Below are 57,069 nucleotides of genomic sequence, written 5' to 3'. Positions count from 1 at the left end.
AGGTTGGAGTACGTGGCCAGAGTGGTCGATCCGGCGGTGACCGTCAGCTTGTCGTAAGCGGTGCTGGTGGTGGTCTCTGCCGTGTCGATGTGGATGTAGAAGGTGAACGTCGTGCCCGTGCAGCCGCTCGGGATCGTCACCGACTGGGTCAGCGTGTCGGTGTGGGTCGAGCCGTAGCCGTCGAGCCAGGCCTTGTACGAACCGGCGTGGGCCGCCTGGTCGGTGTCATTGGTGATGACGCCGCTGGTGGCGGTCCAGGTGGTCGCACCCGACTCGAAGCCCGCGTTGCCCAGCAGCTGGGTCGAGGTGCAGGTGCCTCCCCCTCCGCTGGAACTCACGGTCCAGGTGAAGGACGCGGTGCCCGTCGCTCCCGTGCTGTCGGTGACGGTCACGGTGGAGCTGTAGGTGCCCGCGGTCGTCGGGGTGCCGGTGATGGCGCCCGTGGTGCTGCTGATCGACAGGCCGGTCGGCAGTCCGGTCGCGGCGTACGTCAGCGAGCCGCTGTTGGTGGAGCTGGCCGAGACCTGCAGGCTCACCGCCGTACCGACGGTCGAGGACTGGCTGCCCGGGTTGGTCACCGTGACACCGCTGGTCGGCACGGTGATGTGGCTGCCGACGTTGATGCCGGCGAAGGCGTTGCCGACTCCCGCGTACTGCGCGGACGTTGTGCCGTACAGGGCCCCGGCGGCGCTGAGCGCGGCGGTACGGGCGGAGGCGTAGTTGGTGCTGGACGTCATGTACGTCGTCAGCGCCTTGTACCAGATCTGCAGGGCCGCGGCCCGGCCGATGCCCGCGACGGCGACACCGTCGGAGGTGGTGCTGGTGTAGGTCGTGCCGTTGATGACCTTGGTGCCGCTGCCCTCGGAGAGCAGGTAGAACATGTGGTTCGCCGGGCCCGAGGAGTAGTGGACGTCGAGGTTGCCGACGCCGGAGTACCAACTGTCCGCGGAGCCGCCGTCCTTGCTCGGCTTGTCCATGTAACGCAGCGGCGTGCCGTCGCCGTTGATGTCGATCTTCTCGCCGATGAGGTAGTCACCGACGTCGCTGCTGTTGTTGGCATAGAACTCGACGCCGGTGCCGAAGATGTCGGAGGTCGCCTCGTTCAACCCGCCTGATTCACCGGTGTAGTTGAGCCCGGCGGTGTTGGAGGTGACGCCGTGGCTCATCTCGTGCCCGGCCACGTCCAGCGAGGTCAGCGCGTGCGTGCTGCTGGTGCCGTCGCCGTACGTCATGCAGAAGCAGCTGTCGTCCCAGAAGGCGTTGACGTACGCCGTGCTGTAGTGGACGCGCGAGTACGCGGCGACGCCGTCGTTCTTGATGCCGCTGCGGCCGAACGTGTTCTTGTAGAAGTCCCAGGTCATCTGCGCGCCGTAGGCCGCGTCCGCGCCCGCGGTCTGGGTGTTGGAGCCGGCGCCCGTCCCCCAGACGTCGTCCGCGTCGGTCATCAACGTGCCGGTGCCCGACGTGCCGTTGTTCAGGCTGTACGTCTTGTGGCCGCCGCGCGTGGTGTCGTAGAGCTGGTAAGTCGAGCCGGACAGCGTGGTGTTGAGGGTGACCGTGCCGCTGTACTGGGTGTTGCCGGTCCCGGTCTGGATGCCCTCGAAGCGGGAGAGCTCCTTGCCGGTGGTGGCGTCGGTGATGACGTGCAGTTGGCTCGGGGTGCCGTCGTCCTGGAACCCGCCGACGACCGTCTCCCAGGCGAGCTTGGGAGTGCCGGTGCCGGCCCAGATGACCTTGCGGGCACTGTCGGTGCTCGGCGCCTTGGCGTCGAGGGCCTTCGCGGTCGTCAGGGCCTTGGTCTCGGCGGCAGCCTTGGCAACGGACGCGGTGGTCGAGGGGACCGTGAGGGTGTGCTTGTTGTTGAAGGTGGCACTTACGGTGCCGGTCGCCTCGGTGGCGGGCGGTGTGTGCACCACAAGGTCGCCGCCGAGGACGGGGAGACCGGCGTAGGTGCGCTCGTAGCGGGTGTGGACGGTGCCGTCGTTGTCCTTGACGACGTCCTTGACGACCAGCTTCTCCTTGGCGCCGAGGCCGAGGGTGCGGGCGGTCGTCGTGCTGTTCGCGGTGGCGCTCTTCACCAGGGCGGTGCGCTGGGCCGGGGTGAGCTTCGCCTCCAGGCTGCCGGTGAGCAGCGGACTCGGGTGGGGGGAGGCGGGCTTCGCGGTCGCCGGCACCGACTGGATGCCGACGGCCAGGAAGGCGGCGGTGGAGACCAGGGCTCCTACCGCCATCCGCTTGCGGGGGATGCGTCTCACTCTTACTCCTACTGCGACGACCGCGAACGCGGCCGGTGACAGACCGGACAGCCGGGTCTGCTGTCCGGGAAGAGCTGAGCTGTGCGGGACCGACCGAACCTTGACCGATCCGTGGAGGATCCGTGGGGGTGGTGCGTGGAGAATGGCAGCATTGACCCGTCCATGTCACGCAGGTCAGGGGCACTCAAGGGTTTTCCCTCTGTCAGGGATTTCGCTACAAGTTCCGAAATTATTCGTGACGGCCGAGCCACGCCGACGAAACAGACCCTCCCTAACGTCGCAGTCAGCCACAGAGGTCCCATCAGCCGCATTACGGCCGTCGGACCGATAACGCTGCTTTCCCCGAAAATCCCGGAACCCGAATACGGCGGGGCTCCGGAATTCCCTTCACTGTCCTCAGCGCCCCATGAGACAGGAGCCCCCGAGTGTCCGACCCCTCCCGCCGCGGTGTCCTCAGACTGTCCGCCGGCACCGCTCTGCTCGGCGCCCTCGCCCTCACGGGCTGTGGGCGCGGCGACACCACGACCGCCTCCGCGAAGGCCACGGCCAAGTCGATCGACGACAAGCCGGCCACCGGCACCGTCAACGTCTGGGCCGCCCAGGGCGACGCCGATGTCCTCGACAAGGTGATCAAGCCCTTCAAGGCCGCGAACCCCGACGTCACCGTGAAGTTCACGCTGATACCGAACTCCGAGTACTACACGAAGCTCCAGGCGGCGATCGCGGCGGGCAAGGGCCCCGATGTGGCCCAGTTCTTCCCCGAGTCGCAGGCGCAGTTCCTCGACCCCTCGATCCTCCGGCCGGTGCCGGACGGACTCGTCGACTCCGGCGCCTTCTTCACGAGCCTGTGGGACGCGGGTCTGGTCAAGGACGTGGCCTACACGGTGCCTTGGTACGCGTACACGTACGCCCTCGTCTACCGCGCGGATCTCGCCAAGAAGGCGGGTGTCGAGGCACCCAAGACGTGGGCCGAAATGGTGCCGTTCTTCAAGGCGTTGAAGGGCGCCGGAGCCGTGCACGGGCTCGGGGCGGACAACGGCTGGGACATCTTCAACGGCCAGGACGTCGCGATGTACGCCTGGCAGGCGGGCGGCAATCTCCTCTCGTCCAGCGGGAGTTGGACCCTCGACACACCGGAGATGGTCGACGCCCTGAAGTACAACGCGTCGTTCTTCACCTCGGGTTCGGCCGACACCGCGACGCCCACCTTCCTCGACGCGCAGCCGTACTTCGTGTCCGGCAGGACCGCCACGATGATCACCGGTCCATGGGTGCTCGGGCAGCTCGACACCGCCGCGAAGAAGACCGGCTGGACGGCGGCCCATGTCGCCACGGCTCCCCTGCCGGCCGGTGCCTCGGGCAGCATCTCCTTCTCCGCCGGGGGGACTTGGGGCGTTCTCGCGGACAGCGGGAACACGGACGCGTCATGGAAGTTCGTCCGGTACGTCTCGAAGCCGAGCACGCAGGTCGCGCAGTACTCGGCGTACGGCTCGCTGCCCGCGGTGATCTCGGCCTGGGACGCTCCGGCCGTCAAGAAGCAGCCGCTCCTCGACGCCTTCCTCACCCAGCTGAAGAACACCAAGGCCTTTCCCCAGGTGGGCACTTGGCAGCAGGTCGCCACCCGGCTGGGCAAGGAGATGGAGACCGTCGCGAAGGGCACGCAGACCGCGGAGAAGGCCGCCGCGAGCATCCAGGCGTACGCCAAGAGCCTCGGCACGGGCGCGGAGTGAGCCGCGGATGACCACCACGCTCGTCCCGGGAGCGCGGCGCCGGGCACGCAACTCCCGTCGCACGGCGGTGGCTTGGCTGTTCCTCGCGCCGTTCGCCGTCGTGTTCCTGCTCTACACCGCGATCCCCACGGTGGCCGCGCTCGGCTTCAGTCTGACCGACCTGCGCGGTTCGGACCTGCGCCACCCGCTCGCGGTCGACTTCACCGGCCTGGACAACTACCTGCGCCTGTTCCAGGACCCGACCTTCCTGCGGGACATCCTCAACACCGGCGTCTTCGTGGCCGTCGGTGTGCCGCTCACCATGGCGATCGGCTTCGCGCTGGCCGTCGCGCTGAACTCCGGGATCCGGCGACTGCGCGGAGTGTTCCGTACGGTCTTCTTCGCACCGGTCGTCACCAACGTCGTCGCGGTCGCCCTGATCTGGCAGTACGCCTTCAACGCGGGCGGTACCGTCAACAAGGCGCTGGGCTACGTCGGTCTCGCCGGGCCGAACTGGCTGGACGACCCGCACCTCGCGATGCCCGTGGTGATCCTGCTCGGCGTGTGGCGGAACTTCGGCACCGCGATGGTCCTGTTCCTCGCCGGGCTCCAGGCCGTACCGGAGGACGTGTACGAGGCCGCCGCGCTCGACGGGGCAGGCCGCTGGCGGCAGTTGAGGCACATCACCCTGCCGCTGCTGCTCCCGACCACCCTCATGGTGTCGGTCCTGCTGACCGTCTTCTACCTCCAGGTCTTCGACGAGCCCTATCTCCTCACGGACGGCGGCCCGTTGGGGTCCACCGAGTCCGTATCGCTGTACACCTACCACCAGTTCGGGTCCGGTCAGCTGGGGACGTCCTCGGCCGCGTCCTTCGTGATGCTGCTGCTCGTGCTGCTGGTGAGTGTCGTCCAGTTCCGACTGCTGAGGCCCCGCACATGACCGCCGTAGCCGCGTCCTTGACCGACGCCGACGCCGACCTGATCGCCACCGGCGCCGAGGACCGGATCGCCGTACCCACACGGTCCGTTGGCCGCCCCCTGCTGTACGGCGCGTTGGTGCTGTGCGCGCTGCTCACGTTGCTGCCCTTCTTCTGGGTGGTCAGCGGTTCGCTGCGCGGTCTCGACGAGATCCGCTCCGACCCGGGCGCGTGGCTGCCGCAGCACGTCACGCTCGAGAACTTCGTCCGGCTGTTCCGGACCGAGGGCTTCGGGCGGTTCCTGACGAACAGTGTCCTGGTCGCCCTCATGGTGGTGATCGGCAACATCGTGGCGGCCTCGGCGGCCGGATACGCCCTGGCCAAGCTGGAGTTCGCGGGCAAGCGGCTCGCGTTCGGGGCGGTGATGGCGGCGATGATGGTGCCGTTCACGACGGTGTTCGTCACCCAGTTCGTGATCACCGTCGACATGGGTCTCGCCGACACCCTCACCGGCATCGCGCTGCCCGGTGTGGCGCTGCCGCTGTCGGTGTTCATCATGCGGCAGTACGCGCAGTCGGTGCCCGACGAGTTGCTGGAGGCGGCGCGCATCGACGGCGCGGGCGAGTTCCGGATCTTCTTCCGGATCTTCCTTCCGCTGGCCGGTCCTGCGGTCGCGACGATCACGATCATGTCGTTCCTGAACTCGTGGAACAACTTCATCTGGCCGCTCATCGTCGCGCAGAGCACGGCGAGTTACACCCTCCCGGTCGGCCTCGCCGCCACCAGCCAGGCGGCTCAGCACGTCACGGACTACGGTCTGGTCCTGGCCGGCGCGATCGTCGTGATGCTGCCGGTCCTCGTGCTCTTCCTGTTCCTGCAGCGGTACTTCGTGCAGGGGATCGCCGGATCGGGGATGCGGTGACGCAGGTGACCGGGACCTGTGGGTTCGCGCCCGTCCCACGGGGCAAGTCCGAGGAGGTGGAGGGGTGTTGATGTCGGGAATGAACCAGAGCGCCGTGCGGCGCGTCAACACCTCGGTCGTCCTGCGCGCGCTCGCGGTGTCCGCGGGGCCCACGACACTGACCGCGCTCGCCGAGGGGGCCGGTCTGTCCCGCCGTACGATCGAGCTGATCCTGGACTCGCTCGTCGAAGCGGGCTGGGTGGCCGAGCTGGAGCGGATACCGACCAGCGGCAGCGCCGGGCGACCGGCCCGACGGTACGAACTGCGCGCGGAACACGCCCTGTTGGCGGCCGTCTACATCAACACCGCTGACGCCTCCGCCGTGATCGCCGATGTCCGCGGCCGTATCGTCGGCCGAGCGCACCGTCCGCTGCGGGCCTACCAGGACCCTCATGTCACGCTCGACGACGCGGCGACCCTGGTCCGGGAGGCGCTCGACGACGCGGGCGGATCACCGGAACGGCTGCGCGCCGGTGCGGTCGCGGCCGGTGGCGCCATCGACGACGAGGGAGTCGTACGACGACTCGTCCACACCACGCGCTGGGAAGGTGTGCATCTGCCGAAGGAGCTCGGGCGGCGGATCGGGGTGCCGTGGTTCGCGGACAACGACTCCAACCTCGGTGCGCTGGCGGAGCGTTGGCGCGGTGTGGCCGGTGACCACGACAACGTGGTGTGGGCGATCCTCGGCAACCGCACCGGCCTCGGCATCCTGATCCGAGGGGCCGTGCACCGGGGCCTGGACGGCGCGGCGGGCGAGATCGTCGAGGCGCGGTCGATCCCGACCGGCGCGATCGCCGACCGCCCCGTGGCCTGGCTGAGTTCGCCGGAGGCGGAGCAACGCACGGTGGCGCTGGCCCGCTTCGAAGCCGCCCGGGTCGGCGACGCCCAAGCACTCGCCGAGGTCGACGAGTTCGTCGAGAACATCACCTCCATCCTCACCACCCTGTCGTGGACGGTCGCGCCCTCGCTCATCGTGCTCGGCGGCGGTCTGCAGGACGCGGCCGATGTGCTGCTCCCCCGGGTGCGCGAGGCGATGCGCGTCGCCCGTACCCCCGCGATCGAACTGCGCGCCACCGGCCTGGGCCGCGACGCCGCACTGATCGGCGCCGTGAAGCTGGCACTCGACCGCATGGACACCGAGCTGTTCGGCCCCCTGGTCCCCAGCTCCTAACTCCCCCCACAGCAAACGACTTTGGAGTCTTCCTGTGACCGACACCCCGCACACCGACGTCCTCATCGTGGGCAGCGGCATCATGGGTTCCGTGGTGGCCCGGCTGCTGCGGGAGAGCGATCCGGGGCTGGCCATCACGATGGTCGACGGCGGCAGCGCGATCGGCGAGGCACCGGGGCTGCATCTGCACGACGTGGCCGATCCCGCCGTCTGGTCGCGGTACAACGAGCGGGTCGAGTCCGGCATCCAGGGCATGTACACCGGCGCCGAGGTCGTGCGCGAGGTCGCGGACGACCTGGCCGGCCTCGCGCCCGGCATGTTCCACGCGCTGGCCTTCGGCGAGGACGCCGAGGCGATGCCCGCGACGGCGCTGGCGTGGAACGCGGGCGGCATGGGCGTGCACTGGACCGCCGCGACCCCGTGGCCTGCCGGTCCGGAGGTCTTCGACTTCGGCGACCCGGCCCGCTGGGCGGCGGACCTGGACACCGCGCGCCGTCTGCTTGCCGTCTCCCCCTCCCCCATCGGCCCGACCGAGGTCGGCCGGACCGTCCTCGACGTCCTGCGCCGTCGCTACGACGCCACCGCACCCGCCGACCGACGCCCGCAGCCGATGCCCATGGCCGTCACGGCGACGGACTCGGGACCCATGCCACGCACCGCGCCGGGGACGATCTTCCCGCCGATCGCGACAGGCAACGACCCGACGTTCACGCTGCTGACGGGGACCCTTGCGACCCGGTTGCTCGTCTCGGACGGCCGTGCCACCGGCGCCCGAGTACGCCGCGTCGCCGACGGCACGGAGTCCGAACTCCACGCGGACACCGTGATCGTGTGCGCCGACGCGCTGCGCACCCCCCAACTGCTCTTCGCCTCGGGCATCCGCCCCGAGGCACTGGGCCGCTACCTGAACGAGCACGCCTTCATCACCGCCCAGGTCCTCCTGGATCTCGACCGGTTCGGGATCGACATCAACGACCTGCCGCTCCCGCGCACCGGGGAGTTCAGCACGGACTCGCTGTGGCTGCCGCAGAACGGGTCGGCCCAGCCGTTCCACGGCCAGATCATGAACCGGACGTACGTCGACGAGCACGGCCGCCCCCTCGCACACGCCATAGGCCTGTCGCTGCTCGTCCCGGTCGAATCGCGCCCCGAACACCGGCTCGTCTTCTCCGAGTTGGAGACCGACCTCGCCGGACTGCCGCGTATCGGCGTCGAGTTCGCCTACACGGATATCGACCGTGCTCTGATCGACCGGGGACTCGCCGAAGTCCGCTCCCTGGCCGAGGAGTTCGGCCCCTTCGACCCCGCGACCGAACTCGCCCTGCTCCCGCCCGGCTCGTCCCTGCACCTGACCGGCACCGTCCGCTCGGGCACCGTCGACGACGGGACCAGCGTGTGCGACCCGGACGGCCGGGTGTGGGGCTTCGACAACCTGTACGTCGCCGGCACCGGTGTGATCCCCACACCGATGGCCGCCAATGTGACGCTGACCGGCGCGGTGACGGCCGTACGGGCCGCCCGTGCCGTGACCACCCGCACCGCGCCGCTCGCCGCGCGCTGAGCGGAAGCCCGAACGTGAAGGAAACCCGAACGTGATCGACATCGTGAAGGAATACCGCGTGGCGCTGCCGGCGTGGATCGACGACGAGTTGGCCGACGTGCCCGTCGTCGTCCCCGGCCGCGAGGAGCGGATGCGCCTGGTGCACCGGCTCGCGGACCGCAACTGGCGGGAGGGCAACGGCGGTCCGTTCGCGGCCCTCGTCGCCGAGCGCGACACCGGCCGGATCGTCTCGGTCGGCGTGAACGTCGTGCTCGCCTCCGGAGTCTCCAGCGCGCACGCGGAGGTCATGGCGCTCGGCCTGGCCCAAGTGGCCACGGGCGGCTGGGACTTGGGCGCCACCGGACTCCCGACGCACGAACTCGTCGTCAACTGGCGCCCCTGCGTGCAGTGTTACGGCGCCACCCTGTGGTCCGGGGTGCGCGGCCTGGTGGTCGCGGGCGAGGGACCGGAGCTGGAGGAGATCACCACGTTCGACGAGGGCCCGCTCGGCGCGGACTGGGCCGAGCAGTTCGAGGCGCGGGGCATCGAGGTCGTAGGAGACGTTCTCCGGGACGAGGCGCTGACCGTGTTCCGGAACTACCGCAAGGCCGTCGACGAAGCGGACGGTGTCGTCGTCTACAACGCGCGCGGAGGTGCCGAGTGACCCCGCGTTTCGCGACCGACGTCGTCACCTTCTACCACCCGCACTTCTGGGATCTGCCCTCCGCTGACGCCGTACGGGCGTGGGCGTTGGTGCACCCCGAACACTTCTGGGAGCGGATCATGGACGCGCTGGACGAGGCCGGCGTCACGGGCATCGAACTCACCTTCGCGCCGGGCGACATCGAGTCGGCACTACGAGCCTTCGGCAGTGCGCAGGCCTTCCGCCGCGAGCTGGTGTCCCGCGGCCTGGCCGTCGTGAGCGCGTTCGTCGCCGGGGAGGACAGCCCCGACTGGCTGGACCCGGACAACCTGCCCGCGATCGTCGCGGACGCTGAACGACGCGCGGCCTTCCTCGTCGACGTGGGGGCCGAACTCCTCGTCACGGGCCTCCCCATGCGCACCACGTTCGGGACGCGCCCGCCCCTCTTCGTCGACGCCCCGTACATGACCCGCATGGCCGACATAGCGCACGCGGTGGGCGAGGCCGTCTCTCGGCAGGGCGTGCGGCTCGCCGTCCACACGGAGTCCAACAGCACGCTCTGGTACGAGCGCGACATCGACCTGTTCATGGCCTTCACCGATCCGCGCTACGTCTGGCTGTGCCCCGACTCCTGCCATATCGCGCTCGGCGGAGGCGATCCGGTGGCCGTGGCCCGCCGTCACGCGCAGCGCGTCGCGCTGGCGCACTGGAAGGACGCGGTCAGGCCCATCGACGTGGAACTCACCATCGACGAGACCGTCTTCGCCCAACAGCAGCCCTACATGGCCGAGTTGGGCTCGGGCATCGTCGACTGGAAGGGCTGGGCCGACGTGATGTCCCGTACGCCCGGCGCCGACACCGTGCTCATCGAACTGGACGAGGCGGCCGATCCCGTCGCCGCGTTGCTGGCGGGGAGGGCGGTGGCGTCGTCGGTACTGCCGTGATCTGTCACCCGGTGCGGTAGCGATGGGAGCGCGTCGAGGCTGTGCAGGATCTTGGCGCGCAGGGGTGCCGTGCCGAGGAGGCTGATCTCGTCGATGATGGTCAGGGCCTCGATCCAGGCGTCGCGGGCGGCGTCGGATTCGGCCGCGGCACGGTGGGTGTCGCCCAGGTCGGCGAGGCTGGTGGCCTCGTGGAAGCGGTCGTCGGTCTTGTGGAACAGGTCGATGGCCTGCCGGTAGCACTCGACGGCCTGCGCGTACTCACCGAGGTGCTGGTGGATGTAGCCGAAGCTGCCCCAGGTGTAGGCCTGCCCATTGAGGTCCCCGATCTCCTCGACCAGCGCGAGGGCCTGCCGGCTGTGGTCGAGGGCCGTCTGCGCATGGTCGCCAAGCCTGACCTGGTACCGGCCGATATGGTCGAGGGCGACGGCTTGCCCGAGCCGGTTGCGCACGGCCCTGTAGTGCGCGAGCGCCTCGCGGGCGTGACCGAGCGCCTCCCGGAACTCACCACGGTCCGAGGCCACCCGCCCGAGGTGTTTGTGGATGCGGGCCTGGCCGGTGTGATCGCCGAGTTCCCTGAACAGGTCCAGGGCGAGGGCGTAGTGGGGGCGGGCGTCCTCGGGATGGTTCAACTGGGTGTGGGCGAGGCCCAGTCCGCGGTATGCCTGAGCCTGTCCCTTCATGTCGTTCTGTCGCCGCGCTGCTTTCAGGGCGGTCGTGTGCGCGGCGGCCAGCGCGGGCCAGCGGCCCTGCCGGTTGAGGAGCGTGGCGACCGCAGCGGCGAGTTGCCAGGTGTGGGCCTCGAAACCGGCGGGGGCCTGCTCCACGGCGGCCAGGACGACGGAGTGCTCGGCGGTGAACCAGGCCAGCGCCTCCCGGCGATTACCCAACTCCTCGGGCCTGGCTCCCGGTTGGGCGGGGTCCAGGGTGATCGGGTCCTGTCTGCGGGTCAGCAGGGCGTCGGCGGCGTGGGCGGTGTGGAGGTAGTGGTCGAGCATCCGGTGGGTCGCCGAGCGCCGGGTGGTGTCGCTGTCGTGGGTGGCGATCAGTTCGGTGGCGTAGGCGCGCAGCAGGTCGTGGAAGGTGTAGCGGCCCGCGATGTGTTCGGTGAGCAGGTTGCCGCGGATCAGCTCGGTCAGCAGGGCGCGGGTCCGGGCGGGCGGCAGTCCGGCCAGCGCTGCCACGGCGGGCAAGGCGGTGTCCGGTCCGGGATGCAGCCCGAGCAGCCGGAAGAGCTGGGCCGCGTCCCTGCTCAGCGCCTGGTACGACCACGAGAGGACGGCCCGTACCTGGGTGGCCGGGTCCCCGTCCCCGCCGTCCAGGGCGTCCAACCGGCCGTCGGCAGCGCGCAGTTCGTGGGCGAGGGTGCCGAGCGGGATGTGCGGCCGGTCGGCGGCCCGGGCGGCCACGATCGCCAGCGCCAGAGGCAGTCCGGCGCACCGGGTGACGATCTCGTCGACGGCGGTGGGCTCGGCGGCGGTCCGGCGGACACCGAGGCGGCCGGTCAGCAACTCCCGTGCCTTGACTGTGGTCAGCAGGTCCACGGCCAGCAGGTGCGCGCCCTCGGTCGCGGCCAGGCCGGCGAGCCGGTTGCGGCTGGTGACCAGTGCCAGACAGCCGGCCGCGCCGGGCAGCAGCGGGCGGACCTGTGCGGCGTCACGGGCGTTGTCCAGTACCACCAGCACCCGACGACCTGCCAACAGACTTCGGTAGAGGCCGACTTGCGCGTCCAGGCCGTTCGGGATGCGGGCCGGTGGCACCCCGAAGGCGTCCAGGAATCCCCGAACCGCCTCGGTCGGGTCCACCACGGAGCCACCGGCGTCGAATCCGCGCAGGTTCACGTACAACTGCCCGTCGGGGAAGGATTTCCGCACCCGGTGGGCCCAGTGCACGGCCAGCGCCGTCTTGCCGACCCCGGCGGTACCCGACACCGCCGAGATGACCACCGCGGCCTGCGGCACCGGGTCGGAGTCGGCCGTAGTGGGTAAGAAGGCGTCGAGCTGGGCGAGTTCACTGTCACGGCCGGTGAACGCTGCTACAGCGAGGGGCAGTTGGGCGGGGACCGCACACGGCGACGCCGATGGCCCGGGCGGCGGGGCAAGGGCGGTGTCCTGGCGCAGGACGGCGGTCTGGATGTCCCGCAGCGCCGGGCCGGGTTCGATGCCCAACTCCTCGCCCAACCGGCCGCGGGTCCGATGGAAGTGGTCCAGCGCTTCGGCGGAACGGCCGCAGCGGTGCAGCGCGAGCATCAACTGGCCGGCCAGCCGCTCGTCCAGGGGGTGCGCCTCCGCGCGGGCCGACAGTCCCGGCAGCAGCGCGGCGTGCTGCCCCAGCCGTAACCGCAGGTCGCCCAGGTCGAGTTGGGCCGCGAGCCGTTCCTGGGTCAGCGTGTCGCGCAGGGCGTTGAACCAGGGTGCGTCCAGAGCGGTGAAGGGCTCCGCTCGCCATAACCCCAGGGCCTGTTCGAGGAGAGCCGCGGCGCGGGTGTCGTCGTCGGTGGCGCGGGCCTCGGCGGCCGTACGGCGGAAGGAGTGCAGGTCCACGGTCACGGCGTCGGAGGTGGTGAGGGCGTAGCCGCCGGGCCGCCGCGCGATGACCGCCTCGCCGGTGGCGGCCAGGGCCTGTCTCAGTCGGGAGAGGTAGCTGTGCAGGGTGGTGCGGGCCTGTCGGGGTGCGTGAACTCCCCAGACCCGTTCGGTGAGTTGGCCGGTCGTCACCGGACGGTCGACGTCGACCAGGAGCACCGCAAGCACACCCCGTTGCCGGGCATGGCCCAACGCGACCGGCCGGCCGTCGATGTGGGCCTCGACGCTGCCCAGCACCCCGAATTCCACCGTCATCCCGACCGCCTCCCCCGCGATTCAAGAATTGTCCAGCGTTTGTCCCTGACCCGCCCGACACCTTGGTGCATGGCAGCAGTCGACCACTGATCGAACAACTCGACTGCCGGCCAGTGGACTTGACCCCGGTCGAAGAACTCGGCCAAGCACTCAGGAGGCAGACATGAGACGCACGATACGACGCCGTGGAGTCATGATTTCGGTGGCCGCCGCGCTCAGCGCCGGCGGGCTGATGCTGGGAACGGCGGCGAGCGCGTCCGCGAGCGCGCTGATCCCGCTGACCACGGCCAACGGGGCGGCTCTCTTCAACGGCACCACCGTGGCCTCCGGAACGGTCGGCGTCCCGGATCTATGGCCCGGGGACACGATCCTCGCCACCTGCTGGAGCCGGGGCGACAACCTCGGCGGAGGCAACGTCTGGTACCGCACGGTCGACGAGCGCTACGCCCACCTCAACGGGCTGGAGTTGACCGCCACCGGGTGGACGTACGGGGCGTACGTCGACACCAACACGGCCTTCCACAACGGGAGCGTCCCGCAGTGCTGACCGGACGGTGACATCGGACCCGTCCACGGCGTCGAGCCCCCGGTCGTCATGGCCGGGGCTTCGACGCCGCCTCCAACCGCCTTGGGAAAACGCTTACTTGCTACGATCCGATCATGCCGCGCCTGGTCGATGTCCCTGGGTACGTACGCTTCTGGACCGCCTCCGCGATCTCGTCGTTCGGCTCCCAGATCACCGGGCTGGCGCTGCAGATCCTCACCGCCGTCACGTTGAGCGCGTCCGCCACGGAGGTGGGTCTGGTCAACGCGGCCCGCTGGGCGCCGTACCTGCTCTTCGGGCTCGTGGCCGGGGTCCTGGTGGACCGCTGCCGGCGCACGCCGGTGATGGTGGCCATGGATCTCGGCAGGGCCGTCCTCCTCGGCGCGATCCCGCTGCTGTACGCCCTGGACCGGCTCAGCATCGCCGCGCTGTGCGCGTGTGTCTTCGCCTTCGGGGTGCTCTGTCTGTTCTTCGACGCGGCCAACCACTCCTACGTCCCGCAGCTGGTCCCCAAGGAACTCCTCAACGCGGGCTACGCCCGGGTGGGGCAGGCCGACGCGGCGGCCGGGTCGACCGGTCCGCTGATCGCCGGCGTGCTGATCAGGCTGGTCGGCGCACCGCTCGCCGTGCTCGTGGACGCCGTCAGCTATCTGGTGTCCGGCCTGCTGCTCACCTCGGTACGGGCCCACGACCCGGTTCCCGACCGCGGCGGGCGGCGCAGTCTCCTCAGTGAACTGCGCGAGGGGACGGCCTGGGTCTACCGCCATCGGACCCTGGCGTCCATCGCGCTGACCTCGCACCTGATGCTCCTCTTCAACACCGTCGTCAGTACGGTCTTCGTGGTCTTCGCGCTGCGCGACCTCAAGATCGGGGATTTCGGTCTGGGCGTGACGTACGCCTGCGCGGGCCTGGGCGGAGTGCTCGGCGGCGCGTTCTCCGCACGCGCGGCGCGGCGATTCGACGTCGGCGCCGTCCTGATCGCGGGCCGTCTCGTCGCCGCCGTCGGCTGGCTGCCGCTGGTCCTCGCCGAGCGCGGCCCGTGGGCCCTGGTCTCCGTATCACTGGCCTTCTTCCTGGTCTCCGGCGCCATCTCGCTCGAGAGCCCGGTCGAGATGAGCTACCGCCAGGCGGTCACGCCCGAGCGGCTGCGGGGACGGATGAACGCCACAATCCGCTCCTTCAACTGGGGCACGGTCGCGATCGGCGCACCCCTGGGCGGCCTCCTCGCCGACCGGGTCGGCTATCGGTTCGCCCTGTGGGTGGGCCTGTCCGGCGCTGTCTTCCAGGCACTCCTGCTCGCCGGGTCCCGCACGCGGGAGGCCCGTGACACCGACGGAGTCGAGCCTCTCGTACGCGCCTGAATCCGGGAATCACCCGAAATGCGGCATACGGAAAGCCGGGGGATGCTGGGAGGGCCAACGCACGTCCGAAGGAGGACAGCCATGTCGTTCATGGACAAGGTCAAGGGAATGCTGGGCCAGCACCCCGACCAGGCCAAGCAAGGCGTGGAACGGGCGGGAGACATGGTCGACAAGCGCACGGGCGGCAAGCACGCCAAGCAGGTCGACATGGCCCAGGACAAGGCCAACGACTTCATCGACCGCGAGAAGCCGCAACAGCCCTGACCGCTTCTGTCCCCGTATCGACCTCGATGCGACCCAAGTGCACCCTGGAAAGCACAGAGTTAATCGACTGCTGATGTGAAAGGGTTGCGCGCCCCGGGCCCGATCCGTACATACTCCCCCCACAAGAAGCCACAACTCTGGGGGGAGTTGGCTCATGCAAGGCACGATCGACGGGTTCCGCTACGGTGCGGTCACCCCGGTGGCGGCCTATTTGATGGCCTGCCTGGGAGGGGCGCTGGGACTGCGCTGCGTGGTGCGGTCCCTGCACAACAGACAGTCGTGGAAGGCGGGTTGGCTCGCGCTCGGCGCGACCTCGATCGGCAGCGGCATCTGGACGATGCACTTCATCGCGATGATGGGCTTCCAGGTCGAGGAGACCCGGATCGGCTACGACGTCGGCCTCACGGTGCTGAGTCTGGCCGTGGCCATCGTCGTGGTCGGCATCGGCGTGTTCGCCGTGGGCTATCGCGGCGCCACCGCCGGCACGCTCTCCGCGGCCGGCGTCATCACCGGCTTAGGAGTCGCCGCCATGCACTATCTGGGCATGGCGGCCCTGAAGTTGAACGGCGACGTCGAGTACCGCACCAGCACGGTCGCGCTCTCCGTGGTCATCGCGATCGTCGCCGCGACGGCCGCCCTGTGGGCGGCCGTCTCCATCCGGGGCTTCCTGGCGAGCCTGGGCGCCAGCCTGGTGATGGGCGTGGCCGTCTCCGGGATGCACTACACGGGCATGGCCGCCGTGAGCGTCCATCTGCACGGCACGGACGGCGCGTGGACGGGCGACTCCGCCAACTCCATTCTGCTTCCCATGCTTTTGGGGCCGGCGATCTTCCTGCTCCTGGCCGGGGTCGTCGTGATGTTCGACCCGCTGCTGGTGATGGGCGAGGGCGACTGGGACCGCTCCTTCGCCCGCCACCCGGTCGGCCCGGACACCGCCGGCAAGCAGCCCGCCGAGCGCCCGGACTCCCTCTTCGACACGGCGGGCCTCCCGGCAGTCGGAAGGCCAGGCGGGTACGAGAGCCCGCCCGCCCCACCTGGCAGCCACCGGAGCCGAAGCCGGAACACCCGCAGAAACCCCACCGCCCCGACACCGAACCGACAGGCCCCGTACGGCAGCCCCGCCATCCCGTCGCCGCCGAATCCCCGCGATGCCTACAACACCCCGGCCACTCCCGCACGCGGCATCCCGGACCCGCAAGGCACCCCGCAGCGCCCCGGGGAGTGGTGACCGACACCGCCCGCCACGGCCCGACTTGAGCCACCGATCGCCGTAGCCGCCAAATGGCCCTACGGCGGCCTCAGTTGGGCGCGCCCGGCGGCACCCGGGGCAGTGGATCGACCCGCACCGACCCGGCATCGGCGAGGAACGCCCGGATCAACTCACCCGCCTCACGCGCCTGTTCGCCGCCCTGGCAGCGCAACTCCGTCCCGAGCCGTCGTACGGCACCGCGCAGCGACATGCGTACCGGCGCGTGGAGAGCCGTGTCGTCGAGCAGGGTCAGCAGGTGGTTCAGGAGGGTCCAGTCCGCCGCGTGTTGTACGGCGGCCCCGCCGGGCAGTTCGGCGGGTACAGGTTCGGTACGGAGCCAGGTCGCGGCGAGGAGGGCATCGACGATGTCGATGACACCGGGCGCCTCGGGATCTGCGGCATGCTGCCAGGCCACCCGGTTGAGCCGGGCCGGGTCCAGCAGCTGCTCCGTGACCAGCGCGGTCGCGACCCGTACGGCCTCGAAGGGGTCGAAGATCCGCCCGGCCCCCGTGTCGAGGTACTGCTCCGTGCGGTCGTAGCGGATCGCGGGCGGGGTGAGGGTGCCCAACACCGAGCCGGGCAGGGAGAGTTGCTCGGCCCGCAGGAGTTCGGCGAGTCGGGTCAACGCCGTGTGCTGGGTGGCCGCGTCGACGGCCCGCGCGCCCCGGCCGTCCTCGCCCGCGAGGCCGTACGCGTAGCGCACCCCGCCCACCAGCCGGGCCACGGCCGTCACCTCGTGCCGGTGCAGGAGGTGCAACAGAACGGCCCGTTCCTCCAGTTCGCCGGTCTGCCGGTCTGCCGGCAGCACCCCGCGGGAGAAGCCGTCCAGCGCGATACGGCGGACCCGCAGCATCGTCTCCAGCGCCTGGAGGGCGTCCGGTCCGCTGACCCAGGTCACGGCGTCGGCGTGCGCGGCGTTCGGGCCCTGGGCGTCCTCGTCGGAGAGGTAGGTCAGGCCCGATTCGGCCGCCTCGGCGCGCAGTTGGGCGAGCGCGGTCTCCTCCGCGCCTTCACCGAACCGGCCGTAGGCGTGCGCGACCAGGAAGTGGTCCCACGGTCCGAGTCCCGTGCCGTACGCGGCGGACAGGTCGAGGTCGCCCTCCGCCGTGACGCCGATCCGCGCGTGCGGGTAGTCCATGACGGACGGCTCGGGGTGCTGCGTACTGGCGAAGTTGTGCATGAAACCGAGCGCGTGGCCGATCTCGTGCGCGGCGAGCTGACGCAGCCGGGCGAGCACCAACTCCTCGACGGCGGCGAGGCGTTCGGCCTCGTCCGGGCGGCCGTAGGGTGCGAGGAGGGACTCGCCGAGCGCGCGCACCTGTTCGACGCGCTGGGAGCCGAGCCGTACCCGGGCGTGCAGGATCTCGCCGGTGCGGGGGTCGGTCAGGCCCTGCCCGAGGGACCAGCCGCGGCCCGCCCGGTGCACCCAGACCACCCCGTTGACGTCGGGGTCGTACGGGTCGAAGCCGTCGGCGCCGGGCTCGACCCGGTAGGCGTCGGGGAGTCCGGTCCGGGCGAAGGCCTGCTGCCACCAGTTGCCGCCCTCGACGACCGCCGAGCGGAACGGTTCGGGGACGGCCGGATCGACCTGGAAGACGATCGGGGCGCCGCCGGGTTCCGCGCGGAAGCGGGGCTGGAGCTTGACCTGGGTGCTCGCCCGGCCGACGAGCCCGTGGTCCGCGTAGCCGATGCCGTAGCCGCCCGAGGCGGGGTGGTAGCGGCGTACGGGCAGCGGGGACGCTGGCAGCCGGAGCAGGTTCAACTGCTGGACGACGGTGAGGGCGCGCGGGTCGGCGGCGACGGCCCGGACCGCTGAGCCACGGCCGAGGCCCCGGAAGGTGAGCAGCGCGGGCAGCCGGACGGCGGTGGGTCCGGTGCGGCTGTCGGCGACCAGCGGCAGGCTCGTGGAGGCGTCGACCGTGTAGTCGCCCTGCTCGCGGGCGTGCAGATGCTCGGCGATCCCGTCGTGGTCGGCGACGACGAGCCCGGTCGCGTCGACGACCGCCGCGCCGTTCTCCTCGCGCAGCACGGGCCCGCTCCACACGACGGACAGCGCGAACGACTCGTCCCCGGCCCGTACGGCGGCCGCGTCGCCGGAGGTCAGGAAGTGCTTGTTGCGTACGGCGAACAGGACCCGGTCGCCGACCCTGCGGAACTCCGCGAGCCAGGTCTTGCCCGCCCTGCCCCGGTCCAGCTCCAGGTCACTGGAGCCCAGGCCCTGGGAGAGCGAGACGGTGAGGAGGAAGGGTTCGTCGAAGTGGCGGATGCCCAACAGCAGCCGGTCCGAACGGAGTTCGGGGTCGGGGATCAGATCGATGAAGTCGGCTTCGCCGGGCATGCGGGGGCCTTTCGGTTGAGCAACGTCGAGTTGATGTTGCCAGGCCCCTGCCTCTCGTACCGCTTTGGCTCGTTGTTACGGTTCACCGGTGTCTGAATCTTCACGCGATACTCCCGAAGGCGCCGGTTGGGGCACCGCGGAGCGCGGCGCGTATCAGCAGCTCATGCCGTCCCATGTCGAGAAGGTCTCCTGGCTCAGCCCGAAGACTCTGTGGTCCGCTCGCAACGGCGTGTTGGCCTCCTGGTTCGGGGACCCGACCGGCTCCACCCGCGGCCGTTGGGTGGCGCAGCGCGCGGCTGCCGGAGCGCCCGCCGACAAGGTGATCCGGCGCGACGATCCGGACACCTTCTCCTTCATGGTCATCGGTGACACCGGCGAGGGTGACGATCCCCAATACGCCGTCGTGCCGGGCTTTCTGAAGGTCAGTCAGGAAACGGCGTTCTCGGTCGTCGCCAGTGACGTCATCTATCCCGTCGGCACCGCGGACGACTACGAGACGAAGTTCTTCCGCCCGTACCAGGCCTATCCGGCGCCGATCTACGCGATACCCGGCAACCACGACTGGTACGAGGGCCTCGGCGGCTTCATGCGCGTCTTCTGCGACGACGCGCCCGCGCTGCCCGCACCGAAGGCGCCGCGCCCGCTGACCCGTGCCTGGTGGCGTGCACTGCTGTGGCACCACCCGCGTCCGTCCGACGGCGAACACCTGGACAAGGCAAGGCAGTTGCGCTCCTCGCCGGACCAACAGGCCGTACAGCCGGGCCCGTACTGGGCGATCGACGCGGGACCGGTGCGCATCATCGGTATCGACACGGGCCTGTTGGGCACGATCGACGCCGAACAGGGCGCCTGGCTGCGCGAGGTGTCGAAGGGGTCGACACCGAAGATCCTGATCACCGGTTCGCCGCTGTACGTGGACGGCGAGCACCACCCGTGCGCCATCGAGGGCGGTGGCACGGTCGACGACATCGTCAGCGACCCGGCCCACCGGTTCGTCGCCGCGATAGGTGGCGACATCCACAACTACCAGCGCTATCCGGTCCAGTTGGCGGACGGCCGCACGCTCCAGTACGTCGTCTCGGGCGGTGGCGGCGCGTTCATGCACGCGACCCACACCGTGCCGCGCGTCGACATCGCGAACGTCACCGAGCGGGACTTCCGCTGCTACCCGCTGCGCGGCGACTCCCTCGCCTTCTACAGCAGGCTGTACGGGCGCCGACTGCGCCTGCGCCGCTTCTTCACCCTCACCGAGGCCCAGGCGTCGGCCGTGATCTGCGAGCGCCTCGGCATCCCGCCGACCCGCGCCCCGGGCCCGCCCGTCCGCATCACCCGGCGCGTCCGCCTGGTCGCGAGCCTGCTGGGCGCCGGGACCCGCCCCGACCGCCGCTCGCGCTTCCGTCTCCCGGTACGCAAGATCTACACGCAGCTCTTCTCACCCAGCTCGGTGACGTACAGCCCGCCGTTCTTCAAGTGCTTCCTGCGACTGGACGTGACCCCGGACGCGATCCGGCTGCGCTGTTTCGCGGCCACCGGCAACCGCGCCCAGGAGATCGACCCGCCGGTCGAGGACGAGATCACCATCCCGCTGCACTGATCACACGCCCGCAACGTTCGCCTGCCACAATCGGGACAGAACTGACGTACGACCGCCGGAGGAGCCCGTGCCGCCCACCTCACGCCCGCTGCGGAAGCTGGGCTTCCTCACGATCGGCCTCTTCGACGAGGCCGATCCGCGCCGGGGCCACGAGTCGACGCTGGAGATCATCGAACTGGGCGAGCGCCTCGGCTTCGACAGCGCGTGGCTGCGCCACCGCCATCTCCAGTACGGCATCTCCTCCCCCGTCGCGGTCATGGCTGCGGCCTCGCAGCGCACCAGCCGTATCGAGCTGGGCACGGCGGTGATCCCGCTCGGCTGGGAGAACCCGCTGCGGCTGGCGGAGGACCTGGCGACCGTCGACATCCTCTCCGGGGGCCGCATCAACCCGGGCGTGAGCGTCGGCCCGCCGATGCACTTCGACCAGCTCAAGGAGGCGCTGTACCCCGACACGGCCGACGTCGAGGACTTCAGCTACGAGCGGGTGCGCCGGCTCCTCGACTTCGTGCGCGGCAAACCGGCCACGGACTTCAGCGGGGTCGAGGGCTTCGAGGTGTTCTCCGACCGGGTGCAGCCGCACTCCCCCGGCCTGGGCCGTCGCCTCTGGTACGGCGGCGGCAGCACAGGCTCCGCGAAGTGGGCGGGCGAGCACGGGATGAACTTCCTCACGAGCAGTGTCGTCAAAGCTGAAGGGCCGGACGAGTCAAGGGACTTCGCCGAGATCCAGCTCTCCCACATCCGTACGTTCCGCGCCCACCACCCCGACGGCGACGCCGCCCGCGTCTCCCAAGGCCTGGTGGTCATCCCGACCGACTCCGCCTCGCCCGAACAGCGCGCGAAGTACGGGGAGTTCGCCCGCAAGCGCACTCCCCGTACGACGTCACCGCAGGGGCCGGCCCGGCTGATGTTCGCGCCGGACATCGTCGGCACCTCGGAGGAGATCGCCGAACTCCTGCACGCGCACGCCGCGTTCAGGGAGATCGACGAGGTGGCGTTCGCGCTGCCGTTCACCTTCGAGCACGAGGACTACGTGCAGATCCTCACGGACATGGCGACGAAGCTGGGACCGGCGCTCGGCTGGAAGCCCACCGTCTGACCTCCGTGTCACCAGCGGCCCGGCTCTGTGCCGACGATCGGGTCCGAGGACTTCCCGTCCACGCCGACCGGTATGTCGCCGGTGAGCATCACGCGGTGCATGGTGCGCGGGAAGCCGAGGTGGGCGTTGTCGCTGGGGGCGAGGTGGATGGTGGCCCGGTTGTCCCAGAAGGCCACGCTGCCCGGCTCCCAGCGGAACCGCACCGTGTACTCGGGCCGCGTCGCCTGCGCGAGCAGCATCTCCAGGATCGCGGCGCTCTCCGCGCGGGAGACGTCGGTGATCTGCTCCAGGTAGTAGCCGTTGACGAACAGCACCCGCTCCCCCGTCTCGGGGTGCACCCGTACCAGCGGGTGCACCGAGGCGACCTGGTGGTCCAGGAGATGGCGGACGTACGCGTCGTCGCCGGGGCGCGGCTGATAGCCGACGCCGAGCCGGTGCTCGGCCCGCAGCCCGTCCACGAACTCCCGTACCGGCTGCGAGAGTCCGGCGTACGCGGCGGCCAGGTTCGACCAGGTGGTGTCGCCGCCGTACGGCGGTACGGTCTCCGCGCGGAGGATCGTCGCGGCGGGCGGGTCGACGCGGGCGCCGTGGTCGCAGTGCCAGCCGCGCAGGAGGGTGTGCCTGCGCCGCTCCAGCCACTCCTCGTGCTCCATGCCGAACCGGCCGCCCAACTCCAGCCGGTCGGCGGTCGTTTCGACCTCGGGGAAGCCGGCCGGTGACGCGCCGCCGCGCCGCCCGAGCACGACCGGTTCCCCGAAGCGGCGCGCGAACGCGACATGCCCGGTGTGGTCGAGCCGTTGCCCGCGGAAGAACACGACCTTCCAGCGCAGCACCGCCGCCCGGATCGCGGCGACCACGGCGTCGTCGAGTTCTCCGGCCAGGTCGACACCGGTGATCTCGGCCCCGATGTGCCCGGCGGCCGGCCGCACCTCCATGCCGTCCACCCGCACCGTCTCGTCCGTCGTCGTTCCGCCGCTGTCCGTCGTCGTTCCGCCGCTGTCCGTCGTCATGCCCGCTCCGTCGTCGTACGTGCCCGGCCGGTCGTCCGCACCGGGTCCTCCCCACCGGGTCGTACCCAGGTCGTACGGGTTCCAAGGAAGGTCGTGTCAGCGATCCCCGCGCGGGGCGACAGGGGGTCCGCTCGCCCATACTGGGTGTACCGCACAGTCAAGGGAAGGTCCGACCGTGATCAGCATCCCGACGCACACGCTCAACGACGGAACGAAGATCCCCGCCATCGGCCTGGGCACCTGGCCGATGGACGACGCGACGGCCGAGGAGGCTGTCGACGGCGCGTTGCGCATGGGCTATCGCCTGGTGGACACGGCGACGAACTACCGCAACGAGACCGGCGTCGGCCGTGGCATCGCCCGCAGTGGCGTACCGCGCGAGGAGATCCTCGTGACGACGAAGCTGCCGGGACGCCACCACGGCTACGAGGAGACCCTCGCCTCCTTCGAGGAGTCCCGGGCGCGGCTCGGTGTGGAGTACGTGGACCTGTATCTGATCCACTGGCCGCTGCCCCGCGTCGGCAAGTTCGTCGATTCCTGGAAGGCGATGATCAAGCTCCGCGAGGAGGGTCTCGTCCGGTCGATCGGCGTCTCCAACTTCACGCCCGGGCACATCGAGCAGTTGGAGAAGGAGACCGGCGTCCTGCCCTCCGTCAACCAGATCGAGCTGCACCCGCTGTTCCCGCAGGACGAACTGCGCGCTTTCGACACCGAGAAGGGTGTTCTCACGGAGAGCTGGAGTCCTCTCGGGCGCGGTTCCGAGCTGTTGAACGACCCCGCTGTCGTGACGGTCGCCGAGGCCTTCGGGGTGACACCCGGCCAGGTGGTGCTGCGCTGGCACACCCAGCTCGGGGCCGTCCCGATCCCCAAGTCGGCGGACCCCGGCCGGCAGCGCGCGAACCTCGACATCTTCGGCTTCGAGCTCGGCCCGGCTCAACTGGCCGCGATCTCCGACCACGCGCCGCAGCGGCTGGGCGGGGACCCGGAGACGCACGAGGAATTCTGAGAGTCCCGGGGGTGGAACTTGCGTGTTTCCGCCCCCAACTCGCCTTCCCTGCCTCTATGTTCACGGCGGAGTTTCACGATCTCACCGGAAGGTTCTCGTATGCGCACCGCGTTCCGTACCGCCCTGACCGGGTCGGTGGCCACCGCCGCTCTGCTGGTCGGCGGCACCGCCCAGGCGACCCCGGCGGGGCCCGGAGTCACCGCCACGCTGATCAGCCAGACCACGATCGGCGACACCGACTACACCCTGCGCGAGATCACCATTCCGCCAGGCCAAGCCACGGGCTGGCACTACCACGACGGTCCCCTCTACGGCATCGTCAAGCAGGGCACGCTCAGCCACTTCGACTCCAGCTGCGCCTCCGACGGCGTGTACCGGGCGGGCAGCCCCATCCAGGAACCGGCCGGTCCGGGCAACGTGCACATCGGCCGCAATCTGGGGAACACGCCTGTCGTCCTCGACGTGCTGTACGTCCTGCCGCACGGATCACCGTTCTCGGAGGACGCGCCGAACCCGGGCTGCCCCTTCGAGTAAGCGGGCCGGTGAGCGAGTCGCCCGGTCAGCCCGGTGGTGGCAGCGGCTGTTCCGCCCAGATGGTCTTGCCGCTGCCGGTCTGCCGGCTGCCCCAGCGCTGGGTGAGCTGCGCGACGAGGAGGAGTCCGCGTCCGCCCTCGTCGTAGGCGTGGGCGCGGCGCAGGTGCGGTGAGGTCGAACTGCCGTCGGAGACCTCACAGATGAGGGCGCGGTCGCGGATCAGGCGGAGCTGGATGGGCGGTTCGCCGTAACGGATGGCGTTGGTGACGAGTTCGCTGACGACGAGTTCGGTGACGAAGGCCTCCTCGTCCAGTCCCCACGCGGTGAGTTGCTCGGTGGCGGCCTGCCGGGCCCCGGCCACGTGCGCGGGGTCGGGTTCGATGTCCCAGGTGGCGACCCGGTCCGCGCCGAGCGCACGGGTGCGCGCCAGCAGCAGGGCCACGTCGTCGCTGGGCTCCTCCGGCATCACGGCCTTCAGCACCGAGTCGCACAGCGCGTCGAGCGACTCGGCGGACGCGGTGAGCGCGCGGCACAGCTCGGCGGTGGCGTGGTCGACATCGCGGTCGCGGTCCTCGATCAGACCGTCCGTGTACAGGGCGACGACAGCTCCCTCGGGCAGCTCCAACTCCACTGCCTCGAAAGGGAGTCCGCCGACGCCGAGCGGCGGTCCCGCGGTCATGGGGACGAGGCTCGCGGTCCCGTCGGGCAGGACGACGGCCGGCGGTGGATGTCCGGCGGCGGCCATGGTGAGGTGGCGCGATACCGGGTCGTAGACGGCGTAGAGGCAGGTGGCGCCGAGTTCCGCGACCTCGTCGCCGGTGTCGTCCGTGGCGAGGTGGGTGACCAAGTCGTCGAGGTGGGTGAGGAGTTCGTCGGGCGGGAGGTCCACGTCGGCGAGGGTGCGGACGGCCGTGCAGAGGCGGCCCATGGTCGCCGAGGACGGGATGCCGTGTCCGACGACGTCGCCGACGACCAGGGCGACGCGGCTGCCGGACAGCGGGATCACGTCGAACCAGTCGCCACCGATGCCCGCGAGGGACCCGGAGGGCAGATAGCGGTGGGCCACCTCGACCGCCGCCTGTCCGGGCAAGTCCCTTGGCAGCAGGCTGTGTTGGAGGGCGAGTGCGGTGGAGCGCTCGCGGGCGAAGCGGCGCGCGTTGTCGATGCAGACGGCGGCCCGGCTGGCCAACTCCTCGGCGAGTACGGCGTCGTCGGCCACGTAGTCGTCCGGGTGGGCCATGCGGACACCCACCGCGACACCGAGCGTGGTGCCCCGCGCCCGCAGCGGCACGGCGATCATCGAGTGGACGCCCTTGCGGTGCGGAATCCCCTCGGGGGAGCGCGCGTTGCGGTCCGCGACCCACCGCACGAAGTCGGGTTCGCCCGCCTGGCTGCGCACCGCCCGTCCCTCGCGCAGGGCACGCACGGGTGGCGAGGACGGCTCGTAGACGTCCGTCTGTCCCAGGCGTACGGCGGCGCCCGGCGTGCCCTCCTCGACGGAGCCGTGGGCGACGCGCCGCAGCACGATCTCGCCGTCCGGGGCCGGCGGTGGTTCGTCCGCGCCGAGCACCCACGGGAGCAGGTCGACGCTGGCGAAGTCGGCGTAGCGCGGCACGAGGATCTCCACGAGTTCCTCGGCGGTGCGGACCACGTCGAGGGTGGTGCCGATGCCGACGGCCGCCTCGTTCAGGAGGGCCAGCCGCTGCTGGGCGAGGTACTGCTCGGTGCTGTCGAACGCCGCGAGGGCGACCCCGGTCACCCCACCGGAGTCGTCCTTGAGGGGCCACATCTCGATGCTCCAGGCATGCTCCCGGTTCAGGGCCGGAGCGCCCGCCCAGCTGTTGTAGCGGACGGGTCTGCCCGTCTCGGCGACCAGGCGCAGGTTGCTCAGGAAGCTGTGGCTGTGTTCGGCGTCCTCGACGCTCTCCGGGAAGAACCGGCCGATCAGGACGTCCTCGGGCACGCCCATCACGCGGCAGGCGACCTCGTTGAGGCGGAGGTATCGCTGCTCGGTGTCGAAGACGGAGAGCGACATCGACGCCTGTTGGAAGGCCTGCTCCGCCAGAGAGGGCGCGGATGCGGGTGCCGGTTCGGCGAGGGGTTCGGCGAGAGGTTCGGCGGTGAGGACGTATCCGTCGGGTGCGCCGTCCGCGCCGAGCACCGGGCACGCCCGCACGGTGAGCGGGAGCGGGGTTCCGTCCCGGTGCCGTAGGACCAAGGGGCCCGCGAGCGCGGCCAGGGCCGTGGTGGCGGGAGGTTCGGCGAGCAGTGCCGCCACCGACCGGCCCACGGCCTCCTCGGCCGGGTATCCCGTCAGTGTCCGGGCACCGTCGCTCCACCCCGTCACGATGCCTCGGGCATTGATGACCGCCGCGGCGGAGGCCTGCTCCATATCGTCCAGGATGGTCCCTATACCGCGCGGCAACAACCGCGGTACGGCATTTGTGACCCCAGGGTCACTTCCGGTGGGCACGGAAGGCGGCGAGGGCGCGGTCGGCGTGGGTGTTCATCCGCAGTTCGCTGGAGACGACCTCCAGGATCGTGCGGTCCTCGCCGATGACGAAGGTGGCCCGCTTGGTGGGCGCGAGCGAGAACCCGCGCTTCACCCCGAACCGCTCCCGGATCGTCCCGTCGGTGTCCGAGAGCAGCGGCATGCCGAGGGTGTGCTTCCCGGCGAACTCCTGCTGCTTGTCGACGGAGTCGCCGCTGATACCGACGGGCCGCGCGCCGACGGCCGCGAACTCGGCGGCCAGATCCCGGAAGTGGCAGGCCTCGGCGGTACAGCCGGCGGACAGGGCGGCCGGATAGAAGAACAGCACCACCGGCCCCTCGGCGAGCAGTTCCGTGAGACTCCGCTCGGCGCCGGTCTCGTCCGGCAGCGTGAAGTCCTCGACCTTGTCACCGACGTTCAGGCGTCCTGTCATGACCGTCCCTCCCCATTCTTCGCGACATTGCGTGCCCACAGTACGAGAGGCACCTGCAAGGGCAGCCGCCCGTAGGCCGCCGCTCTCTGCGGGGTCGGCCGGTCCCGCCAGTCCAGCGCCATCTTCACGTTGGCGGGGAACACCCCCACGAAGAACCCCGCCGCGGCCAGCGCGGCCGTACGCCGGGTACGCGGCACCGCGATCCCCGCGGCCAGCGCCAGTTCGACGGCACCGCTCGCGTACGTCCAGGCCCGGGGTGACCCCGGCAGCGCGCGCGGGATCGTCGCGTCGAACTGTTTCGGCGAGGCGAGATGGGCGACCCCCGCGGTCGCCAACAGACCGGCGAGCAGCAGCGACGAGCGTTCGGACCGTGGCACGGTTCCTCCTCTGATGACCTGCCGCGCGATGTTACTCCACGGTAGAAGAGCGGTGACGGTTGACCTTGTCCAAAGGTGAGGCCCGACAGTCGCGCGGAGACGAACGAGAGGAACCCGCATGAACGCGCGCTGCCTGATCCTCGACATAGGCGGTGTCCTGGAGCTCACGCCCCGGACGGGCTGGCTCGCCCGCTGGGACGAGCGCCTCGGCCTCCCGCCGGGGACGGCGGACGGACGCCTGACCGACGTCTGGGAGGCCGGAGAGATCGGGACCGTCACCGAGAACGAGGTGCGCGAGCAGGTCGCCGCCCGGCTGGGACTCGGCCCGGTGGACACCGAGTCATTCCTGGCCGACCTGTGGGACGAGTACCTGGGCACCCCGAACACCGAACTCATCGACTACGTGGCGGGGCTGCGCCCACGCTGCCGGCTGGGCATTCTCAGCAACAGTTTCGTGGGCGCCCGCGAGCTGGAGTCGGCGGCGTACGGCTTCGACCGGCTGGTCGACGAGGTCGTCTACTCGCACGAGACCGGCGTCCGCAAGCCCGACCCCCGCGCCTTCGCCATCACCTGCGCCCGACTCCAAGTGCGGCCCGCCGACTGCCTGTTCGTCGACGACTTCGCCCCCAACGTCGAGGCCGCCCGTGCTGCCGGGATGCGGGCGCACCTGTTCGAGGACAACGTCGGCACGATCGCGCGGATCACCGAGCATCTGGACCCTACAGTTTCGGTCTGACCTTTGATATGTTTCACAATCGGAACCGGAGAAGGGTCCGCATTCCATGGACTTTGAGCTGACCGAGGACCAGGAAACGATCCGCAAGTCCGTCGCCGGACTGCTGCGTGACTTCGACGACCAGTACTGGATGGAGAAGGACCAGGCGCACGAGTTCCCGACGGAGTTCTACGACACCGTCGCGGGCGGCGGCTGGCTCGGGATCACGATCCCGGAGGCGTACGGCGGCCACGGCCTCGGCATCACCGAGGCCAGCCTGCTGCTGGAGGAGGTGGCGCGGTCGGGCGGCGGCATGAACGCGGCCAGCGCGATCCACCTGTCCATCTTCGGCATGCATCCGGTGGTGGTGCACGGCTCCGAGGAGCTGAAGCGGCGCACCCTCCCGCGCATCGCGTCCGGCGACCTGCACGTCTGTTTCGGCGTCACCGAACCGGGCGCCGGTCTCGACACCGCGAGCATCACGACGTACGCACGACGGGACGGCGACCACTACGTCGTCAACGGCCGCAAGGTGTGGATATCCAAGGCCATTGAGTCCGAGAAGATCCTGCTGCTGACCCGCACCAGCAAGGCCGACGAGGTCGCCAAGAAGACCGACGGGATGACCCTGTTCCTGACGGACATCGACCGCGACCGGATCGACATCCGCCCGATCACGAAGATGGGCCGCAACGCCGTCACCTCGAACGAACTCTTCATCGACGACCTGCGCATCCCCGTCGAGGACCGCGTCGGCGAGGAGGGCCAGGGTTTCCGCTACCTCCTCGACGGCCTCAACCCCGAGCGCATGCTGATCGCCGCGGAGGCCCTCGGCATCGGCCGGGCCTCGCTCGACAAGGCGGTCCAGTACGGCAAGGAGCGCGTCGTCTTCGGCCGCCCGATCGGCATGAACCAGGCCATCCAGTTCCCCCTCGCGGACTCCCTGGCCCACCTCGACGCCGCCGAACTCGTGCTGCGCAAAGCGACATGGCTCTACGACAACGGGAGGCCCTGCGGACGGGAGGCGAACACCGCCAAGTACCTGTGCGCCGACGCCGGGTTCACGGCCGCCGACCGGGCGCTGCAGACCCACGGCGGCATGGGTTACTCCGAGGAGTACGGCGTGTCCCGCTACTTCCGCGAGGCGCGTCTCATGCGCATCGCGCCGATCAGTCAGGAAATGATCCTGAACTACCTGGGATCACACACGCTGGGACTCCCGAGGAGCTACTGAATGACCGACAGCACAGGGCTGTTCGACCTCACGGGCCGGTCGGCGCTGGTCACCGGCGCCGGGGGCGGCATCGGTTCCGCGGTCGCCGAGGCGCTGGCGCGCGCGGGTGCCGCGGTGCTGGTGACCGACGTCGACGAGTCGGCCGCCGCGGCCGTCGCGGGGAAGATCAACGCGGCGGGACTTACGGCGGACAGCGCGGCCCTCGACGTACGGGACCGGCCCGCCGCCGACGCCGCGGTTGCACGTGCGGCGGAACTCGCCGACGGAACGCTGCACATCCTGGTCAACAACGCCGGGGTCATCGCCCCGGCCATGTTCGACAAGCTGGAGGAGGAGGCCTTCCGGCGCGTCCTCGACATCCATGTGATGGGCACGTTCCACTGTGCGCAGGCCGCGCTGCCGTTCCTGCCGGACGACGGCAAGGGTCGGATCATCAATGTCACGTCGTCGGCGGGTCTGGTCGGCACGCTCGGGCAGGTCAACTACTCGGCCGCGAAAGCCGGGATCATCGGGCTGACGAAGTCCCTGGCGCGCGAACTCGCGCGTCGGCGCGTGCTGGTCAACGCCCTTGCGCCGCTGGCCGCCACGCCCATGACGGAGACCATCCGCACCAACGAGAAGTTCTCGGCCCAGATGCTCGCCCGGATTCCGCTGGGCCGGTGGGCCGAGCCGGCGGAGATCGCGGGCAGTTTCGTGTTCCTCGCCTCGGACGCGGCCTCCTTCATCACCGGGCAGGTCCTGCCGGTGGACGGCGGCATGGTGATGTGACGGGCGGCTCGCATGCCGTGCGGCACGGTGATGTGACAGGCACCGCGCGTGCTGTGTTGAATGGTTCAGCCAAAGAGGCCGAAGAGCGCGGCTTCCGACGAGAGGCCTGAACCTGTGCAGAGCGCCGAGCAGCCTTCCCGCACCCTTCGGGGGCGCGCTACGGCCGGTGAGCCCCGGCCGCGCTTCGACACGCTCACGGTCCCGAAGGCGTCGGACGTGCTGGCGGCGGAGGTGCGCGAGCGGATTCTCTCCGGGGAGTTCACGGAGGGCACGGCGCTGCCGCCGGAACGGCAACTGGTCGAGCAGACGGGGCTGAGCCGGGCGACGGTGCGCGAGGCACTGCGCATCCTGGAGGTCGAACGGCTGCTGGAGATCAGGCCGGGGCGCGGGGGCGGCGCCTTCGTGCACCGGCCGGGGCGCGAATCCCTCGCGAACACCGTGCGGTTGGTGATCCGGGGGCAGCGCATCCGTCTGGAGGATCTGCACGAGACGCGGGAGGCGATCGAGCCCGCGTGCGCGGCGCTGGCGGCCAGGCGCCGTACGGACACCGACCTCGCGGAACTGGACGATGCCCACACGGACCTCGTCACGGCGGGCGAGGACATCCAGCGCTTCCTGCGCGCCAACGTCCGCTGGCACAACGCCGTGGCGCGGGCCGGTGAGAACGAGCTTCTCATCGGGTTCATGAGCGCTCTCTCGCAGTCGATCCACGCGGCCACCAACATCGAGCAGTTCATGGACGCGGACATCCGCAAACTCACCGCCCGAGCGCACGCCCGGATCACCGAGGCGATCCGGGACCGCGACAGCGAGGCGGCCATGCGCCGGATGACGCGCCATGTGTGCGGCTTCGCGCGTGCCGCCGCCGAGGTGGACCGCCGGGACGGCGTGGAGCTCACGGATCCCGAGAAGTGACCCGCCCGAATGCGAGAATGTGATTCTCTTCTTCGTGCAACACCATTGACAGTATCGGTCTGACCTTTAATACCATCCCGGTATGAGCAAGGTGACTCCCGTGCTGACCGTGGCCGCCGACGGAGACGTCCGCATCGTCACCCTGAACCGCCCCGACCGGCTGAACGGCGTGTCCGAGGAACTGCACCGCCGCCTGTCGGAGGTGTGGCGCGAGTTGGCGGACGACACGAAGGCCCGGGCCGTCGTCCTCACGGGCGCGGGACGCGCGTTCAGCGCGGGCGGCGACTTCGACCATCTTCTACGGCACCACACCGACCCGGAGCTGCGGGAGCGGTCGATCCGCCTCGACCGCACCATCCAGACCGAGATGATCCGCTTCCCGCTGCCGGTGATCGCCGCCGTCAACGGCCCCGCGGTGGGCCTGGGTTGCAGCCTCGCCCTGGCCTGCGACCTGGTGCTGATCTCCGAGGACGCCTACTTCGCGGACCCGCACATCTCGGTGGGCCTGGTGGCCGGCGACGGCGGAGTCACCCTGTGGCCGATGCTGACGAGCCTGCTGCGCGTGAAGGAGTACCTCTTCACCGGCGACCGCATCCCCGCGCCCAAGGCGGTCGAACTCGGCCTCGCCAACCGAACAGTCCCGCCCGACGACCTGATGCGCGAGGCGCTCGCCCTGGCCCACCGGCTCGCGGCCCAGCCCGCCGAGGCCCTGCGCGCCACCAAGTCGGCCCTCGCTGCAGTGGTCGAGCAGGTGTCGCGCGGCGGCATGGAGGCCGCGCTGATGGCCGAGCGGGCCACGATGACCAGCCCGGACCACATCCGCATCATCACCGAACTCGCGGCCCGCGCCGAACGGCGCGCGAACCCCCCTGAGGAGAACTGAGCGTGGACCGCGAGGAGTTCGTCCTGGTCCGCGACATGGTGCGCTCACTCGCGACCCGGTTCGGCGTGACATCGGCGGACGAGGTGAAACCGTCCACCCGAACAGCCGCCCAACAGGCCCTGGACGAGCTGGGTTTGGCCGACCTACGGCGTACCTCTCCCCCGGCGGCGACCGCCCAGGAGTGCGCGTTGCTCGCGGAGGAACACGGCCGCCACCCGCTCACGACATCCCTCCTCGGCACGGTCCTGCTGGCCCCCGAACTGCTCCGCCTGCTCGGCGACGACACCACGCAGCCGGCCCCCGCCATCGCGCTCACCCGCGAACTCCGCTTCCCCGGAGAGACACCGACAGATCTCGTCGCCTGGGACTGCGAGGGAGCCGACAGCGCGCTCTGCGTCGCCGCCGAAGGGACGGTCACCCGGGTCGAGTTGGGCCCGGCGGCGCCGAGTACGGACCTCGTGCGCTCAGTGCGCGAGGTGCCGCCGGACGCCCCCGTGGAGGTCGTCGGCCGTCTCCCCGCACCTGATCAACTCCGCTGGCACGCCTACGCACTGGTCGTCGTGACCGCCGAACTCGTCGGCGCGGCCGGCTCGTTCGTGGAGCAGGCGGTCGAATACGCCCGCGTTCGCCGCCAGTACGGCCAGGCGATCGGCTCTTTCCAGGCCGTGCAGCATCTCCTCGCGGACGCGACCGTCCTGGTGGAGGCGTGCACCAGCGTCACGCGCTACGCGGCCTGGTGTCTCGACAACGAATCGCCGGAGCGCGCCCTGACGGCGGCACGTGTCGCCAAGGCGGAGGTCAACTCCTCGGCACTGGAGGCGGTTTACGCCGGGATGCAGGTCTTCGGCGGTATCGCGCAGACGTGGGAGCACATCGCCCACCTGTATCTGCGCAAGGTGCGCCTGGGCGCGACGCTGCTCGCCACGACGGACGAGCTGCTCGTCGCGCTGGCCGTACCGGAGGTGACGCGATGACCGACACCCCGCTGGACTTCGGCGACCCGGCCGATCTGGACCGGCTGCGGCGGGAGTTCCGTGCCTGGCTCGCCGAACACCCGCTCCCCGAGAGGCAGTCGGGCGAACCGGCACCGGTCTTCCTGCGCCGCTGGCACCGCTTGCTGCACTCGGGCGGCTGGGTCGGCCTCGACGTCCCGGAGCGCTACGGCGGCCGTGGCCTGACCGCGCTGCACCAGGTGGCGATCAGTGACGAACTCGGCGCCTGCCGGGCACCTGGCGTCCCCCGGATCGGCTATCTCGCCCACGCCTTGCTGGAGTTCGGCTCGGAGGAACAGCGACTCCGCTTCCTGCCCCGCATGTTGGCGGGTGACGAGGTGTGGTGCCAGGGCTTCAGCGAGCCGGGTGCCGGTTCGGACCTGGCGGGCATGAGCACCTTCGCCGCGCGGCACGACGGCTTCTACACGGTCCGCGGGCAGAAACTCTGGACGAGCTACGCCCAGTACTCCGGTCTGTGTCTGCTGTTGGCCCGCACCGACCGCTCGACACCGGCCCACAAGTCGATCTCGGCGTTCGTCCTGCCCCTGGACCGACCCGGCGTGACGGTACGGCCGCTGCGCGCGGCCAACGGCGACGACGAGTTCTGCGAGCTGTTCCTGGACGACGTCCGCATCGAGGAGTCCGAACGCATCGGCGCCGAGGGCGTCGGCTGGGCGCTGGCGATGACGACGGTGTCGTACGAGCGCAACGCCCTCGACACCGGGCACATCTCGAAGTACGGGCTGCTCGTCGAACGGCTGCGGCGCCATGCCGCCGAGCGTCAAGGCAGCCTGCCCGACGGGCTGTTGTCGCGGATCGGCCGGTGTGTCGTGGACTACGAGGTCCTGGTGGCGCACGCCCGCCGCCGTACCGCCGAACGTCTCGCCGGGCAGGTCGCCGGCCCGGAGTCGTCCGTGGACAAACTGCTGATGACGAGGACCGAACAGCGGCTCTACGACACGGCACTCGAGGTGTTCCCGGCCGAACTGTCCCGAGAGGGCGGCGAGTTGTTCGGCGATTACCTGTACTCCCGTGCGGCCTCCGTCTACGGCGGCACCTCCCAGATCCAGCGGAACATCATCGCCAAGCGGATCCTGCATCTGCCCTCGAACGGTTAGCCCTGGAGCCAACTGATGCGCTACGACGACGAATTCCTGAGCATCCCCAACGTCATCAGGCTGGCCGCCCGGCGCTTCGGGGACGCCACGGCACTCATCGACGGCGACCGCCGGTGGACGTTCCGGGAACTGGAAGAGCAGATGATCGACTCGGTCCGCGCCACCATGGCGCTCGGCGTCAAGCCGGGCGACCGGGTCGGGCTGTGCGCCCCCAACTCGGCGGAGTGGATCTTCACCGCGCTGGGCATCCACGGCGCCGGAGCGATCCTGGTTCCGCTCAACACGCGGTTCAAGGCGCAGGAGATCTCGTACATCCTGCGGAAGTCGGAGGCGGCGGCCGTGTTCGCCTCGCCCTTCCTCGGCAACGACTACATCGGCCAACTGCGGAAGGCCGATCCGGAACTGCCGGCGCTGCAGAAGACGGTGTCCGTGCTCGGCCCGCAGGGCGCGGCGGAACTCGCCTGGAACGACTTTCTCGGCGCGCGAGAAGGCGTTTCCACGGCTGCGGCGCACGAGTCGATCGACCGGTTGACGCCGGACGACGTGTCCGACGTGATGTTCACGTCCGGCACGACCGGCCATCCGAAGGGCGTGATGCTCACCCACGGCCAGTCCCTGCGCGCCTATGGGTGGATGGCGAAGGAGTACACGTTCGAGGCCTCCGACACCTTCCTGGTGATCCCGCCGTTCTTCCACTGCTTCGGCTACAAGGCGGGCTGGCTGGCCTCGTTCATGCACGGCGTGACCGTCATTCCGATGCCCGTCTTCGACGCCGGGCGCGCGCTGGACCTCATCGCGCGGGAGGGGGTGAGCATCCTTCTCGGGCCGCCGACGATCTTCCACGACCTGGTCAACCACCCGGACCGTGCCGCGCACGACCTGTCGTCGCTGCGGGTCTCCATGACGGGCGGCACGACCATCCCGGAATCGCTGATCCGCGCCATGAAAACGGAGTTGTCGTTCGACATCGTGATGAGCGCCTACGGCCTCACCGAGTCGACGGCACTGGTGACCACGACCCGCGTCGGGGACTCCGAGGAGACGGTCGCTCACACAACCGGGAGCACCATTCCCGGTGTCCGGGTCCGGATCGTCGCCGCCGACGGTCTCGACGTCCCGATCGGCCTCGACGGCGAGATCCTCGTGCGCGGCTACAACGTCACCCGCGGCTACTGGGACGACCCCGACGCCACCGCCGCGACGATCGACGCCGAGGGCTGGCTGCACACCGGGGACATCGGGCGGCTCGACGACGACGACAACCTCGCGATCGTCGACCGCAAGAAGGAGCTGTACATCGTCGGCGGCTTCAACGCGTATCCGGCGGAAATAGAGAAGCTGCTTCTCGGCTGCGAGAACGTCCAGCAGGTCGCCGTGATCGGGGTTCCCGACGAACGGCTCGGCGAGGTCGGCTGCGCCTTCGTCGTCGCGCCCCCGGGGCAGACGCCGACCGAGACCGAGGTCATCGCCTGGGCCCGCGAGCACATGGCCAACTTCAAGGTCCCCCGGCATGTCCGCTTCGTCGGCCAACTCCCGCGCAACGCAAGCCAGAAGGTCCTGAAGGACGAGCTCCGGGCCCAGTTCACGGCCGCGAGCCGAGACGCGACGATCTGAGATGACGAGTTCCGAGACGGCAACGACCGGGCCGCTGGCCGGAATCACCGTGGTCGCGCTGGAGCAGGCGATCTCGGCTCCCATGTGCACCCGCACGCTCGGCGACTTCGGCGCCCGCGTGATCAAGGTGGAGAACCCCAAGGGCGGCGACTTCGCCCGCCACTACGACGATGTGGTCAAGGGCCTGGGAGCGCACTTCGTCTGGGTCAACCGCGGCAAGGAGTCGGTGGCCCTGGACCTGAAGACACCCGGCGGCATAGGCGTACTGCACCGCCTGCTGGAACGCGCCGACGTCCTCGTCTCCAACCTCACACCCGGCACCACGGCCAAACTCGGCATCTCCCCAGCCGACCTGACGACCAGTCACCCCGATCTCATCGCCGTCGAGATCGACGGATACGGCCCCGGCGGTCCCCTCTCCCACAAGCGCGCCTACGACCTCCTCGTACAGGCCGAGTCGGGCGCCTGCGCGGTGACGGGCCACCCCGGGGCACCGGCCAAACCGGGACCGCCGATGGCCGACGTGTGCAGCGGCCTCTACGCCGCCCTGTCGATCGTCGCGCTGCTGTGCGGCAGGGAACGCGGGGTGGGGCCCGGGCCCGCGGCCCCGTCCGTCGCGGTGAGCCTGTTCGACACGATGACGGAGCTGATGGGCTATCCCCTCACCTACACCCTCCACTCCGGCGTCGAGCAACAACCGCTCGGCATGAGCTCCCCCGCCGTCGCACCGTACGGCGCCCACCGCACCGCCGACGGCCGCACCGTGGTCCTCGGCACCACGAACGACCGTGAATGGCAGCGCCTGGCACGGGAGTTGATCGACCGGCCGGACCTGGCGGACGACCCACGCTTCCAGGGCAACGCCGGACGAGTGGAACACCGTGCCCTGCTGGAGCCGGAGATCTCCGCCTGGTGTGCCCGGCACGACCTCGCCGAGGTGCAGGACCGCGCGGACGCGGCCGGCATCGGCAACTCCCGCTACAACACGCCCAACGACGTCATCAACCACCCCCATCTGCAGGCCCGCGACCGCTGGCGCGAGATCGACACGCCGTCCGGTCTGGTCCCGGCGCTGCTGCCGCCTCCGGTCATCGCCGGGTACGACCCTCCGATGGGCGCCATTCCCGCTCTCGGCCAGCACACGGACGCCGTACTCACTGAACTCGGGCTGGCGGACGAGGAGATCGCCGTTCTCCGGGCGCAGGGAGCCGTGCGATGACCCCGCAGCCGGTCCTGCTGACGAGCGACGCCGAGGGCGTTCGGACACTCACCCTGAACCGGCCCCACCGCAAGAACGCGATCGACGCCGAACTCTGGGACGCCCTGAGAACGGCACTCTCCGCAGCGGGCGGCGACCGTACGGTACGTGCGCTGGTCCTGACCGGTGCCGACGGGGCGTTCTGCTCCGGGGCCGACATCCGCAGCGGCGTCAGCAGTGAGCACCCCCTGTACCGGATGCGGACCCTGAGCGAGGTCACACTGCTGCTGCACGAACTCCCGATCCCCACCATCGCCAAGGTCAACGGCGTTGCGGTCGGGGCGGGCTGGAACCTCGCCCTGGGCTGCGACTTCGTCGTAGCGACTCCGGAAAGCACGTTCTCGCAGATCTTCGCGCGCCGCGCCCTGTCCATGGACTGCGGCGGCTCGTGGCTGCTGCCGAAGCTGGTGGGGTTGCAGCAGGCGAAGCGGCTCGTACTGCTGGCCGAGACGATCGACGCCGAGGAGGCGCGGGCCCTGAACCTGGTGACGTGGGTCGTGGACGCCGACAAGATCGACGCTTTCGTGGACGACCTCGCCGCCCGGCTGGTGGCCGGAGCGCCGGTCGCGCTCGCACAGAACAAGGCGCTCCTCAACGAGAACGCCGATCGCACCCTGCGCGAGGCCCTTGCCGGCGAGGCGCGGGCGCAGGCCATGAACTTCGCCACGGCAGACGTCCCGGAGGCGTACGCGGCCTTCACGGAGAAGCGTCCGCCGCTCTACACGGGGCGCTGGGCGGTGCCGGGAAGAACGGCACCTGGAACAGCCGCGCCGACAGCTACGGAGGACACGTGATGCGTGAGGCAGTGGTGGTCGAGGCGGTCCGTACCGCCGTCGGCAGACGGAACGGCGGGCTGGCCGGTGTGCACGCGGCCCGCCTCTCCGCCGCCGTCCTTCAGGCTCTTGTCGACCGCACGGGTCTCGACCCCGAGGTCGTCGACGACGTGGTGTGGGGCTGCGTCGGCCAGTTGGGCGACCAGTCGAGCAACATCGGCCGCTACGCGGTGCTGGCCGCGGGCTGGCCCGAGTCCATCCCGGGGACCACGGTGAACCGGGCCTGCGGATCGAGCCAGCAGGCACTGGACTTCGCAGCCCAGGCGGTCATGTCCGGCCAGCAGGACGTCGTGGTGGCGGGCGGCGTCGAGGTGATGAGCCGCATCCCACTCGGAGCGTCGCGGGCCGGCGGGATGCCCTACGGCCCTCAAGTCCTCGCCCGTTACGAGGGGTTCTCCTTCAACCAGGGCATCTCCGCCGAGAAGATCGCGCAGAAGTGGGGACTGGGTCGGGGTGTCCTCGACGAGTTCTCCGCGCTGTCGCACGAGCGGGCGGCGGCCGCGCAGGACGGCGGGGCCTTCGACGCACAGATCGTGCCGGTGACCGACGGTACGAACACGGTGACCGCCGACGAGGGCATACGACGCGGTACCAGCGTCGACACGCTCGCGAGGCTGAAACCGTCCTTCCAGGAGGACGGGGTGATCCACGCGGGCAACTCCTCCCAGATCTCCGACGGAGCCGCCGCCCTGCTGGTCACCACCCCTGAAAAAGCCCGCGAGTCGGGGCTCACGCCGATCGTTCGCTACCGCGCGGGCGTGGTCACCGGTTCCGACCCGGTCCTCATGCTGACCGGTCCGATCCCGGCGACGGAGAAGGTGCTCCGCAAGGCGAGTATCGGCCTCTCGGAGGTCGGGGTCTTCGAGGTCAACGAGGCCTTCGCGCCGGTCCCGCTCGCCTGGCTGGCCGAGACCGGCGTGGACCCGGCGCTGCTCAACCCGCTCGGCGGCGCCATCGCGCTCGGGCACCCGCTCGGCGCCTCGGGTGCCGTCCTGATGACCCGCATGATCCACCACATGCGGGACCACGGCATCCGCTACGGCCTGCAGACCATGTGCGAGGGCGGCGGCACCGCCAACGCCACCGTCGTCGAACTCGCTTCCTGACAGGGGATGTTGTGCGCCGAGACGTCTTCACCGACGACCACGAGGCGTTCCGCCGACTCGCGCGGGACTTCATCGCCAAAGAGGTGGTCCCCCACTACGCCGAGTGGGAGGAGGCCGGCCGACTCCCCCGCGCCCTCTTCGAACAGCTGGGCGCGCTGGGCCTGTTGGGTACGGCCGTCCCCGAGGTGTACGGCGGCGCGGGCCTCGCCGACTACCGCTACAACGTCGTCCTCCAGGAGGAATCGGCCCGCGCCCTGGTGACGTTGGGGACCGTGCGCACCCAACTGGACGTCGTCCTGCCGTACTTCCTCTCCTACGCCGACCGGGATCAGCGCGAACGCTGGTTCCCCGGCCTTGCCTCCGGGACGTTGCTCACCGCCATCGCGATGACCGAGCCGGGCACGGGCTCCGATCTCGCGGGGATCCGCACAACGGCTGTGCGCGACGGGGACTCGTACGTTCTCAACGGCGCGAAGACGTTCATCACCGGCGGGCTCCTCGCCGACCTGGTGATCGTCGTGGCGCGTACGTCGACCGACCCGGACAACCGCCGCGCCGGGCTCACCCTGCTGGTCGTCGAGGACGGCATGCCCGGTTTCACGCGCGGCCGGGTGCTGCAGAAGATGGGCATCAAGGTCCAGGACACAGTGGAGTTGGCCTTCGACGACGTCCGGGTCCCGGTCGCCAATCGACTGGGCGAGGAGGGCGCCGCGTTCGGCTACCTCGGCAACAACCTGCCCCAGGAACGGATGACGGTGGCGGTCGGCTCGGTCGCGCAGGCTCGGGCGGCGCTGGACACGACGATCTCGTACGTCAAGGAGCGCAAGGCGTTCGGGAAGACGGTCGCCTCCTTCCAGAACACCAAGTTCGAACTCGCCGCCGTGGCAGCCGAGACAGAGGCCGCGCAGGCGATGCTGGACCGGGCGGTGCTCGAACTCGTCGCGGGTGAACTGAGCGGTCCCGACGCCGCCAAGGTCAAGTTGTTCTGTACCGAGATGCAGGCCCGTGCGGTCGACCGCTGCCTGCAACTGTTCGGCGGCTACGGCTACATGCTGGAATACCCCATCGCCCGGCTCTACGCGGACGCGCGCATCACCCGCATCTACGCCGGGACCAGCGAGGTCATGAAGGTCATCATCGCCAAGTCCCTCGGATTGTGAGGCGGTTACGGTGCCGGACTTCTCCAGCAGACCAGGTGTCGCGTTCGTGGCGGGCGGCTCGGGCGGGATCGGGGCGGCGGTCGTCCGGCTCCTCGCGGAGCGCGGCAGCGACATCGTGTTCACCTACCGGGCCAACCAGGAAGCGGCGGACGCGATCGCCGCGGAAGTCACGAAGCTGGGCCGTGAAGTCCGTTCACTGCGAGTCGACTTGACCGACGAGTCCGCCACAGCCGAGGCGGTGTCGGAGGTGGGCGGTGGCATCCACACCCTCGTGTACGCGGCGGGCCCGCACGTCCCGATGAGGCACCTGAGCAAGGTGACGCCGAGCGAGTACCGCGCCCAACTCGAGGGCGACGCCGTGGCGTTCTTCAACCTCGTGCATCCCGCGCTGCCGTTGCTGCGCGAGAGCCGGGGCAACATCGTCGCCGTCACGACCGTCGCCACCCGCCGCTTCCCGGTACGGGACGGGCTGTCGTCGGGCGCGAAGGGCGCGGTCGAGGCCGTCGCCCGGGCGCTCGCCGCCGAGGAGGGCCGCTACGGCGTCCGCGTGAACTGCGTGGCGCCCGGCATGCTCAACGACGGTATCGCCGGCCGTCTGATCAGCTCCGGTGAACTGGACGAGGCCGCGCTCGCCGTCACCCGGCGCAACATTCCCATGCGCCGTTTCGGCGATGCGACCGACATCGCTGAGGCGGTCGCGTTCCTCGCCTCGGACCGGGCCGGTTTCATCACCGGACAGGCGTTGGGAGTTGACGGCGGTTACAGCGTGTAGGTCACGCGGGGCCGATGCGCCGGCCTGCCACGTATGCGGCGCGGACCAGTTCGCCGGACAGTGTACGGAGGGCCTCGCGGAGCGGTACGTGGAGCAGGCACAGGTCGGCGGCCGACCCGACCGCCAACCGGCGTGTCCGGGCCGGGTGTCGGGGCTCACCGGTGAACAGCCGCAGAGCCGCCCGGGGTTGGAGTCGTTCCGTCTCGTCCCGTTCGGTCGCGGCCCGCATGACCGCCCAGGGGTCCGAGGTGCCGTACGGCGCGTCGGTGCCGGCGGCCAGCGGGACGCCCGCCTCGATCAGGCTCCGGCAGCGGTAGAGGTGGGGGCGGTCGTCAGCGTCGACGTCGGTGGCGTAGGCGGCACCCCGCTCGACCGGGAAGTGGGGCTGGGTCACGACCGTCACGCCGAGCCGCCGTAGCCACGGAATCGTCTCGGCCGGGATCACCGACCCGTGTTCGATCCGGTCGCCGTCGGCCGAGCCCACCTCGTCCAGAGCGAGCAGCGTCACCAGCAACTGCACCCGCGTCACACAGTGCACGGCGACCGGCCGGGGCCTGATCTCCCCTATGGTGCGGGCGAGTTGGGCGGGCGTGGGAAGTGTCGGATCGTCGAGCATCAGCTTCACGGGCTCGTCGACACCCATCACCAGGAGCCGTTGCGGGAGGACGGACAGCATCTGTGTGAGCCCGCTCGCGGGGTGCGGGTCGGCGTTGGTGAACCCGGTGACGCCGATCGCCGCGGCCCGCCGCCCAACACCCTCCAGATCCAGTCGCGTTGGTGGCGCAAGCCCTCGCAGCCGCTCGTCCTCACGCCAGAACCGCCCGTCACCGTCCAGCCCGACCGCCCGCAGCGCGACACTGTTCCACACCCACAGCACACCGGTCCGATGCTGCACCCGCACCGGCCGGTCCGGCACAAGGGCGTCGAGCGCCCATCGGTCCAACTCCCCCGCGACGCTCTCGTGATAGCCGACCGCCCGCACCCACTCCCCCGGCGCCCCACCAACCAGGGCCGCCGCAAACGCCGTTCGGCCGCGCACGTCCGTCGGCCCGACCCGCACGGAGGCGGCGTCGGCGGCCAGCGCCGCGAGATGTACGTGGTGGTCGTGCAGGCCCGGTAGCAACGCACCGCCCCGACCGTCCAGGTCCTCCGGCCCCGTCAGCGCGGGCCCGATCTCGGCGATCCGCCCGCCGTCGATCCGTACGTCCACCGCCGGTCCGTGGCCCTCGACCTCCACGTTCCTGATCAGCACGGCGGCTGGACCCCGGCCCGGGCGTCCGCGAGTGTCGCGGCGCAGGCCGCCATGGAGACGCAGAGCAGTTCTCCGCCTCCCGCGGCGAGGGAACGGGCTACGGCCTCGGCGGCGAAAACGCCGGTGACGGGATCGGCGAGCGCGTCTCCGAGGAAGACGGGGTCGCCGTTCGGGTCGACTCCGGTCAGACCGCCGGCCACGGCAGCGTCGTCTCCGAAAGCGATACGGTCGTTCTCGCGTCCGTATCCGGTGATGCCGACCCACACCCGTCCGGGGCGGGCGGCGAGGAACTCCTCGGCGCTGAGGCCGAGTCGGCGCAGCGCGCGCGGCCGTGACGCCTCGATGACGACGTCGGCCTCGGCGACGATCTCGTCCAGCGTGCCGGGGGCGAAGTCGACGACCAGGTTGTCGTGCCCTTCGTGCAGCCAGCGATAGAAGGCGGGCGTCCCGAAGCGTGCTCCGTCGGGTCGCGTCGCGCTCTCCACCTTCAGCACCCGGGCGCCCGCCAGCCCCAGGAACCGTGCACACAGCGGCCCCGCCCAGAGTGCGGAGAAGTCGACGATCCGTATCTCCGCCATCGCGCGGGTACGCCGTTCCCCGAACCGCTCGGCGTGCACGGCGGGCCGTGCGCCTTGGGCCGATCCCGGTACCGCGGCGGCGATGCCGAGCAACTTCGCGGCCTCGACCGCTTCGGCCGCCGCGACTCGTCGTACCGCAGTATGCAGACCCCCGGGCTCATCCGGTGCGCCGACAAGTACCAGCAGTGCGGGTACGGCGGCCAGGTCGTCGGGGCGGGCCAGGTTCACTGCGGCCCAGCCGTCAGCGGCTTGGAGGAGGTGGCAGGAACCGTTGGCGGATGTCCTGCCCGGGCGTTCCAGGCCGGCCAGTTGAGCCCGTAGGAACAGAGTCGTAGGCAGGTCGACGGCCACGCCCGTCAGGTCTGTGAACGAGCGGGCGACGTCGGCGAGGGGGGCCAGGAACGGCTCGACAGGGTCCATCCAGCTGCGGAGAGCGTGATTCTCCATGAGTCGAACCCCCTTCTCTCCCGAGGTGATCTCAAATTACACTCCGGTCCACGCCTGGAGGGAGATCACTGTGGAGTCGCCCTTCGTGATCGTCGACCTCGACCACGCCCCCGACGACCGCGCCCCCACGTATGAAACGGAACCGCGTGACCGGGACCGCGTCGTGATCGGCGTGGCGGCGGAACCCACGGATGCGGTGGAGGGGGTCGACATCCTGCTCACCGGCGTGCGCAATCCGCCCAGGCCGTGGGTGGGCTGCGCGGTTCCGCACGCCACGGCTCGGCAGCTGGGTCACGTCGTCGACAGCCGGCCCGCCGCGTCCGTCGCGCTGGTGCAGGTGCTGCGGATGGGAGCCGGGCTCTCGATCCCCGACAGGCTGGTTCTCGAATCGCTCGCGTACTCGACGCTTCAGGGCGGAGCGGACTTCCGGGCTTGGCTGGCCGCCGCACCCCGGCGTTCACCGCGTCCGGCCGGGACTCCCGTACGGCTCGACCGTGACGGTCCGCAGCTGTCCATCACGCTGGACCGGCCCTGGGTGCGCAACGCGTTCGACGCGGCGACGCGGGACGCGCTGTGCGAGGCACTTCAGGTGGCCGTGGCCGATCCGTCGATCAGCCGGGTCGATCTGTACGGCAACGGTCCGGCCTTCTGCAGCGGCGGCGACCTCGCCGAGTTCGGTACGTCGCGGGATCCGGCGCAGGCTCATCTGGTGCGGGTTCGGCGCAGTCCGGGTGCGCTGCTGCACCACTGTGCTCCCCGGGTGACCGCGCATCTGCACGGTGCGTGTGTCGGGGCGGGGATCGAGCTCGCGGCGTTCGCGGGGCGGGTGGTCGCCGCGCCGGACACGGTGATCCGGTTGCCGGAGATCGGGATGGGGCTGATCCCTGGCGCGGGCGGCACGGCAAGCATCCCGGTCCGGGTCGGCAGGGAGCGCACGGCGTATCTCGCCCTGTCCGGGGCGGAGTTGAGCGCCGGTGAGGCACTGCGCTGGGGGCTCGTCGACGAGATCGGTGACGTGGACGACACGGCTACGGACGCACACGAAGCCGTCCGGCACCGCGCACTGTGAACTTCACTCCGGTGTCCCCGAGACCATCCCGCGGCCTCGGGAACACCGGCGGTTCGGTCACTTCCCCGTCCACACCGGGCTACGGCGTTCGGCGAAGGCCCGTGCCCCTTCCGCCGCGTCGGCGCTCCTGAACACCGACTCGACCTCTGCCGGTTCGGCCCAACGGCGTTCTCTCATCAGCTTCTTGGTCATCGCGACGCCGAGAGGGCCGTTCTCGGCGATGCGTCCGGCCAGGGTCAGTGCCGTCTCCCGCACCTCTCCGGCCGGGACGGCACGGTTCACCAGGCCGAACTGTTTGGCGTCCGGCGCGGTGACCAGGTCGCCGGTCAGTCCCATCTCCAGGGCGACGGCCAGCGGCACCCGGTCGGCGAGGGTCGTACCGCCTCCGGCCGCGAACAAACCCCGCTTCACCTCGGCGATCCCCAGCTTGGCGTCCTCCGCGGCGACGACCAGGTCGCAGGCCAGGGCCAGTTCGAAGCCGCCGGCGAGTGCCGAGCCGTTGAGGGCGGCGATGACCGGTGTGGTGATGCCCTCGCGGAAGAACCACACCAGGCCGTCGAACCTGCCGCCGCCCTTCGCGAACGCCTTGAGGTCCATGCCGGCGCAGAAGACCGTTCCGGCGCCCGTGAGGACGATCGCCCGGACCGCCGGGTCGGTGTCCGCTTCCCGGAGGACAGCTGACAGTTCGTCAATCAGTTCCGGGTTGAGGGCGTTTCGGGCCTCCGGGCGGTTCAGGGTCGCCACGAGGACGGCGCCGATCCGTTCCGTCAGGACCAGGTCGCTCATCGGGCCGCCGCCACGGCCGCCCGGGCCTTGGAGCGGAACGCCTCCAACTTCTCGGCGGGCTCGATGAGTTGGTGGCTGCGGGAGCGGGTGCTGACGTCGTGGCCCTCGGCCGCCTTGCGCAGTGCGCCCACGGTGGCCTGTTCGCGCGGGATGTGCGCGAAGGGGTCGAAGGAGTACCAGCGCATCGCGTTCTCGAAGGTGATCTTCCGGGCCTCGTCGTCGGGGACGTCGCAGCTCGACAGCACGTCGTGCAGCTGCTCGGGGGCGTCGGGCCACAGGGAGTCGCTGTGCGGGTAGTCGCCCTCCCAGCAGATGTTGTCGATGCCGATGTCGTGGCGCAGCCGTACGCCCAGCTTGTCGGTGATGAAGCAGGTCAGGAAGTGCTCGCGGAAGACCTCGGAGGGCAGCTTGCCGCCGAAGTCCTGGAGGGTCCAGGTGGAGTGCATCTCGAAGGTGCGGTCGAGGCGCTCAAGGAAGTACGGAATCCAGCCCGTTCCGCCTTCCGAGAGGGCGATTTTCAGATTCGGGAACTGCTTGATCGGGGGCGACCAGAGCAGGTCCGCCGCGGCGGAGACGATGTTCATCGGCTGGAGCGTGATCATCACGTCGGGCGGCGAGTCGGCGGCCGGGACGGCGAGCCTGCCGGAGGAGCCGATGTGCACCGACATGACGGTGTCGGTGTCGGACAGCGCGCGCCACAGCGGGTTCCAGTAGGGGTCGTGGAAGCTCGGGTAGCCGAGGACGGCGGGGTTCTCGGTGAAGGTGAGCGAGTGAACGCCCTTCTCGGCGACCCGGCGGACCTCGGCCGCGCACAGCTCCGCGTCCCAGATGGCGGGCAGCGCCATGGGGATGAAGCGTCCTGGGTAGGCGGCGCACCACTCGTCGATGTGCCAGTCGTTGTAGGCCCGTACGAGCGCGAGGGAGAAGTCCACGTCCTCGGTGGCGAACAGGCGGGCCGAGAAGCCGGGGAAGGACGGGAAGTTCATCTGGGCGAGGATGCCGCCCGCGTTCATGTCCTTGATGCGCTCGTGCACGTCGTAACAGCCGGGGCGGATCTCGTCGAGGCCCTGCGGTTCGACGCCGTACTCCTCCTTGGGCCGGCCGGCCACCGCGTTGAGCGCCGAGTTGGTGATGGTCGCGCCGCCGAACTGCCACACGTCGGTGCCGTCGTCCCGGTGCACCAGTTGGGGCGCGTCTTTCTTGTAGCGCTCGGGGAGGTGGTTCACGAACATGTCGGGGGGTTCGATGATGTGGTCGTCGACGCTGATGAGGATGAGGTCGTCGCGGTCCATGACGGCTCCTTACGGGGGTGGGTCGGTCAGTCGGAGGCGGGCAGCGGCTTGGCCGCCTTCAGGGTCATGGGGGTGCCGTCACAGGTGAGTTCGCCCGCGCCGGAGGCGGTGCAGAGCAGTTCGAGCGTCCCGGTGGTGTCGACGTACCGCTTGCCGATGAGGGTGGTGGTGCCGGCCGGTCCGGGCTTCACCGGAGGTGCGTCGGCCACGGGGACCAACGGGCAGCCGCCGCAGGTCAGTTGAGGCTGCGGCTGACCGGCTGCGGGAGCGCGGATGACGACCACGCGGGTGCCGCAGACGGTGCTGGCGAGTTGGTCACCGGGGCGCGGCGTCGGTGCCGGTGGGGTCATGGCGGAGTTCCCTTTCGAGCAGGCGGTCGGCGAGGAGTTCCACGTCGTAGGACTGGCGGGCCATCCAGTACCGCAGGAAGCCGGTGAGCGAGTACCGCAGGAAGAGGGCGGAACCGACGACGCTTCCGGCGACCGCAGCCAGGCCGAGGGTGAGAGCGTCGTTCTGCACCAGCGGGTCGCTGGTGTCGTGCGAGATGAAGTAGGCGCACACGCCGAGGACGACGCCGATCGTCATCAGGGCGGCGCCCGCGCGCAGCCAGAGAACGGCCCTTCCGGCGGCCGGGTCCGGGATTTTCAGGACGGTGAGTTCGCGGACGAAGCGGTCCGCTCGCGTCTCGGTGGACGTCATGTGGAACTCCCCAGATAGAGAGCGGACAGTTCGGCGCGCAGGCCTCCGTCGGGGTGGCCCTGCCGTTCGACCCGGCCGCGTACGAGGACGGCGGCATGGTCGCAGATGTCGAGGACTGCGGCGGCGAACTGCTCGACCACCAGGACTGCCACGCCCTGCCGGGCGATTTCGCCGACCTGTTCGTAGAGCCGGCCGACGACCAACGGGGCGAGCCCCATGGAGAGTTCGTCGAGCAGCAGTACGGCGGGGTCGGTGGCGAGGCCGCGGGCGAGGGCGAGCATCTGCTGTTCGCCGCCGGAGAGGGTGCCCGCGGCCTGTCCGGCGCACCGGGCGAGGACGGGGAAGCGGGTGAACGCGATCTCCTCGATCTCTTCGCGGCTGCGGCCGGTGAAGGTCATCATGAGGAGGTTGTCGCGGACGGACAGGTTCGGGAAGACGCCTCGTCCTTCGGGGATGAGGCAGACTCCCGCGCGGGCCAGGTCGCGGGGGTCGGCGCCGGTCATGTCCCGTCCGCCGAGGACGAGTTGGCCGGATTCGACGGGGTGGACTCCGGCGGCGACGCGCAGGGTGGTGGTCTTTCCGGCGCCGTTCGGGCCGAGCAGTGCCACCACCTGTCCGGCGGCGACGTCGAGGTCGACGCCGTGCAGGACGGTGATGCGTTCGTGGGCGGCGCGGATGCCGCGCAGTTCGAGAAGTGCGCTCACGCGTCCCCCAGGTAGGCGGCGAGAACCGTTTCGTCGCTGCGGATCACCTCGGGCGGGCCGACGGCGATGATCTTGCCGAGGTCGAGGACGTACACCTCGTCGCAGACGGCCATCACGAGGCTCATGTCGTGCTCGACGAGGACGACGGCGGTTCCGTCGTCGGTGAGGGCGCGCAGGAGTTCCGCGAAGCGTTCGGTCTCCTCCGCGTCCTGTCCGGCGGCGGGTTCGTCGAGGAGAAGCACCTTCGGGCGGATCGCGAGCGCCCTTCCCACCTCGACGAGGCGGCCGACTCCCGTGGGGAGGGCGTCGGGTGAGGTGTCGGCGAGGTCGGTGAGACCGAGGCGGTGCAGGATCTCGGTGACGATACGGTCGGCGCGGCGGCGTTCGGGTCCGAGTTCGGCGGCGACCAGGAGGTTGTCGCGCACGCTGAGTCGGCCGAACAGTTCCAGGCGTTGGAAGGTGCGGGCGAGTCCGTGTCGGGCGCGGGCGGAGGGCCGGGCCCGGGTGACGTCCCGGCCGTCCAGGTGGACCTGGCCGGAGGAAGGTCTGCGCAGTCCGGAGGCGACGTCGAACAGGGTGCTTTTCCCTGCTCCGTTGGGTCCGATGAGGCCGGTGACCCGGCCGGCCTCGGCGGTCAGGGCGACCCCGTCGAGAGCGCGGTTCCCGCCGAAGGAGACGGTCACTCCACTAACCTGCAGCGACGCCACGGGCCAGCACCTCCTCGTCCTCGGGGCGCCAGTCACGCCGTAGGCCCCACCACTCGACGGGGATCTCCGGTTCGGCCGGAGCGGTCTGCCGGGCGCTCGCCCAGGCGCGGAGCGCGACGGCGAGAACGAGCGAACCGCCGTAGTACGTCCAGTCGTTGATGACATCGGTGAAGCGCAGGGCCCAGGCCAGGGCGAGGGCGCAGAGCAGGGTGGACAGGGCGATGCGGTCGCGGGCGAGCGGTTCCCACTGCCGGCGGAAGCGGGAGACGATGCCGTCGGGGTTGTGGCCCAGACCGACGCCGGCCAGGCCGGGGAGCAGGGCGACCAGGTTCGCGGTGCCGGGGACGACGGCGATCAGGGCGTTGGTCGGGCCGACGAACGCGGTGCCTGCGAAGAGCCCGTTGCCGACGGCGCCGAGTCCGCCGACCACGGCGACGAGGAAGATGGGCAGGCCTGCCACGAGGCTGAACTGGTCGGCGGTGACGGTGCGTTGTTGCATTCCGTAGAGCGCTCCGCCGAGTCCGGCGATACCGGACGCGAGGGCGAACACGGCGACCTTGGCGACCAGCAGGTTGCCGCCGAGGGTGGCGTACGCGGCCTCGCTGTCGCGCAGGGCGATCAGCCGCCGGCCGAAGCGGCTGCGGCGCAGGGCCGCCACGCCGATCGAGGCGAGCGCGAGGCAGACGGCGGCGAACACCATCAACTCCCGTCCGCTGTCGAGGCGGAGGCCGAACAGGTCGGGTCCGGTGGCGTCGACCGAGCCCTGGTCGAACAGGGCGATCCGCAGGCCGAAGATGTGGAAGGCAGGCAGGGTGAAGATCCACCGGTCGAGGATCACGGCGAACGCGGCGGTGCCCAGGGCGAGATACACGCCGGAGAGCCGCAGCGCGGGCAGTGCGACCAGTGCTCCGGCCACCGCCGAGACGAGGATCGTGGCGCCGAGCGCCCACAGTTCGCCGTGCGCACCGAGGTGTGCCCAGACGACCGCGCCGATGCCGGCCATGCTCAGCTGGCACAGGGAAACCTGTCCGGCGTACCCGGCGAGCGGAACGTACGAGAGCGCGACTACGCCCAGCGAGAAGATCGCTCCGTAGGTGATCAGGTCGGCTTCTCCGAGCAGGGAGGCCAGTACCGCGCCGAAGGCGACGACCACCGCGGCGAACACGAGGGTGCCGCGCGCGCTCGGCACCGGCACACGGGCCAGCCGTCGTTCGCGGCCGCGCAGGCGTCGGTGCGGGAAGACCAGCAGGGCGAGGAGGAGCAGCAGGGCGGGGGCGGCGAGCCGTAAGCCGGGAAGGTATTCGTTCTGGGGCAGGTAGCCGGTCAGGTAGCTCTCCATGCAGCCGACGACGACGGCGCCGAGGAAGGTGAGCGGCAGGCTGCGCAGCCTGCCGAAGACCGCCGCGGTGTAGGCGCTGACGATCAGCAGGGAGAGCTGGGCGGCGTCGAGCGTGACGGTCGGGGCGATCAAAATGCCGCCGATCGCGGCCAGTTGGGTGCCGAGGATCCAGGAGACGCGGCCCGCCCGGACCGGGTCGGCGCCGGTGAGGCCGACGAGTGCCCGGTCGTCGACGGCCGCGCGCATCTCGGCTCCGGCGCGGGTGCGGTAGAGCAGGATGCGCAGGCCGACCGCGACGGCGACGGCCACCGCCATGGTGATGGCCTGGTGCCAGGTGATGACGGCCGGGCCGAGGTGGATGGGCTTGCGGGCGGCGAAGAACATCGGCAGGGGCCGTGCCACGTTGGGGTCCCAGATCCAGCGCGCGGCCGCGATGAGACCGCTGAGCAGTGCGACCGTCATCACCAGCCGTTCGGCTTCGCCGAGGGCCTGGACGGGCCGCAGCACGAACCGCTCCACGAGCAGTCCGAAGCCGGGGGCGAGCACGAGCAGCACCACGACCAGGGCAACCGGTACGGGCCAGCCCCAGCCGACGGTCAGCTGCCAGTACATGAAGGCGGACAGCATGCCGGCCGCGCCGTGCGCGAAGTTGAACACGCCGGTGGTGGTGTAGGTGAGCACGAGCCCACTGCCGATGACGGCATAGATCGCAGCCGTGCTCAGGCCGACGATCCCGAAGGTGAGGAACTGGTCCATCGCGTCGGATCTCCCCTCTCCATCGCTGGAAACTAGCTTCTCGTCTACGGAGAATCAACCATTCAGACAGAGACTGTTGACGTCGCCTCACCCACCATGGAAATCTGCCACTCATCTGAGAGAATGCCATTCTCACTCATGGTGAAGGGTGGAAAGTCCTTGTCCTCCTTGCCCGTTCCGGCTCCTCCCCCTGGTCCGACCGACGACCTGATGGAGATCCAGCAGCTCCTCGCCCGCTACGCGGTGTGCATCACCCGCGGTGACCTGGACGGGGTGCTGGGCGTCTTCACGCCCGACGGCACGTACAGCGCCTTCGGGGACTCCTACGGCCTCAACGAGTTCCCGGCGCTCGTGGCCGCCGCGCCGAAGGGGCTGTTCCTCACGGGGACACCGGCCGTCGACCTGTCCGGCGACACCGCGACCGGCACCCAGCCGCTCTGCTTCGTGGACCATGCCACGCACGACCTGCGGATCGGCTACTACAACGACACCTACGTCCGCACGGACGGGGGCTGGCGGCTGCGCACGCGGGCGATGACGTTCATCCGCCGCAGCGGAGCGCACGACTCGGGCCGCCCGCACGCCTATCAGCGCCCAGGTACATGAACCTCTCCTCGGCGCCCGGGAACATGGACATCGCCGACTTCCGTACGGCCCTGCGCACTTGGCTGGACGAGCACGACCTGTCCCCCGGCCCCGACCACTCCCTGGACGCCCAGGTCGCTCAACTGGCCCGGGTCCGCCGGGCGTTGTACGACGCGGACTGGATGCGGTACGGCTGGCCCGCCGAGGTGAGGGGGCTCGGCGGGCCCGCGGTGCTCAGGGCGGTGCTCGGCGAGGAGGTCGCCACACGGCAGTTGGCCGAGCCGGGCATCTACTCGATGATCGAGGTCCTCGCCCCGACGATGATCTCGTACGCCCCTCCGGAGCTGGCCGCCGAGATGGTCCCGCGGCTGCTGAGCGGGCGCGAGCAGTGGTGCCAGGGCTTCTCCGAACCCGGCTCCGGCAGCGACCTCGCCTCCCTCACCACCCGGGCGGTCCCGCGCGGCGACCACTGGGAGATCAGCGGCCAGAAGGTGTGGACGAGCCTGGCCCAATTCGCCGCCCGCTGCGTCCTGTTGACCCGCACCGCGCCGGGACACAACGGGATCACCGCGTTCTTCGTCGACATGGACACCCCCGGCATCACCGTCCGGCCGCTGCGCACAATGCACGGCGTGGACGAGTTCGCCGAGGTGTTCTTCGACGATGTGACGGTGCCGGCCGACCGGATGCTGGGTCGCCCCGGCGACGGCTGGCGCCTGGCGATGGACCTGCTCCCGCACGAGCGCTCGACCTGCTTCTGGCACCGGATCGCCCATCTCTACACGCGACTTGACCGCCTGCTGGCCGAGACGAGCGTCCCGGACGACGCCGAACTCGGCGCCGCCTACCTGGCGTTGCACACGGTCCGCTGCCGCTCCCACGCCACCCAGCGTCGCCTGGCCGCGGGTGAGCGGCTGGGCGCGGAGACGTCGGTCGACAAGGTGCTGCTGGCCACGGCCGAACAACAGCTCTTCGAGACCGTGCGTGACCTCCTGCCCGGCGTACTGGAGTTGACGGACACGCCGTGGCGCTCGGAGTACCTGTACGCGAAGGCGGCGACGATCTACGGCGGTACGGCCGAGATCCAGCGGAACATCATCGCGCGCCGACTGCTCGACCTCGGGAGGGAGTAGCCGTGGACGCCGCCGAGGAGCACCTGCTCGCCGGGACACTCCGCAAGACGATGACGGCGGCCTCGGGACAGGCTCTGGACGCCGCCCTGACCGACCTCGGCTGGGCCGAACTCCTCGCGGAGCAACCGGACATCGCCGTACCGCTCACGTTCCGCCTGCTGGGCGAGACGGGCGCCCACGCGCCACTCCTGAACGACGTCCTGCTGAGCGCGGCCGGCCAGCCGACCGGCGGCACACTGCCGCTGCCGTTCACGGGCGGCGCGTGGGTCGCCTGGGAGCGCGACGGCACTGCCGCCGGGACGGCCCTGGACGCCGAACTCCCCCTGCGCGCCGTGCCCGTCGGAGCCCCGGTCTCCCTCGCCGCGGGCCGGGTCGCGCTCGGCTGGTGGCTGCTCGGGACCGGCCGCGCCATGCTCGCGCTGGCTCGCCAACACGCTGTGGACCGCGTCCAGTTCGGCCGTCCGCTCGCCTCCTTCCAGGCCGTACGGCACCGGCTCGCCGAGACCCTCGTGGCGCTGGACGGCGCCGAGGCGACCCTGGTGGCCGTCGACGACGAGCTGGGCGCGCTGCTGGCCAAGGCCGCGGCCGGGAAGGCCGCGCTGACGGCGGCCCGGCACTGCCAGCAGGTCCTCGGCGGGATCGGTTTCACCGCCGAGCACGATCTGCACCGGCACGTCCGGCGGGCCATGGTGCTGGACGGACTGCTGGGCAGCGCACGGGAGTTGACGCGCGAGGCGGGGGCACTGCTGCGGGCCGGCGGGTCCGCGCCACGGCTCGTCCACCTGTGATCGACCGAGGAGTGAATCAGTGACCGATCTGTGGAGCGACCTGCTCTCCTGCCTTGACCTCGATGCCCGGCCCCGTGACGTGTTCGAGGGCGCCAACCAGCAACTCGGCTACCACCGCATCTTCGGCGGGCAGTTGCTCGCCCAGAGCGTCCGAGCCGCCCAACTGGCCTGTCCCGACAAGGCGGTCAAGAGCCTTCATGTGCAGTTCGCGAGGGCGGGACGGCCGCAGGAGCCGGTGCGGTACGAGGTGACGCGTCATCATGAGGGCGGCTCCTTCGCCACGTTGACGGTCGTGGCGCGGCAGACGCAGGGGGTCGCGGCCGTAGCGGCCGTGTCCCTGCACTCCCACGAGGACGGTCCCGACCGGCAAGTCGTGTTCCCGATGCCCCCGGTGCCGGGAGCCGAGCACGACGTCGATCTCTCGCTGCTTCCCTGGGACACCCGGGCCGCCGTCGACGTGGACTCGCCGAAGTCGGAGCCGCCCGAGTACGACCTGTGGATGCGCACACCGGCTGTCGCGCCGGAACTGGCCCCGGCGTTGACGGCGTACGCGAGCGATCTGAGTCTGATCGGTACGGCGCTTCGGCCGCTGGAAGGGGTCACCCAGCACGATTCGGGAACGGCGTTCACCTCCGCCGTGACGGCGCACACCGTGTGGTTCCACCGCCCTTTCACCACGGACGACTGGCTTCTCCTGCGCCACCAGAGTCCGCTCCTCGCCCACGGCCGCTGCTACGGCCGGGGCGATGTACTGACCGTGCGGGGGTCGCTCGTCGCCTCGTTCGCGCAGGAGGCGCTGCTGCGTTTCCGGGCGCCCGGAGAGTAGCCACGCTCAGGTGTGGAGCGATCAATGCTGAGTTGCCCTAGTGACGCCTCGGCCGGGCAACTGGCAGACTCCATTGGTCCTCAGGCTATAGAACTCGTCGGAAGGGAGCCCGAGTTGAGTTCGACTGGCGTCCTGATACTCGTCCTGTGGCTGGTGGTCGTACCCGGACTCGTTCCTCTGCTGCTGCGCTCGTATCACCAGGCCGTCAGGGCGCGGCTGACGTGCACGTCCGGTGTGGTGACGGGGTACGAGGACAAGTCGTACTCCGACGACGGCGGCTCCTACGAGGTGTACCGGCCCACCGTCAGGTTCGTCCCCGAGACTAGTGAGCCTGTGGAGGTCACGTCGAAGGTGTGGTCGTGGACGTTTCCGCCGGAGGTCGGAGCGGAGGTGTCCGTGCTCTCCCGCAGCGACCGCTCACCCGCCGACTGGTTGTTCGTCGGTGACCTGGCCTCGTACGACGAGCGGACCCGCAAGAGCCGCAGGGTGTGGATCTCGGGCGGCCTCATGGTGCCCCTCCTCCTCCTGACGGTGTGGTTCCTGGCGCGTTGAACGGGGCGGGTGACCGCTGCCGCGCGCTCAGCGCATGACGGTGCCGCCGTCGACGTTGATGACCTGCCCGTTGATCCAGGCACCCTCGTCGGACATGAGGTGGGCCACCATGCCGGCGACATCGTCGGCCCGGCCGTGCCGGGTGCTGCGGGTGCGGGCGAGCAGCGCTTCCAACAGGTCGGGCGCGGCGCCCTCTTGGATGGCCGGCGTCAGGATCAGGCCCGGGGCGACCGCGTTGGCACGGATGCCCTCCCTGCCCCAGCGGGAGGCGACATGGCGGGCGAGGGCGTTGATGCCCGCCTTGGTCGCCGAGTACGCGGGGCGCGCAGCCTCGCCGGTGAAGGCCGCGATGGACGAGGTATAGACAATGGCGCCGCCGCCCCGGGCCAGGAGTTCGGGCACGGCGTACCGGGTGACAAGCATGTGGCCCCGCAGATTGACGGCGAACGTCCGGTCCCACACAGCGAGTTCCATGTCGACGACGTCGGTGTCCTTGGAAACGGCGCCCATGTCACCGGCGTTGATGTGCACGGCGTCGAGACCGCCGTACGTCCGCACAGTGGTCCGCACGAGTTCACCGACCGAGGCCTCGTCGGCGATGTCGAACTCCACCGCGATCGCCTCGCCACCGGCGTCGCCGATGGCCCCGGCGGTCCGCCGGGCTCCGTCGAGGTCGAAGTCGCCGACGACGACCTTGGCGCCCTCGTGCGCCAGCCGCCGGGCGGAGGCGGCCCCCAGCCCGGTGGCCGCGCCGGCGACGAGAACGGCCTTCTCCTTCAAACCCTCCACGCTGTTCCCTTCACCGCTTTGACGCTCTCGACCACCGAGACAGACAACGGGCGGACTACGGCGCCGGTACCTCGATCACCGTGGCCGAGCCCATGCCGCCGCCCGCGCACATCGCGGCGACGCCGATGCCGCCGCCGCGTCGGCGCAGTTCGTGCACGAGCGTGACCAGCATCCGGGCTCCGGTCGCGGCGACCGGGTGGCCGAGGGAGCAGCCGCTGCCGTTGACGTTCACGCGGTCGGGGTCGAGGCCGAGCAGTTTCACCGCGGCGACGGGTACGGCGGCGAAGGCCTCGTTGATCTCGAAGAGGTCGACGTCAGATGTCGAAAGCCCCGCGCGGGCAAGGGCTTTGGGGATCACCTTCACCGGGGTGAGGCCCGTCTCGGCGGGGTCGGCGCCGACCGAGGCCCACGAGCGGACGACGGCGAGGGCGGGCAGGCCCAGCCGGTCGCTGGCCACCACCAGGGCGGCGGCGCCGTCGTTGGCACCGCCCGCGTTGCCGGCCGTGATGGAGAACCCGTCTATCTCCGGGTGGAGCGGCTTGAGCGAGGCCAGCTTCTCCAAACTCGTGGTGCGGCGGGGGTGTTCGTCGACGGAGAACCGGCCGTGCGGTGTGTCGATGGGCACCAGCTCGGCGTCGAAACGGCCTTCGTCGATGGCGCGAATGGCGTTCTGGTGGGAGCGCAGAGCCCATGCGTCCATGTCGGCACGGCTGAGTCCCGCCCGTACGGCGGTGTTCCAGCCGACCGTGATCGACATGTCCAGGTTGGGGGCGTCGGGCCGGTCGGGGTGCGTGGGCGGGCTCCAGGGTTCGACCCACTCCCCGTCGACGCGGAAACGCTGTTTCGGGGACGTGGAAGCCGAGTTGACGCCGCCGGCAATGACGAGTTCGTCCATGCCCGCGCGAATGCTCCCCGCCGCGCTCTGCACGGCGGCGAGTCCGGCGGCGCAGTGGCGGTTGTGGGCGAGTCCCGGTACGGAGGTGAGGCCGACGGTGAGTGCCGCGTGCCGGGCGACGACCCCGCCGCCGTACAGGCCCTCGCCGAGGATCACGTCGTCGATCGTGTCCGGGTCGAGGTCGTCCGTGGCGGCCGCGGCGGCGACGATGTGGTGGGCCAGGTCGAACGCGGTGGTGTCGCGCAGGGTGCCCTTGACGGCGGTGCCGACGGGGGTGCGCAGGGCGGACACGAGGACTGCTTCAGGCATGGGTGGTCTCCAACTCGGCCAGCAGGGTGCGGCGCAACAGCTTTCCGGTCTCGGTCTTGGGGAGTTCGGCGCGGAACACGATCGCGTCGGGGGTCTTGGAGGAGCGCAGCCGGTCCTTGACCCATTGGCGGACCTCCGCCGGGTCGCCCTCGCCGACCACGACGGCCACGATCCGCTGCCCCCACTCCGGGTCGGGCACGCCGATCACCGCCGCCTCGACGATGCCGGGGTGGGCGACGAGAACGTCCTCTATCTCGGCGGGAGCGATGTTCTCGCCGCCGCGAATGATGGTGTCGTCGGCGCGTCCCTCGATGAACAGATAGCCGTCTGCGTCGAGTCGGCCGCGGTCCCGGGTGGGGAACCAGCCTCCCCCAGCCCCAGGGGGCTGGGAGGTGCCCCCAGCGTCGAGGGCGCTGCGTCCGCCGTACTCGCCGGAGATCTGCTCCCCGCGCACGAACACGAGCCCCGTCTCCCCAGTAAGGGTCGGCTTTCCGTCGTCGTCACGGATCTCGATCTCGACGCCGGGCAACGGCCGCCCCACGGAACCGAGCCGGTCCCGTACGGCCGGGTCGGATGCCGCAAGCGCCTCGCGGTGGTCCTCGGGTCCGAGGACCGCGACCGAGGAGGCCGTCTCCGTCAAGCCGTACGCGTTGGCGAACCCCGTCCCCGGAAAGACCTGCAACGCCCGTTCCACCACGGGCCGCGGGGTCCTGGCGCCGCCGTAGGCGAGGCTCCGGAGCGTGGGTGTGCCGGCGTCGTCGGCCGGGACCTCCGCGACGATGCGGGCCAGCATGGTGGGCACGACGAGCGCGTGGGTGACCTGTTCGCGGCGCGCGGTCTCCAGCCACTCCCCCGCGTCGAAGGCGGACAGGTACACCAGGCGGCGGCCGGAGTAGAGGTTCGTGAGCAGGTTCATCAACC

Annotated in this window: 52 protein-coding genes and 1 pseudogene (2 of these 53 only partly in view); 34 read left to right on the top strand and 19 right to left on the bottom strand. The window is 70.5% G+C overall.

Features of this window, described 5'->3' with window-relative positions:
* On the bottom strand, positions 1-2,231 hold the 5' portion of the coding sequence (locus tag OG504_RS49710) for a M4 family metallopeptidase (RefSeq protein ID WP_405996619.1). It extends 145 nt beyond the left edge of the window; only the first 2,231 of its 2,376 coding nucleotides appear in the window; it begins with the start codon at positions 2,229-2,231; the stop codon falls past the left edge of the window.
* A 449-nt stretch (positions 2,232-2,680) separates the two neighbouring features.
* Between OG504_RS49710 and OG504_RS49705 the strand changes: the two genes are divergently transcribed.
* The 7 genes from OG504_RS49705 to OG504_RS49675 all read left to right on the top strand — a co-directional run bounded on the left by OG504_RS49705 (position 2,681) and on the right by OG504_RS49675 (position 10,140).
* Positions 2,681-3,985, top strand: a complete 1,305-nt coding sequence (locus OG504_RS49705) for an extracellular solute-binding protein (protein ID WP_405995759.1) — start codon at positions 2,681-2,683, stop codon at positions 3,983-3,985.
* A gap of 7 nt (positions 3,986-3,992) precedes the next feature.
* Positions 3,993-4,904, top strand: coding sequence for a carbohydrate ABC transporter permease (locus OG504_RS49700; protein WP_405995758.1), 912 nt, complete (start codon positions 3,993-3,995; stop codon positions 4,902-4,904).
* Entirely contained in the window at positions 4,901-5,803 is a 903-nt protein-coding gene (locus OG504_RS49695; RefSeq protein ID WP_405995757.1) for a carbohydrate ABC transporter permease, read from the top strand. The genes OG504_RS49700 and OG504_RS49695 overlap by 4 nt, the downstream gene beginning before the upstream one ends.
* Before the next feature lie 79 nt (positions 5,804-5,882).
* Positions 5,883-7,013, top strand: coding sequence for an ROK family protein (locus OG504_RS49690; RefSeq protein WP_405996618.1), 1,131 nt, complete (start codon positions 5,883-5,885; stop codon positions 7,011-7,013).
* Between the two features lie 34 nt (positions 7,014-7,047).
* A complete protein-coding gene (locus OG504_RS49685) occupies positions 7,048-8,574 on the top strand; it encodes a GMC oxidoreductase (protein WP_405995756.1) in 1,527 nt (508 codons plus the stop codon).
* Positions 8,575-8,605: 31 nt separating this feature from the next.
* Complete coding sequence (locus OG504_RS49680) at positions 8,606-9,217, top strand: nucleoside deaminase (protein ID WP_405995755.1); 612 nt, start codon at positions 8,606-8,608, stop codon at positions 9,215-9,217.
* The gene (locus tag OG504_RS49675) at positions 9,214-10,140 is read left to right on the top strand and encodes a sugar phosphate isomerase/epimerase family protein (protein WP_405995754.1); all 927 of its coding nucleotides are present in this window, start codon (positions 9,214-9,216) and stop codon (positions 10,138-10,140) included. The genes OG504_RS49680 and OG504_RS49675 overlap by 4 nt, the downstream gene beginning before the upstream one ends.
* A 107-nt stretch (positions 10,141-10,247) precedes the next feature.
* Here OG504_RS49675 and OG504_RS49670 read toward each other — a convergent pair.
* Positions 10,248-12,977: pseudogene (locus OG504_RS49670) on the bottom strand (BTAD domain-containing putative transcriptional regulator); the annotation flags it as partial.
* 163 nt (positions 12,978-13,140) lie between these two features.
* Here OG504_RS49670 and OG504_RS49665 point away from each other — a divergent pair.
* The 4 genes from OG504_RS49665 (at position 13,141) to OG504_RS49650 (ending at position 16,374) form a co-directional block, all read left to right on the top strand.
* Positions 13,141-13,524 carry a hypothetical protein gene (locus OG504_RS49665; RefSeq protein ID WP_405995753.1) on the top strand — a complete coding sequence of 128 codons (384 nt, stop codon included), beginning with the start codon at positions 13,141-13,143 and terminating at the stop codon, positions 13,522-13,524.
* Between the two features lie 113 nt (positions 13,525-13,637).
* On the top strand, positions 13,638-14,882 hold the full coding sequence (locus OG504_RS49660) for an MFS transporter (RefSeq protein ID WP_405995752.1): 1,245 nt from the start codon (positions 13,638-13,640) through the stop codon (positions 14,880-14,882).
* 81 nt (positions 14,883-14,963) lie between these two features.
* Positions 14,964-15,146, top strand: a complete 183-nt coding sequence (locus OG504_RS49655) for an antitoxin (RefSeq protein WP_019056963.1) — start codon at positions 14,964-14,966, stop codon at positions 15,144-15,146.
* A gap of 154 nt (positions 15,147-15,300) precedes the next feature.
* Positions 15,301-16,374: an MHYT domain-containing protein gene (locus tag OG504_RS49650; RefSeq protein ID WP_405995751.1), complete on the top strand. Its 1,074-nt coding sequence runs from the start codon at positions 15,301-15,303 to the stop codon at positions 16,372-16,374.
* Between the two features lie 70 nt (positions 16,375-16,444).
* On the opposite strand, the gene OG504_RS49645 is transcribed toward OG504_RS49650, so the two are convergent.
* Positions 16,445-18,733, bottom strand: a complete 2,289-nt coding sequence (locus tag OG504_RS49645; protein WP_405995750.1) for a zinc-dependent metalloprotease — start codon at positions 18,731-18,733, stop codon at positions 16,445-16,447.
* 88 nt (positions 18,734-18,821) lie between these two features.
* Here OG504_RS49645 and OG504_RS49640 point away from each other — a divergent pair, with 88 nt between their 5' ends.
* Entirely contained in the window at positions 18,822-20,327 is a 1,506-nt protein-coding gene (locus OG504_RS49640) for a metallophosphoesterase family protein (RefSeq protein WP_405995749.1), read from the top strand.
* Positions 20,328-20,394: 67 nt separating this feature from the next.
* Positions 20,395-21,423 (top strand): LLM class flavin-dependent oxidoreductase, encoded by a 1,029-nt coding sequence (locus OG504_RS49635; protein ID WP_405995748.1) that lies wholly within the window; start codon positions 20,395-20,397, stop codon positions 21,421-21,423.
* Positions 21,424-21,431: 8 nt separating this feature from the next.
* On the opposite strand, the gene OG504_RS49630 is transcribed toward OG504_RS49635, so the two are convergent.
* Entirely contained in the window at positions 21,432-22,433 is a 1,002-nt protein-coding gene (locus tag OG504_RS49630; RefSeq protein ID WP_405995747.1) for a TauD/TfdA dioxygenase family protein, read from the bottom strand.
* A gap of 175 nt (positions 22,434-22,608) precedes the next feature.
* Here OG504_RS49630 and OG504_RS49625 point away from each other — a divergent pair, with 175 nt between their 5' ends.
* Together OG504_RS49625 and OG504_RS49620 are read left to right on the top strand one after the other, a co-directional pair.
* The gene (locus OG504_RS49625) at positions 22,609-23,439 is read left to right on the top strand and encodes an aldo/keto reductase (protein ID WP_405995746.1); all 831 of its coding nucleotides are present in this window, start codon (positions 22,609-22,611) and stop codon (positions 23,437-23,439) included.
* A gap of 99 nt (positions 23,440-23,538) precedes the next feature.
* Complete coding sequence (locus OG504_RS49620) at positions 23,539-23,973, top strand: cupin domain-containing protein (protein ID WP_405995745.1); 435 nt, start codon at positions 23,539-23,541, stop codon at positions 23,971-23,973.
* Positions 23,974-23,998: 25 nt separating this feature from the next.
* Here the strand turns inward: OG504_RS49620 and OG504_RS49615 are convergent, their stop codons facing one another.
* The 3 genes from OG504_RS49615 to OG504_RS49605 form a co-directional block, all read right to left on the bottom strand.
* Positions 23,999-26,365, bottom strand: a complete 2,367-nt coding sequence (locus tag OG504_RS49615; RefSeq protein WP_405995744.1) for a SpoIIE family protein phosphatase — start codon at positions 26,363-26,365, stop codon at positions 23,999-24,001.
* A gap of 64 nt (positions 26,366-26,429) precedes the next feature.
* Positions 26,430-26,897 carry a peroxiredoxin gene (locus tag OG504_RS49610; protein ID WP_405995743.1) on the bottom strand — a complete coding sequence of 156 codons (468 nt, stop codon included), beginning with the start codon at positions 26,895-26,897 and terminating at the stop codon, positions 26,430-26,432.
* Positions 26,894-27,274: a DoxX family protein gene (locus OG504_RS49605; protein ID WP_405995742.1), complete on the bottom strand. Its 381-nt coding sequence runs from the start codon at positions 27,272-27,274 to the stop codon at positions 26,894-26,896. Before OG504_RS49605 ends, OG504_RS49610 begins: the two co-directional genes overlap by 4 nt.
* 118 nt (positions 27,275-27,392) lie before the next feature.
* On the opposite strand from OG504_RS49605, the gene OG504_RS49600 reads away from it, so the two are divergent.
* The 13 genes from OG504_RS49600 (at position 27,393) to OG504_RS49540 (ending at position 40,642) form a co-directional block, all read left to right on the top strand.
* Positions 27,393-28,010, top strand: coding sequence for an HAD family hydrolase (locus OG504_RS49600; protein WP_405995741.1), 618 nt, complete (start codon positions 27,393-27,395; stop codon positions 28,008-28,010).
* 46 nt (positions 28,011-28,056) lie between these two features.
* A complete protein-coding gene (locus OG504_RS49595; RefSeq protein WP_405995740.1) occupies positions 28,057-29,223 on the top strand; it encodes an acyl-CoA dehydrogenase family protein in 1,167 nt (388 codons plus the stop codon).
* Positions 29,224-29,991, top strand: a complete 768-nt coding sequence (locus OG504_RS49590; RefSeq protein WP_405995739.1) for an SDR family NAD(P)-dependent oxidoreductase — start codon at positions 29,224-29,226, stop codon at positions 29,989-29,991.
* 114 nt (positions 29,992-30,105) lie between these two features.
* Complete coding sequence (locus OG504_RS49585) at positions 30,106-30,906, top strand: FadR/GntR family transcriptional regulator (RefSeq protein ID WP_405995738.1); 801 nt, start codon at positions 30,106-30,108, stop codon at positions 30,904-30,906.
* A gap of 82 nt (positions 30,907-30,988) precedes the next feature.
* Positions 30,989-31,789, top strand: a complete 801-nt coding sequence (locus tag OG504_RS49580) for an enoyl-CoA hydratase/isomerase family protein (protein ID WP_405995737.1) — start codon at positions 30,989-30,991, stop codon at positions 31,787-31,789.
* Between the two features lie 2 nt (positions 31,790-31,791).
* A complete protein-coding gene (locus OG504_RS49575; RefSeq protein WP_405995736.1) occupies positions 31,792-32,763 on the top strand; it encodes an acyl-CoA dehydrogenase family protein in 972 nt (323 codons plus the stop codon).
* The gene (locus OG504_RS49570; RefSeq protein WP_405995735.1) at positions 32,760-33,899 is read left to right on the top strand and encodes an acyl-CoA dehydrogenase family protein; all 1,140 of its coding nucleotides are present in this window, start codon (positions 32,760-32,762) and stop codon (positions 33,897-33,899) included. Before OG504_RS49575 ends, OG504_RS49570 begins: the two co-directional genes overlap by 4 nt.
* 15 nt (positions 33,900-33,914) lie before the next feature.
* Positions 33,915-35,513, top strand: a complete 1,599-nt coding sequence (locus OG504_RS49565; RefSeq protein WP_405995734.1) for a FadD3 family acyl-CoA ligase — start codon at positions 33,915-33,917, stop codon at positions 35,511-35,513.
* 1 nt (position 35,514) lies between these two features.
* A complete protein-coding gene (locus OG504_RS49560) occupies positions 35,515-36,732 on the top strand; it encodes a CaiB/BaiF CoA transferase family protein (protein WP_405995733.1) in 1,218 nt (405 codons plus the stop codon).
* The gene (locus tag OG504_RS49555) at positions 36,729-37,565 is read left to right on the top strand and encodes an enoyl-CoA hydratase/isomerase family protein (RefSeq protein WP_405995732.1); all 837 of its coding nucleotides are present in this window, start codon (positions 36,729-36,731) and stop codon (positions 37,563-37,565) included. The genes OG504_RS49560 and OG504_RS49555 overlap by 4 nt, the downstream gene beginning before the upstream one ends.
* On the top strand, positions 37,565-38,710 hold the full coding sequence (locus tag OG504_RS49550) for a thiolase family protein (RefSeq protein WP_405995731.1): 1,146 nt from the start codon (positions 37,565-37,567) through the stop codon (positions 38,708-38,710). Before OG504_RS49555 ends, OG504_RS49550 begins: the two co-directional genes overlap by 1 nt.
* An 11-nt stretch (positions 38,711-38,721) precedes the next feature.
* Positions 38,722-39,870 carry an acyl-CoA dehydrogenase family protein gene (locus OG504_RS49545; RefSeq protein ID WP_405995730.1) on the top strand — a complete coding sequence of 383 codons (1,149 nt, stop codon included), beginning with the start codon at positions 38,722-38,724 and terminating at the stop codon, positions 39,868-39,870.
* Between the two features lie 46 nt (positions 39,871-39,916).
* Complete coding sequence (locus tag OG504_RS49540) at positions 39,917-40,642, top strand: SDR family NAD(P)-dependent oxidoreductase (protein WP_405996617.1); 726 nt, start codon at positions 39,917-39,919, stop codon at positions 40,640-40,642.
* Position 40,643: 1 nt separating this feature from the next.
* On the opposite strand, the gene OG504_RS49535 is transcribed toward OG504_RS49540, so the two are convergent.
* Both OG504_RS49535 and OG504_RS49530 read right to left on the bottom strand, forming a co-directional pair.
* Positions 40,644-41,894, bottom strand: coding sequence for an amidohydrolase family protein (locus tag OG504_RS49535; protein ID WP_405995729.1), 1,251 nt, complete (start codon positions 41,892-41,894; stop codon positions 40,644-40,646).
* A complete protein-coding gene (locus tag OG504_RS49530; RefSeq protein ID WP_405995728.1) occupies positions 41,888-42,919 on the bottom strand; it encodes a CoA transferase in 1,032 nt (343 codons plus the stop codon). Before OG504_RS49530 ends, OG504_RS49535 begins: the two co-directional genes overlap by 7 nt.
* A gap of 70 nt (positions 42,920-42,989) precedes the next feature.
* Here OG504_RS49530 and OG504_RS49525 point away from each other — a divergent pair, with 70 nt between their 5' ends.
* Positions 42,990-43,988: an enoyl-CoA hydratase/isomerase family protein gene (locus tag OG504_RS49525; RefSeq protein ID WP_405995727.1), complete on the top strand. Its 999-nt coding sequence runs from the start codon at positions 42,990-42,992 to the stop codon at positions 43,986-43,988.
* Positions 43,989-44,045: 57 nt separating this feature from the next.
* Here OG504_RS49525 and OG504_RS49520 read toward each other — a convergent pair whose 3' ends face one another.
* From OG504_RS49520 to OG504_RS49490, 7 genes are read right to left on the bottom strand one after another with little or no spacing between them, the layout of a single operon-like run.
* Positions 44,046-44,774, bottom strand: a complete 729-nt coding sequence (locus OG504_RS49520) for an enoyl-CoA hydratase-related protein (RefSeq protein ID WP_405995726.1) — start codon at positions 44,772-44,774, stop codon at positions 44,046-44,048.
* A complete protein-coding gene (locus OG504_RS49515) occupies positions 44,771-46,066 on the bottom strand; it encodes an amidohydrolase family protein (RefSeq protein WP_405995725.1) in 1,296 nt (431 codons plus the stop codon). Before OG504_RS49515 ends, OG504_RS49520 begins: the two co-directional genes overlap by 4 nt.
* Before the next feature lie 26 nt (positions 46,067-46,092).
* Positions 46,093-46,416 carry a hypothetical protein gene (locus tag OG504_RS49510; protein ID WP_405995724.1) on the bottom strand — a complete coding sequence of 108 codons (324 nt, stop codon included), beginning with the start codon at positions 46,414-46,416 and terminating at the stop codon, positions 46,093-46,095.
* Entirely contained in the window at positions 46,382-46,765 is a 384-nt protein-coding gene (locus OG504_RS49505; protein ID WP_328685621.1) for a hypothetical protein, read from the bottom strand. The genes OG504_RS49510 and OG504_RS49505 overlap by 35 nt, the downstream gene beginning before the upstream one ends.
* Positions 46,762-47,469, bottom strand: a complete 708-nt coding sequence (locus tag OG504_RS49500) for an ABC transporter ATP-binding protein (protein WP_405995723.1) — start codon at positions 47,467-47,469, stop codon at positions 46,762-46,764. The genes OG504_RS49505 and OG504_RS49500 overlap by 4 nt, the downstream gene beginning before the upstream one ends.
* Positions 47,466-48,152 (bottom strand): ABC transporter ATP-binding protein, encoded by a 687-nt coding sequence (locus OG504_RS49495; protein ID WP_405995722.1) that lies wholly within the window; start codon positions 48,150-48,152, stop codon positions 47,466-47,468. The genes OG504_RS49500 and OG504_RS49495 overlap by 4 nt, the downstream gene beginning before the upstream one ends.
* 4 nt (positions 48,153-48,156) lie before the next feature.
* Positions 48,157-50,271: an ABC transporter permease subunit gene (locus OG504_RS49490; RefSeq protein WP_405995721.1), complete on the bottom strand. Its 2,115-nt coding sequence runs from the start codon at positions 50,269-50,271 to the stop codon at positions 48,157-48,159.
* A gap of 210 nt (positions 50,272-50,481) precedes the next feature.
* Between OG504_RS49490 and OG504_RS49485 the strand changes: the two genes are divergently transcribed.
* From OG504_RS49485 to OG504_RS49465, 5 genes are all read left to right on the top strand, one after another.
* Positions 50,482-50,877 carry a nuclear transport factor 2 family protein gene (locus OG504_RS49485; RefSeq protein ID WP_405995720.1) on the top strand — a complete coding sequence of 132 codons (396 nt, stop codon included), beginning with the start codon at positions 50,482-50,484 and terminating at the stop codon, positions 50,875-50,877.
* The gene (locus tag OG504_RS49480; protein ID WP_405995719.1) at positions 50,874-51,989 is read left to right on the top strand and encodes an acyl-CoA dehydrogenase family protein; all 1,116 of its coding nucleotides are present in this window, start codon (positions 50,874-50,876) and stop codon (positions 51,987-51,989) included. The genes OG504_RS49485 and OG504_RS49480 overlap by 4 nt, the downstream gene beginning before the upstream one ends.
* Positions 51,990-51,991: 2 nt before the next feature.
* Complete coding sequence (locus OG504_RS49475) at positions 51,992-52,777, top strand: acyl-CoA dehydrogenase family protein (protein WP_405995718.1); 786 nt, start codon at positions 51,992-51,994, stop codon at positions 52,775-52,777.
* A 19-nt stretch (positions 52,778-52,796) separates the two neighbouring features.
* On the top strand, positions 52,797-53,603 hold the full coding sequence (locus OG504_RS49470; protein WP_405995717.1) for an acyl-CoA thioesterase: 807 nt from the start codon (positions 52,797-52,799) through the stop codon (positions 53,601-53,603).
* A gap of 114 nt (positions 53,604-53,717) precedes the next feature.
* Positions 53,718-54,155: a hypothetical protein gene (locus OG504_RS49465; protein WP_405995716.1), complete on the top strand. Its 438-nt coding sequence runs from the start codon at positions 53,718-53,720 to the stop codon at positions 54,153-54,155.
* A gap of 27 nt (positions 54,156-54,182) precedes the next feature.
* Here OG504_RS49465 and OG504_RS49460 read toward each other — a convergent pair whose 3' ends face one another.
* The 3 genes in view from OG504_RS49460 to OG504_RS49450 are tightly spaced (at most 55 nt apart) and all read right to left on the bottom strand, a layout consistent with a single transcriptional unit that may run on beyond the window.
* The gene (locus OG504_RS49460; protein ID WP_405995715.1) at positions 54,183-54,944 is read right to left on the bottom strand and encodes an SDR family NAD(P)-dependent oxidoreductase; all 762 of its coding nucleotides are present in this window, start codon (positions 54,942-54,944) and stop codon (positions 54,183-54,185) included.
* Positions 54,945-54,999: 55 nt separating this feature from the next.
* The gene (locus OG504_RS49455; protein WP_405995714.1) at positions 55,000-56,148 is read right to left on the bottom strand and encodes a thiolase family protein; all 1,149 of its coding nucleotides are present in this window, start codon (positions 56,146-56,148) and stop codon (positions 55,000-55,002) included.
* A protein-coding gene (locus OG504_RS49450) for a class I adenylate-forming enzyme family protein (RefSeq protein ID WP_405995713.1) crosses the window boundary here: on the bottom strand, positions 56,141-57,069 show its 3' portion. It continues 517 nt past the right edge of the window; 929 of the gene's 1,446 nt are visible here — the last part of the coding sequence; its start codon lies off the right edge, out of view; the stop codon is at positions 56,141-56,143. The genes OG504_RS49455 and OG504_RS49450 overlap by 8 nt, the downstream gene beginning before the upstream one ends.

Source organism: Streptomyces sp. NBC_00986, from assembly GCF_045162565.1.
GTDB lineage: Bacteria > Actinomycetota > Actinomycetes > Streptomycetales > Streptomycetaceae > Streptomyces.
This window is presented reverse-complemented; position numbering and strand designations above follow the sequence as displayed.

Excerpts from the sequence above, each read along its gene's own strand:
- OG504_RS49700 (WP_405995758.1), top strand. The coding sequence starts at position 3,993 with ATGACCACCACGCTCGTCCCGGGAGCGCGGCGCCGGGCACGCAACTCC.
- OG504_RS49695 (WP_405995757.1), top strand. The coding sequence starts at position 4,901 with ATGACCGCCGTAGCCGCGTCCTTGACCGACGCCGACGCCGACCTGATC.
- OG504_RS49690 (WP_405996618.1), top strand. The coding sequence starts at position 5,883 with ATGAACCAGAGCGCCGTGCGGCGCGTCAACACCTCGGTCGTCCTGCGC.
- OG504_RS49665 (WP_405995753.1), top strand. The coding sequence starts at position 13,141 with ATGAGACGCACGATACGACGCCGTGGAGTCATGATTTCGGTGGCCGCC.
- OG504_RS49660 (WP_405995752.1), top strand. The coding sequence starts at position 13,638 with ATGCCGCGCCTGGTCGATGTCCCTGGGTACGTACGCTTCTGGACCGCC.
- OG504_RS49655 (WP_019056963.1), top strand. The coding sequence starts at position 14,964 with ATGTCGTTCATGGACAAGGTCAAGGGAATGCTGGGCCAGCACCCCGAC.
- OG504_RS49650 (WP_405995751.1), top strand. The coding sequence starts at position 15,301 with ATGCAAGGCACGATCGACGGGTTCCGCTACGGTGCGGTCACCCCGGTG.
- OG504_RS49645 (WP_405995750.1), bottom strand. The coding sequence starts at position 18,733 with ATGCCCGGCGAAGCCGACTTCATCGATCTGATCCCCGACCCCGAACTC.
- OG504_RS49630 (WP_405995747.1), bottom strand. The coding sequence starts at position 22,433 with ATGACGACGGACAGCGGCGGAACGACGACGGACAGCGGCGGAACGACG.
- OG504_RS49620 (WP_405995745.1), top strand. The coding sequence starts at position 23,539 with ATGCGCACCGCGTTCCGTACCGCCCTGACCGGGTCGGTGGCCACCGCC.
- OG504_RS49615 (WP_405995744.1), bottom strand. The coding sequence starts at position 26,365 with ATGGAGCAGGCCTCCGCCGCGGCGGTCATCAATGCCCGAGGCATCGTG.
- OG504_RS49610 (WP_405995743.1), bottom strand. The coding sequence starts at position 26,897 with ATGACAGGACGCCTGAACGTCGGTGACAAGGTCGAGGACTTCACGCTG.
- OG504_RS49600 (WP_405995741.1), top strand. The coding sequence starts at position 27,393 with ATGAACGCGCGCTGCCTGATCCTCGACATAGGCGGTGTCCTGGAGCTC.
- OG504_RS49595 (WP_405995740.1), top strand. The coding sequence starts at position 28,057 with ATGGACTTTGAGCTGACCGAGGACCAGGAAACGATCCGCAAGTCCGTC.
- OG504_RS49590 (WP_405995739.1), top strand. The coding sequence starts at position 29,224 with ATGACCGACAGCACAGGGCTGTTCGACCTCACGGGCCGGTCGGCGCTG.
- OG504_RS49580 (WP_405995737.1), top strand. The coding sequence starts at position 30,989 with ATGAGCAAGGTGACTCCCGTGCTGACCGTGGCCGCCGACGGAGACGTC.
- OG504_RS49570 (WP_405995735.1), top strand. The coding sequence starts at position 32,760 with ATGACCGACACCCCGCTGGACTTCGGCGACCCGGCCGATCTGGACCGG.
- OG504_RS49565 (WP_405995734.1), top strand. The coding sequence starts at position 33,915 with ATGCGCTACGACGACGAATTCCTGAGCATCCCCAACGTCATCAGGCTG.
- OG504_RS49560 (WP_405995733.1), top strand. The coding sequence starts at position 35,515 with ATGACGAGTTCCGAGACGGCAACGACCGGGCCGCTGGCCGGAATCACC.
- OG504_RS49555 (WP_405995732.1), top strand. The coding sequence starts at position 36,729 with ATGACCCCGCAGCCGGTCCTGCTGACGAGCGACGCCGAGGGCGTTCGG.
- OG504_RS49550 (WP_405995731.1), top strand. The coding sequence starts at position 37,565 with ATGCGTGAGGCAGTGGTGGTCGAGGCGGTCCGTACCGCCGTCGGCAGA.
- OG504_RS49530 (WP_405995728.1), bottom strand. The coding sequence starts at position 42,919 with ATGGAGAATCACGCTCTCCGCAGCTGGATGGACCCTGTCGAGCCGTTC.
- OG504_RS49520 (WP_405995726.1), bottom strand. The coding sequence starts at position 44,774 with ATGAGCGACCTGGTCCTGACGGAACGGATCGGCGCCGTCCTCGTGGCG.
- OG504_RS49515 (WP_405995725.1), bottom strand. The coding sequence starts at position 46,066 with ATGGACCGCGACGACCTCATCCTCATCAGCGTCGACGACCACATCATC.
- OG504_RS49510 (WP_405995724.1), bottom strand. The coding sequence starts at position 46,416 with ATGACCCCACCGGCACCGACGCCGCGCCCCGGTGACCAACTCGCCAGC.
- OG504_RS49505 (WP_328685621.1), bottom strand. The coding sequence starts at position 46,765 with ATGACGTCCACCGAGACGCGAGCGGACCGCTTCGTCCGCGAACTCACC.
- OG504_RS49490 (WP_405995721.1), bottom strand. The coding sequence starts at position 50,271 with ATGGACCAGTTCCTCACCTTCGGGATCGTCGGCCTGAGCACGGCTGCG.
- OG504_RS49485 (WP_405995720.1), top strand. The coding sequence starts at position 50,482 with ATGGAGATCCAGCAGCTCCTCGCCCGCTACGCGGTGTGCATCACCCGC.
- OG504_RS49480 (WP_405995719.1), top strand. The coding sequence starts at position 50,874 with ATGAACCTCTCCTCGGCGCCCGGGAACATGGACATCGCCGACTTCCGT.
- OG504_RS49455 (WP_405995714.1), bottom strand. The coding sequence starts at position 56,148 with ATGCCTGAAGCAGTCCTCGTGTCCGCCCTGCGCACCCCCGTCGGCACC.